Annotated in this window: 44 protein-coding genes and 2 pseudogenes; 16 read left to right on the top strand and 30 right to left on the bottom strand. The window is 70.4% G+C overall.

The features are described 5' to 3' along the window. Positions 1-459 precede the first annotated feature (459 nt). On the top strand, positions 460-858 hold the full coding sequence (locus tag ACZ4FV_RS38170; protein ID WP_465325159.1) for a PRC-barrel domain-containing protein: 399 nt from the start codon (positions 460-462) through the stop codon (positions 856-858). Between the two features lie 356 nt (positions 859-1,214). Here ACZ4FV_RS38170 and ACZ4FV_RS38165 read toward each other — a convergent pair whose 3' ends face one another. Then, entirely contained in the window at positions 1,215-2,474 is a 1,260-nt protein-coding gene (locus ACZ4FV_RS38165; RefSeq protein ID WP_395859945.1) for a PP2C family protein-serine/threonine phosphatase, read from the bottom strand. Positions 2,475-2,718: 244 nt separating this feature from the next. Between ACZ4FV_RS38165 and ACZ4FV_RS38160 the strand changes: the two genes are divergently transcribed. Next, a complete protein-coding gene (locus ACZ4FV_RS38160; protein WP_395860938.1) occupies positions 2,719-3,135 on the top strand; it encodes a MarR family transcriptional regulator in 417 nt (138 codons plus the stop codon). A gap of 641 nt (positions 3,136-3,776) precedes the next feature. On the opposite strand, the gene ACZ4FV_RS38155 is transcribed toward ACZ4FV_RS38160, so the two are convergent. The 4 genes from ACZ4FV_RS38155 to ACZ4FV_RS38140 all read right to left on the bottom strand — a co-directional run bounded on the left by ACZ4FV_RS38155 (position 3,777) and on the right by ACZ4FV_RS38140 (position 7,976). Beyond that, complete coding sequence (locus tag ACZ4FV_RS38155; protein ID WP_395859946.1) at positions 3,777-4,199, bottom strand: STAS domain-containing protein; 423 nt, start codon at positions 4,197-4,199, stop codon at positions 3,777-3,779. Further along, positions 4,196-5,278 (bottom strand): cobalamin B12-binding domain-containing protein, encoded by a 1,083-nt coding sequence (locus ACZ4FV_RS38150; RefSeq protein WP_402239666.1) that lies wholly within the window; start codon positions 5,276-5,278, stop codon positions 4,196-4,198. The genes ACZ4FV_RS38155 and ACZ4FV_RS38150 overlap by 4 nt, the downstream gene beginning before the upstream one ends. Continuing rightward, on the bottom strand, positions 5,278-6,951 hold the full coding sequence (locus ACZ4FV_RS38145; protein ID WP_465325157.1) for a PP2C family protein-serine/threonine phosphatase: 1,674 nt from the start codon (positions 6,949-6,951) through the stop codon (positions 5,278-5,280). Before ACZ4FV_RS38145 ends, ACZ4FV_RS38150 begins: the two co-directional genes overlap by 1 nt. Before the next feature lie 317 nt (positions 6,952-7,268). Continuing rightward, the gene (locus tag ACZ4FV_RS38140; protein WP_465325155.1) at positions 7,269-7,976 is read right to left on the bottom strand and encodes an L-2-amino-thiazoline-4-carboxylic acid hydrolase; all 708 of its coding nucleotides are present in this window, start codon (positions 7,974-7,976) and stop codon (positions 7,269-7,271) included. A gap of 949 nt (positions 7,977-8,925) precedes the next feature. Here ACZ4FV_RS38140 and ACZ4FV_RS38135 point away from each other — a divergent pair. Next, positions 8,926-10,629 carry a type IV secretory system conjugative DNA transfer family protein gene (locus ACZ4FV_RS38135; RefSeq protein ID WP_402239661.1) on the top strand — a complete coding sequence of 568 codons (1,704 nt, stop codon included), beginning with the start codon at positions 8,926-8,928 and terminating at the stop codon, positions 10,627-10,629. 27 nt (positions 10,630-10,656) lie between these two features. On the opposite strand, the gene ACZ4FV_RS38130 is transcribed toward ACZ4FV_RS38135, so the two are convergent. Beyond that, on the bottom strand, positions 10,657-11,520 hold the full coding sequence (locus tag ACZ4FV_RS38130; protein WP_395859958.1) for an AAC(3) family N-acetyltransferase: 864 nt from the start codon (positions 11,518-11,520) through the stop codon (positions 10,657-10,659). 208 nt (positions 11,521-11,728) lie between these two features. Between ACZ4FV_RS38130 and ACZ4FV_RS38125 the strand changes: the two genes are divergently transcribed. Beyond that, entirely contained in the window at positions 11,729-12,775 is a 1,047-nt protein-coding gene (locus ACZ4FV_RS38125) for an AraC family transcriptional regulator (protein WP_395859960.1), read from the top strand. A gap of 14 nt (positions 12,776-12,789) precedes the next feature. Here the strand turns inward: ACZ4FV_RS38125 and ACZ4FV_RS38120 are convergent, their stop codons facing one another. From ACZ4FV_RS38120 to ACZ4FV_RS38095, 6 genes are all read right to left on the bottom strand, one after another. Further along, a complete protein-coding gene (locus ACZ4FV_RS38120) occupies positions 12,790-14,019 on the bottom strand; it encodes an FxsB family cyclophane-forming radical SAM/SPASM peptide maturase (protein WP_465325154.1) in 1,230 nt (409 codons plus the stop codon). Positions 14,020-14,182: 163 nt separating this feature from the next. Continuing rightward, positions 14,183-14,350 carry a hypothetical protein gene (locus ACZ4FV_RS38115; RefSeq protein WP_395859964.1) on the bottom strand — a complete coding sequence of 56 codons (168 nt, stop codon included), beginning with the start codon at positions 14,348-14,350 and terminating at the stop codon, positions 14,183-14,185. A 238-nt stretch (positions 14,351-14,588) separates the two neighbouring features. Then, positions 14,589-15,806, bottom strand: a complete 1,218-nt coding sequence (locus ACZ4FV_RS38110; protein WP_395860940.1) for a PP2C family protein-serine/threonine phosphatase — start codon at positions 15,804-15,806, stop codon at positions 14,589-14,591. Positions 15,807-16,010: 204 nt separating this feature from the next. Next, complete coding sequence (locus tag ACZ4FV_RS38105) at positions 16,011-16,853, bottom strand: sugar phosphate nucleotidyltransferase (protein WP_395859967.1); 843 nt, start codon at positions 16,851-16,853, stop codon at positions 16,011-16,013. A 210-nt stretch (positions 16,854-17,063) separates the two neighbouring features. Further along, on the bottom strand, positions 17,064-18,314 hold the full coding sequence (locus tag ACZ4FV_RS38100; protein WP_395859969.1) for a SpoIIE family protein phosphatase: 1,251 nt from the start codon (positions 18,312-18,314) through the stop codon (positions 17,064-17,066). Continuing rightward, positions 18,314-18,523 carry a hypothetical protein gene (locus ACZ4FV_RS38095; protein WP_395859971.1) on the bottom strand — a complete coding sequence of 70 codons (210 nt, stop codon included), beginning with the start codon at positions 18,521-18,523 and terminating at the stop codon, positions 18,314-18,316. The genes ACZ4FV_RS38100 and ACZ4FV_RS38095 overlap by 1 nt, the downstream gene beginning before the upstream one ends. A 365-nt stretch (positions 18,524-18,888) precedes the next feature. Between ACZ4FV_RS38095 and ACZ4FV_RS38090 the strand changes: the two genes are divergently transcribed. Together ACZ4FV_RS38090 and ACZ4FV_RS38085 are read left to right on the top strand one after the other, a co-directional pair. Beyond that, entirely contained in the window at positions 18,889-19,491 is a 603-nt protein-coding gene (locus ACZ4FV_RS38090) for a TetR/AcrR family transcriptional regulator (protein ID WP_331769877.1), read from the top strand. After that, on the top strand, positions 19,484-20,815 hold the full coding sequence (locus ACZ4FV_RS38085; protein ID WP_465325151.1) for a glycosyltransferase: 1,332 nt from the start codon (positions 19,484-19,486) through the stop codon (positions 20,813-20,815). The genes ACZ4FV_RS38090 and ACZ4FV_RS38085 overlap by 8 nt, the downstream gene beginning before the upstream one ends. A gap of 170 nt (positions 20,816-20,985) precedes the next feature. Here the strand turns inward: ACZ4FV_RS38085 and ACZ4FV_RS38080 are convergent, their stop codons facing one another. Then, the gene (locus ACZ4FV_RS38080) at positions 20,986-22,437 is read right to left on the bottom strand and encodes a purine-cytosine permease family protein (RefSeq protein WP_402239648.1); all 1,452 of its coding nucleotides are present in this window, start codon (positions 22,435-22,437) and stop codon (positions 20,986-20,988) included. 224 nt (positions 22,438-22,661) lie between these two features. Next, positions 22,662-23,675, bottom strand: a complete 1,014-nt coding sequence (locus tag ACZ4FV_RS38075; protein WP_395859977.1) for an SMP-30/gluconolactonase/LRE family protein — start codon at positions 23,673-23,675, stop codon at positions 22,662-22,664. Positions 23,676-23,944: 269 nt separating this feature from the next. On the opposite strand from ACZ4FV_RS38075, the gene ACZ4FV_RS38070 reads away from it, so the two are divergent. The 3 genes from ACZ4FV_RS38070 to ACZ4FV_RS38060 all read left to right on the top strand — a co-directional run bounded on the left by ACZ4FV_RS38070 (position 23,945) and on the right by ACZ4FV_RS38060 (position 28,205). Further along, the gene (locus tag ACZ4FV_RS38070) at positions 23,945-26,881 is read left to right on the top strand and encodes a SpoIIE family protein phosphatase (RefSeq protein ID WP_465325149.1); all 2,937 of its coding nucleotides are present in this window, start codon (positions 23,945-23,947) and stop codon (positions 26,879-26,881) included. Positions 26,882-26,927: 46 nt separating this feature from the next. Continuing rightward, the gene (locus tag ACZ4FV_RS38065) at positions 26,928-27,746 is read left to right on the top strand and encodes a helix-turn-helix domain-containing protein (RefSeq protein ID WP_395859981.1); all 819 of its coding nucleotides are present in this window, start codon (positions 26,928-26,930) and stop codon (positions 27,744-27,746) included. Positions 27,747-27,815: 69 nt separating this feature from the next. Beyond that, positions 27,816-28,205 (top strand): VOC family protein, encoded by a 390-nt coding sequence (locus ACZ4FV_RS38060; RefSeq protein WP_395859983.1) that lies wholly within the window; start codon positions 27,816-27,818, stop codon positions 28,203-28,205. A gap of 104 nt (positions 28,206-28,309) precedes the next feature. Here the strand turns inward: ACZ4FV_RS38060 and rph are convergent, their stop codons facing one another. From rph to ACZ4FV_RS38025, 7 genes are all read right to left on the bottom strand, one after another. Beyond that, a complete protein-coding gene (rph, locus tag ACZ4FV_RS38055; RefSeq protein WP_395859985.1) occupies positions 28,310-30,916 on the bottom strand; it encodes a rifamycin-inactivating phosphotransferase in 2,607 nt (868 codons plus the stop codon). A gap of 406 nt (positions 30,917-31,322) precedes the next feature. Further along, positions 31,323-31,814: a nuclear transport factor 2 family protein gene (locus tag ACZ4FV_RS38050; protein ID WP_395859987.1), complete on the bottom strand. Its 492-nt coding sequence runs from the start codon at positions 31,812-31,814 to the stop codon at positions 31,323-31,325. A gap of 48 nt (positions 31,815-31,862) precedes the next feature. Continuing rightward, positions 31,863-32,507, bottom strand: a complete 645-nt coding sequence (locus ACZ4FV_RS38045) for a dihydrofolate reductase family protein (RefSeq protein WP_402239638.1) — start codon at positions 32,505-32,507, stop codon at positions 31,863-31,865. Positions 32,508-32,917: 410 nt separating this feature from the next. After that, on the bottom strand, positions 32,918-33,223 hold the full coding sequence (locus ACZ4FV_RS38040; RefSeq protein ID WP_395859990.1) for a PadR family transcriptional regulator: 306 nt from the start codon (positions 33,221-33,223) through the stop codon (positions 32,918-32,920). A gap of 343 nt (positions 33,224-33,566) precedes the next feature. After that, positions 33,567-34,607, bottom strand: a complete 1,041-nt coding sequence (locus ACZ4FV_RS38035) for an ABC transporter permease (RefSeq protein ID WP_402239635.1) — start codon at positions 34,605-34,607, stop codon at positions 33,567-33,569. Then, positions 34,604-36,151: a sugar ABC transporter ATP-binding protein gene (locus ACZ4FV_RS38030; RefSeq protein WP_465325146.1), complete on the bottom strand. Its 1,548-nt coding sequence runs from the start codon at positions 36,149-36,151 to the stop codon at positions 34,604-34,606. The genes ACZ4FV_RS38035 and ACZ4FV_RS38030 overlap by 4 nt, the downstream gene beginning before the upstream one ends. Before the next feature lie 129 nt (positions 36,152-36,280). Next, positions 36,281-37,339 (bottom strand): substrate-binding domain-containing protein, encoded by a 1,059-nt coding sequence (locus ACZ4FV_RS38025; RefSeq protein ID WP_465325144.1) that lies wholly within the window; start codon positions 37,337-37,339, stop codon positions 36,281-36,283. A 393-nt stretch (positions 37,340-37,732) separates the two neighbouring features. Between ACZ4FV_RS38025 and ACZ4FV_RS38020 the strand changes: the two genes are divergently transcribed. Continuing rightward, complete coding sequence (locus ACZ4FV_RS38020) at positions 37,733-38,524, top strand: DeoR/GlpR family DNA-binding transcription regulator (RefSeq protein WP_395859997.1); 792 nt, start codon at positions 37,733-37,735, stop codon at positions 38,522-38,524. Positions 38,525-38,650: 126 nt separating this feature from the next. Here the strand turns inward: ACZ4FV_RS38020 and ACZ4FV_RS38015 are convergent, their stop codons facing one another. Beyond that, positions 38,651-38,866 (bottom strand): hypothetical protein, encoded by a 216-nt coding sequence (locus tag ACZ4FV_RS38015; RefSeq protein WP_402239627.1) that lies wholly within the window; start codon positions 38,864-38,866, stop codon positions 38,651-38,653. 305 nt (positions 38,867-39,171) lie between these two features. On the opposite strand from ACZ4FV_RS38015, the gene ACZ4FV_RS38010 reads away from it, so the two are divergent. Next, positions 39,172-40,668, top strand: a complete 1,497-nt coding sequence (locus ACZ4FV_RS38010; protein WP_395860001.1) for a hypothetical protein — start codon at positions 39,172-39,174, stop codon at positions 40,666-40,668. A 435-nt stretch (positions 40,669-41,103) separates the two neighbouring features. Here the strand turns inward: ACZ4FV_RS38010 and ACZ4FV_RS38005 are convergent, their stop codons facing one another. After that, positions 41,104-42,258 carry a saccharopine dehydrogenase family protein gene (locus tag ACZ4FV_RS38005; protein WP_395860003.1) on the bottom strand — a complete coding sequence of 385 codons (1,155 nt, stop codon included), beginning with the start codon at positions 42,256-42,258 and terminating at the stop codon, positions 41,104-41,106. A gap of 22 nt (positions 42,259-42,280) precedes the next feature. Here ACZ4FV_RS38005 and ACZ4FV_RS38000 point away from each other — a divergent pair, with 22 nt between their 5' ends. Together ACZ4FV_RS38000 and ACZ4FV_RS37995 are read left to right on the top strand one after the other, a co-directional pair. After that, a complete protein-coding gene (locus ACZ4FV_RS38000) occupies positions 42,281-42,850 on the top strand; it encodes a hypothetical protein (protein ID WP_395860005.1) in 570 nt (189 codons plus the stop codon). Positions 42,851-42,873: 23 nt separating this feature from the next. Beyond that, positions 42,874-44,085: a hypothetical protein gene (locus tag ACZ4FV_RS37995; RefSeq protein WP_402239623.1), complete on the top strand. Its 1,212-nt coding sequence runs from the start codon at positions 42,874-42,876 to the stop codon at positions 44,083-44,085. A 707-nt stretch (positions 44,086-44,792) separates the two neighbouring features. Here the strand turns inward: ACZ4FV_RS37995 and ACZ4FV_RS37990 are convergent. The 4 genes from ACZ4FV_RS37990 to ACZ4FV_RS37975 all read right to left on the bottom strand — a co-directional run bounded on the left by ACZ4FV_RS37990 (position 44,793) and on the right by ACZ4FV_RS37975 (position 48,246). Continuing rightward, positions 44,793-45,674 carry a helix-turn-helix domain-containing protein gene (locus ACZ4FV_RS37990; protein WP_465325141.1) on the bottom strand — a complete coding sequence of 294 codons (882 nt, stop codon included), beginning with the start codon at positions 45,672-45,674 and terminating at the stop codon, positions 44,793-44,795. A gap of 187 nt (positions 45,675-45,861) precedes the next feature. Continuing rightward, the gene (locus tag ACZ4FV_RS37985; protein WP_402239619.1) at positions 45,862-46,677 is read right to left on the bottom strand and encodes an SDR family NAD(P)-dependent oxidoreductase; all 816 of its coding nucleotides are present in this window, start codon (positions 46,675-46,677) and stop codon (positions 45,862-45,864) included. A 96-nt stretch (positions 46,678-46,773) separates the two neighbouring features. Further along, positions 46,774-47,637, bottom strand: a complete 864-nt coding sequence (locus tag ACZ4FV_RS37980; protein ID WP_402239617.1) for a helix-turn-helix transcriptional regulator — start codon at positions 47,635-47,637, stop codon at positions 46,774-46,776. 168 nt (positions 47,638-47,805) lie between these two features. Then, positions 47,806-48,246, bottom strand: coding sequence for a hypothetical protein (locus tag ACZ4FV_RS37975; protein ID WP_402239616.1), 441 nt, complete (start codon positions 48,244-48,246; stop codon positions 47,806-47,808). Positions 48,247-48,586: 340 nt separating this feature from the next. On the opposite strand from ACZ4FV_RS37975, the gene ACZ4FV_RS37970 reads away from it, so the two are divergent. Further along, positions 48,587-49,954: a serine/threonine-protein kinase gene (locus ACZ4FV_RS37970; protein WP_465325139.1), complete on the top strand. Its 1,368-nt coding sequence runs from the start codon at positions 48,587-48,589 to the stop codon at positions 49,952-49,954. Positions 49,955-50,103: 149 nt separating this feature from the next. Then, positions 50,104-50,227, top strand: a pseudogene (locus ACZ4FV_RS37965) (GNAT family N-acetyltransferase); the annotation flags it as partial. A 141-nt stretch (positions 50,228-50,368) separates the two neighbouring features. Here the strand turns inward: ACZ4FV_RS37965 and ACZ4FV_RS37960 are convergent. Beyond that, complete coding sequence (locus ACZ4FV_RS37960) at positions 50,369-51,256, bottom strand: NAD(P)-dependent oxidoreductase (RefSeq protein WP_465325137.1); 888 nt, start codon at positions 51,254-51,256, stop codon at positions 50,369-50,371. A 109-nt stretch (positions 51,257-51,365) separates the two neighbouring features. Between ACZ4FV_RS37960 and ACZ4FV_RS37955 the strand changes: the two genes are divergently transcribed. Beyond that, entirely contained in the window at positions 51,366-51,716 is a 351-nt protein-coding gene (locus ACZ4FV_RS37955; RefSeq protein WP_402239609.1) for a winged helix-turn-helix transcriptional regulator, read from the top strand. 245 nt (positions 51,717-51,961) lie between these two features. Here the strand turns inward: ACZ4FV_RS37955 and ACZ4FV_RS37950 are convergent, their stop codons facing one another. Together ACZ4FV_RS37950 and ACZ4FV_RS37945 are read right to left on the bottom strand one after the other, a co-directional pair. After that, the gene (locus ACZ4FV_RS37950; protein ID WP_465325135.1) at positions 51,962-52,993 is read right to left on the bottom strand and encodes an AraC-like ligand-binding domain-containing protein; all 1,032 of its coding nucleotides are present in this window, start codon (positions 52,991-52,993) and stop codon (positions 51,962-51,964) included. Between the two features lie 340 nt (positions 52,994-53,333). Beyond that, positions 53,334-53,474: pseudogene (locus tag ACZ4FV_RS37945) on the bottom strand (YciI family protein); the annotation flags it as partial.

Raw genomic sequence — 53,474 nt, 5'->3', positions numbered from 1 at the left:
GCAGGACTACCAGCAGGGGAATCATTGTTTTACCTCCGACCCGCTTGTGCCCCACCCATTCGGGCGCATGCCTGAAAAGATGGCGGTTTACCGGGGTGTTTCCGGGACAGGATTCGGCGCCGTTTCCACCATTCCCACCGTTCCCTCGAAGCCCTTTCGCCGCGGTTTCCCTGTTTCCCTCGCGACTGCCAGGGCCGGAACCAGCGCCCGTCGGGCTCGTCGGGCATGGGTGCGAGTGGGTGGGCGATGGGATCGCGAGCGTGTTCACTCCGAAAGCGGCCGCGCCCATGACGTCGCGCATCGGCCCGGCACGGACCGTGGTCCACGCGTCCTGAGCGTCGGGGTGGGTGTGCGACCGGATCGACGGGGCAGGCGCGGCTCGAACCATTCGAGACGACGGCTCCCGCCGTGGCAATCCGCCTGCGGTGAAGGAGTTCGTCAGGAGTTGAGGAGTTCCCTGTGAGCACCGGCGACAACGTGTGGGGTCACCGTCCCGAGTCCGGCTACACCGCGGGGACGAGCCTGGCCGGATACAAGGTCGAAGCCACCGACGGCCACATCGGCAAGGTCGACAAGCACAACGACGACGTCGACGCGTCCTACCTGGTGGTCGACACGGGTGTGTGGATCTTCGGCAAGCACGTCCTGCTCCCCGCGGGCACGATCGCGAGCATCGACACCGAGAACAAGGTCGTCCACGTCTCGCGCACCAAGGAAGAGATCAAGAACTCCCCCGAGTTCGACAAGGACAAGCACCTCGACGACCACGACCACCGCAGCCGCACCGGCGACTACTACGGCAACACGACACCGGGTACTCCCGGCGCCCCCGGCGCCGGCCCCGCAGGCACGTTGTAGTCCACGCGCAGACCCGACGATGGGTGGCGCTCCCTCGGCAACCAGGCCGGCGGAGCGCCACCGGCGCGAGGGCACACGACGGCAAAATCCCACCATCGTGTGCACGACGGCTTCGCCGATCGGCACTCTTTGATCGTCGCGCGGGTCGAGAGGCGTTCGGCGGCCTGCGTCGTGTTGCGGCCCCGCTTCGAGACAGTGACCGAGGAGGGATCGAGATTCAGGCCCATCCCGCCTCCACACGGTGGAGACCGCCGCCTCCCGGCTGCGCGACCTGGGCGAACGTTCGGCGGTCCCCTTGCTCCCGGCCCGCGACGCCGTCACACCCGGCAGTCACGCCCGAGCGTCGCGCCGCGCCGTCACCGCGGAGCGTGCGGTGGGGCGGGGAAGGTGGCGGAGTGGGTGTCGTGCCGTTCGGGGTCGGCGGACGACGCGTGGTCGGGGGCGGTGGGTCTGCCGTACCAGTCCAGGCAGACGACCAGGGCGTCGTCGTCGGGGACGGGGCGTCCGCGGTGGCCGGTGAGTTCGCGCAGGACCGCGCGAGGCATCTCGGCGGGCGGCAGCAGCCGGGTGGCGCTGATCGACCGGGCCAGCGCACGTTCGCCGTAGGCCTCGCCGGCCGGCGAGGCGACCGCGTGGACGCCGTCGCTGACGAACACGAGACGGTCCCCGGGCCGGACGTGGAATTCCTGCGCCGTGTAGTCGGTCTCCTCGAACATGCCCAGGGGCAGTTGCGCGTCGAAGTCGATCGGGGTCACCGTTCCCTCGCGCAGGAGCAGCAGGCGCGGGGAGCCGGCGTCGACCACCTGGACCCGTCCGGTGGCCAGTTCGAAGTCCAGCAGCAGGACGGACAGGTACGCGTCGCCGCGGTGCTGGGCGTAGACCGCCTGGTCGGCGAGGGCCGCCTGGTCGGCAAGGGGGATGCCGGCGCGTCGGGCGTTGCGCAGGGCGTTGATCGTCAGGCTGCTGAGCAGGGCGGCGTCGATGCCCTCGCCCATGCCGTTGGTCACCGTCAGGACGAGGTGGTCGGCGCCGGCGGACCAGTCGAAGTTGTCGCCGTGGACGGCGTAGGCGGGCTCGAGCTGGGCGCCGATGGCGTATTCGTCGCGGCTGCAGGCTCGCCCGGGCAGGAGTTCCCACTGCATTTCGGCCGCCAGGGTCAGGCGGTCCTTGCGCCGGGCCCGGCGGTAGAGGTCGGTGTCGCGTTCGGCGACGGTCACCGCGTGAGCGAGCATCTCGGCGATGTCGGCGAGTTCGGTGGGGATCGCCGGCGAACAGGCGTCGGTCGGAAGGGTGACGGTGAGGACACCGAGGCGGTCGCCGCGTACGGTCACCGGGAGGTGGACGACCGTGGCTTCCGCGTATTCCTCGCGTGCGGGCTCCTGCGCGCCGAAGACCCGGCCCTGAGGGCTGTTGTCGATGGAGAGGGGTTCGGCGAGGGGTTCGGTGGCGGGCGGGAGCGCGGACACCGGAAGCAGGGCGGTCAGGCTGTAGTCGGCCATCAGCAGCTCGACGGATCCTGCCCGGTAGTGCCGCGTCAGCACGCCGCGGATGGCGTCGAGCAGTCCATGCGGGGGCGCGGCGCGCAACGCGCGCTCGGCTTCCTCGTATGCATTCACAGTATGTCTTCAGCCGTTCTCTGCGGGTGCGGCAAGGAGCACCCTTGTGGCGTGTCTGCGGAACGGCCCGGACCGCCTGTCGGATCAACCGCTTTTATAGCGTCTATTGTGGTGACGGCACGGCCGTCGGACCGACGGCCGTTTCGGGCGTCAGAGTAAGGCGGTGAGCGGGGTTACCTCCTCTCGACACGACCATTCGGACGAGACGGCGCGCGTTGCGACCGCGGCGGCCGAGTTGCTCGAGATGCTGCTGGGGCGCGCGTCCACGGCGCCCGTTTCTCCGTCACAGCTACGCGCGCTGTTCCTGCTGGAGCAGCACGAGGGCATCAACCTGCGCACGTTGGCCGACGGCTTGCGGTCGACGCCCTCCTCGACGAGTCGCCTGTGTGACCGCCTGCAGGCCGTGGGCTTCGTCGAGCGCCTGCCCAGCGCCAACAGCCGTCGTGAACTGCAGTTGCGGCTGAGCGGGCGGGGCTGTGCCTTCCTGGCGGATCTGCGGGCCCGCCGCGAGCGGGAACTGGCGGTCGTCACGGCGCGCATGTCGGGCGAATCGCGGGCGATGTTGCTGAAGGGGCTCGAATCCCTGCGCAACGCCGCCGTTCCTGTCATGGACGAGGCGGCGGACAACCCATCGCTCGCCCGGCGAGCGCGAACCGCCTGAGGCGACCGACCACCTCGCGCGGCCTGCGCGACGTGCCCCCTCCACCGTGTGCGGGGAGTGCCGAGCACGTCGGGCGCACACGTCCCGACCGGATGCCGGCCGATGCCGATCTCCCATGACGACCCCCCTCCGTCGGACGAGCGAGCAATGACGCCCGGCCGCAGGCAAACGGCTCGGACGACGACATCAATGTCATTCCCTGACGTCGACGGCTGTGCCCTGCCCCCCGGCGTCCCGACGCGAAGCGTATCGAATTATTGATCGATGACAAATGTTGCGGGTGGACATGCGTCACGGTTCGGTACGCGTGATCCGCCGCCGAACGCGCGAGCACGGACGGCTGCGCGCGCCGAGTCGACCACGACTCCCCCGCGCACTGGTCCGATCGGAAGGCCACGAAGCTGAATCCGGCCTACTGGCCTACCGGGCGGAGGAGTTGACGCGGCGCCTCGGCGGGCCGAAGTTGCACGACGGGTGCCTTGGCCTGGTTCGACCCGCGCCGGTACGGGTGGCGGGCGGGCGGTGGTGTCGCGGTTCGGTGGGATGGGGGGGTGGGCCTCCCAGCCTCTCCGTGTGCGCCGAGGCTCGAGCCCCCTGCGTATGCAAGGGGGCTCGAGCCCACCGCGTTCGGGCGCCGGCCTTCAGCGGGAGGAGGCGGACTCGCCGCCGCTGTTCCCTCCCGCCGCGCAGCCGTGACCATCGTTGTCGGCGTCGGTGCGCCCGGTGAGGTATCCCTTGACACCGGTGACATCGAGCAAGCGGGTCAGCTGCGCGGGTGGCCGATGCAGGTGCAGGGCGATTCCGGCGGAATGTGTGCGACGACGCAGGCCGATCAGAGCGGACAGTCCGCCGGAGTCGATGGCGGTCAGACCTTCCCAGTCCAGGTGCAGATGACACAGGGCCGGGCCGTGCCGCTCCAGATGCGTGTCCAGCACCGCGTTCACCCGCTGGGTGAACGCGTCGATGGTGTCGTATTCGAGGTCTCCCCGGATCGCCAGGCGCAGCGACTGTGTGTCGCCGGCCTGAATGTCGACGGAGAGCTCGACTGGCACGTAGGAGCTCATGCGATTCCTGGGCCGGAGTGGGCGGGCGCCGTGGGCAGGGTGTCGGTTGCGATGCCGAGGAAGGTGAGGGCGCGGGGAAAATCCCGCAGTTGCCCGGCGAGGACGTCCAAACCCATGCGCAAGCCCGCGGCGGGCACGTGGCGGGCGGCGAGAATGTCCGCGGTCCAGGTGACGAACGAGGTGAACAGCGCGACGTCGTCGACGTAGAGCGCCGTGGCGAGGAAGTCCACGATGTGGGCGAGATCCTCGGCGGTTCGTTCGCGCTGGGCCGCGCTGTACGTACGCATGCCGGGCCAACGCTCGTCCAGGGCGACCAGACACTGCCGCACCAGGGCGGTGCGGCCGGTCCTGACGAGGGTGTATTCCTGATCGGCGAGATGGGGCAGGTCGTCGATCTCGTGTCGCCGACCCGGGCGATGGCCGGCGACACCCTGGGCCAGATGGTCGGCGGCTCGTCGCGCGTCGGGGGCCCAGGCGTCGGCTCGAAGAAGACGGGCGTAGCGGCCGTCCTCGCCGAAGGCGGCGCCGCCGACCATGACCGGGATGCCGAGCGACTGCACGGCGGTCACCGCCTGGTGCGCGGTGGGCAGGTGGGTGGGCAGCGACGCCGACAGCAGCACGGCTGCCGGGTTGGTCTGGTGCACATGCGCGATCAGGTGCGGAGTCGGGGTATGGGCGCCCAGGAAGTCCACCCGCCAGCCGCGCCGGGTGAGGATCTCGGCCAGCAGCCGGGCGGGCAGGGAGTGCCATTCGCCATCCACACAGGCCACCGTGATCCGCCCCCGCGTCTGCGCGAGGGGCGGCGCCGGATGGTGGTGGGCGAGGGCGGCGATGACCCGGTCGGTGATCGCGGTGGCCGCGTGTTCCTCGGCCACACTGATCCGGTCCGCGGCCCATTCGACCCCGATGCGGTGTTGCACGCCCGCCACGACGTCCAGCAGGAGGCTCTCTCCGTCGGCCCCGGCATCGGCCGCCGCGGCGACCAGCCGCATCGCGCCGGGCTCGTCCCTGCCGATCACAGCCGTCCACAGGCGCTCCGAAAGCCCGGAGAGCGGGCATTGCTCCGAGACGTCGGCCATCACGGCTCCCGCCGTTGCGACTCGCGGCTCCCGTGCCCGACCTCGTGGAACTCGTCGTGGGCGCCGGCCGGGTTGGTGATCGCCAGCGTGGCCATGTCGTCGTGACGACCGCCTCCCAACCACTGCGCCGCCAGCATCTGTACCCGCTCCACCACGGCCTCCGCCGGCATCCGCGCACACTCCCGCAAAGCCTCCTGCAACCTCTCCTCACCGTAGAGCTGGTCGCCCAGCGGCCCGCCGCGGGCCTCGGTGATCCCGTCCGTGTACAGCAGGCAGGTTTCGCCCGGTTCCAGAACCACATCCACGCTCCGCGCCCGGACCTCGGGCAGGGCTCCCACGAGTGTGCCGCCGGTGGCGGCTTCCTCCACCCGACCGTCGGCCCGGACGATCAGCGGCGGCAGATGTCCGGCGCTCGTCAGTCGCAGCAGCACCTGCCCCGAACTCCGCCGGACGGAAGCCAGCACCAGGGTCGCGAACCGGGTGTGGTGGGAGTTCATCAGCGCGTCGTTGAGGAGGACGAGGACCTGCTGGTGGTCACCGGACAGCGGCAACAGCGCGTGCAGGACGCTGCGGATCTTTCCGGTCAGGACGGCGGCTTCCAGACCTTTGCCCGCCACGTCGCCCAAGACGACGAAGGTCTCCTTGGACGCGTCCGCACCGGGATGGACGTCATAGAAGTCACCGCCGACACGCTCGTGGTCCTGTGACGCCCGATAGACGCCGGCGTACTCCACGCCGTACACCCGCTCCAGCCGCGGCGGCAGCAGTTCCCGCAGCAGCGTGGCCGTGATCGACGCCTGCTCCGCGTACAGCCGCGCCGCCGACAGCGCGGCACCGGCCCGCGCCGCGAAGAGTCGCGCGAAGACCTCCTCGCCGTCCGTGAACGCCTGGTGCGTGCTGGACCGCAACAGGATCAGCACCCCGGCCGGCACCCCGTGCCCGGGCAGCGGGGTGACGATCACCGATCCGATCACACCGGCGAACCCGGGCGGTACGACCCAGCCGGGGACGTCGTCCGGGTCGATCCACCGCGTCGGCACCGGCGGGAATCCCTGCAACGCCTCCGCCAACCCGGGGACCGTTCGCGCGTCGATGGACACCACCGCCTGCGTGACCTCACCGCCGACCTGCGCGTACGTCAGCGCGTGCCGGCGACCCTGGGCCGGGGCGACGATGACCGCCGCATCGGCGAGGTGATCCGCGGCCATCCGTGCGGTCACCTCCGCGCAGCGCTCGACATTCAGCGACGACAGCAGCGCACCGGAGATCTCCGCGAGCAGCGCGGCTCGCTCACGCTCGCCGCGCAGCGCCTGCTCGGCCCGACGGAGATCGGTATCCTCCACCAGCCACCACACCACATCCCCGTTCTCGACCAGCGAGGGATATGCCTCGAACGTACGGCCGGCGACAGCGCCCGACACGGCCGCCGGTGGCGCCCCGGCCGACGGCAGGCGGTGGTGGGCCTGTGCGAGCCAGTGCGGCAGGCCGCCTGCGGCCAGACCTTCCCCGGCCTCTTCGGCGTGCGCGAACAGGCGGCGCGCGCCTTCGTTGGTTTCGACGATGTCCCCGCCGCCGTCGGCGACGACAACGGGATAGGGGGCGTTGTTCCACGTGGTGCCGACGTGAACGTCACCACCGCGCGGAGTCTTGGGGGTACCCGAAGTACGGATCACAAGCCGGGGAACGCATCGCGCGCACCCCACCACCTCTCTGCCGCTGGAAAATAGTTGTCTTCCTGCAACCGTGTCCTATGCACCGGCTGTATGCAACACCCGACCCAGGTGCTCACAACTCGACTATTCAGTCACATAAGCACTATTTCGCCGCGTGCACTGGGCTCCTTTCCCGCGGACGGTCGGTGCGCGCAACCGAGCCTGTGCCGGCCGTGCTTGCGCGTGACGTGCGTCCGGGAACGGCCGGCGCGCGGGATCGTGCGCCTGTCCCCCGTGGTGGGGACGCCCGGTCTCGGGCGTCCCCGCCACGGGATGGTTCAGTCGAGGTCGGCTTCCTTCTCCCCGACGACGGTGTCGCGGTGGAAGTGGAACGGGCAGTGCGTTCCGCCCAGGCCGATCGTGGTGACGCGTTCGAAGCGGAAGCCGTGGCGGTCCGGATCGATCGCCTCGACCCAGGAACTGTCGAACGCGCACATGGCGGGCGTCAGTTCCGGGGCGGAGTTGGCGACCAGTACGTCGTGGTAAAAGCAGCGGTGCACGTCGAGGAGGTAGCTCCGGCCGTCGTCCACCGGGCGGTCGAAGGTGAACGTGGCGCCGAAGGATTGCTCCTCGCGGGTCTTCGACAGCGCGACCATGGCCGTGAACGGGTCGGGTGCGGCGTCGAGCATCGCGAGAGTTCCCGCCCGGAACGTCTCGTGGAACGGCTCGACGAACGCGGCTCGAACAGCGGCGAGGGCGTCGTCGCGGCCCAGACGCGGCAGCAGCGTGCGATACGCGGCGACCAGCACCAGGGTCAGACGCAGGTTGTGCCGGGACGGCTCGTCGTCGATCAGGTGCGCGTTGGCGGCCATGAGGTCGTCGTGCAACACGCGGATCGCGCCGAGCAGTTCGTCCGGGAGCGACCGCTCGCGAACGGTTCGGGCGATGTGGTCGTGGAACGCGTCGAGGAGAACTGCGGTGTCACGATCGGGATCGGGGACGTAGCCGCCCTCGTCGATCTCGATGTCGTGGTGGTCGGTGGCCATGACGGTCCTTCCGAGACGGGCTCGGTTCCGACGCACGGCACGGCGCCACCGGGGCAGGGCCGGCCGCGCTCGCAACCGGGCGAGCACGGCAGCGCGCTCCACCGACCGACCAGGCGCTGACGAACTTGGGTGAGTATCAATCTTGCCCGTCCAGTCTGGCAGATGGGCGGTCGCCCTGTCCCGCCCGGGCCACGGTCACACCGCCGTCGACGCCTCCTGCCTACGGCCGGCGGACGACACGAAGTCGTCACCGGCTGCCCGACGTTCGGGCAAGAGGTGGGCATTCGGGACGGATTCCCCTCGCCGCTCCCGTGCACCGACCTCCCGGGCCACGGAGTCCCGTCGCCGGCGGACTGCACCACGACACTCGGTCGGTTCCACGTTCCCCGGCCCGGATCGCCAACGCGGCGTTCCTCGGCCGGGCCCCGACTCGATGGGCGCCGACCCCGTCGCCCCCGGTCACCGTGGTGCGTGGGTCGAAAACGCTGCTCTCATACGTCCTCGGCGGCGGGTTTCAGGGTGCGGCGTCCGGCGACCGCCATGGCGTAGCCCGCTGCGGCACAGAGCGCGGTGACGACGAAGGCCCGCCGGAAAGCGCCGGTCACAGCCGCTCGTTGGCGACCGCGATCAGGACTGCCGAGGCCGAACAGCGCCATACACGCTGCCCGTCGGCGTCCGGCATCCCCCGGCGACCGCCGACGCGACCGCGGCCAAGGGGATACGACAGCGCGGTGAAGTACCGGTACGCGCGAAACACCGCGTCGACACGACCTTCCGCGGGGCCGTCGTGCTGTGCTGTGCGTCCACGCACCCCCCTCGCACCGGGTTCGGCGGCTCGCAACGCGAAGCGGTTCGCGGCGGGGCGCAGGGCCGTCGTCGAGATCGCTCCGGCCCGCCCCGGCCGGATCCCCTGGACCCGGCTTTGCCACCGTCCGGACAAGGAAGACAGATGACCGGCACCATCCGCCGCCGCGGCCCCGACATCACCGGCACGTGGTTGGCCGCGCTCCTCCTCATCGGCAACCTGGTCACGGTGCTCCTGCTCCCGCCCCTGGCCGCCGGACTCCTGGCCGCCCTCACCGGCCGACAACCCACCGGAGCCGAACTGCTCCGCGCCTACGGCGACCCGGATGCCTCCCGCTTTCCACCGCCGGACGTGATCGCGCTCTCGGTCGGCCTCCTGCTGCTGCTCGCCGCGATCGACCTGCCCTTCCTCGCCTACCTCCGCGACCGCGATCGGCGCCGGCACGTGGACTCCACCGCTCGGCTGTTGACACGTCGTGCCGACGTCCGGCGGGTCGGCACCGAAAGCGTGCGCGCCTCGGCGGCGCGGATCGCGTACCCCGTGGCGACGCCCGGGGTGTACGTCGGCCGCAGCGTGCGCGACGGGCGCGACGTGTGGGGCTCGTGGGAGGAGGTCCAGGTGGACATCTGCGGCCCGCGCACCGGCAAGACCACCTGCCGGGTCATCCCCAACATCGTCTCCGCCCCGGGCGCGCTGGTGGTCACCTCGTGCAAGCGGGACGTGGTCGACGCCACCCGCGAGGTGCGTCGACGAAACGGTCGGGTGTGGGTCTTCGATCCACACGACGTAGCACACGAGCCTCCCACCTGGTTCTGGGATCCACTGGGCATGGTGGCCGGCAACCTGAAGGACGCGGTCGGCGTCGCGGGTCTGATCGCGTTCACCCAGCGCGACACCCAGATGCGCTCGGACGGGTACTTCCAGCCGGCGGCGCAGAACCTGCTGGCGATGTTCCTGCTCGCCGCCAGCCTGGACAAGCAACCGATCACCGCGGTGCGACGTTGGTTGCTGCGCCCGGACGACGACGAGCCGGAGACCGTCCTGCGCGGCGCCGGGAACCTGCTGGCCGCCGAGGCGTGTGCGGCGAGCCGCGGTCTCCCCGCGGACCAGCGGTCGGGCGTCTACGGAGCGGCCGTGCAACTCGTGTCCTGGCTGGCGGCTCCCGAGGTGCTGCCGTGGATCACTCCGGGCGAAGGGCGCGAGGAGTTCGATTTCGTGGAGTTCGCCGTCGGCACCGACACGCTCTACATTCTTTCCAACGTGGACGACGCCCGTTCGAATCCCGCCGCCACGCTGCTCACCGGGGCCATGCTGGTCGCCGCCGAATATCGTGCGGCGGCGTGCTCGGGCGGCCGTCTGCCGGTCCCCTTCCTGGTGGTGATGGACGAGGCCGCCAACACCGCGCCGCTGCCGATCCTGCCCGATCGGCTCTCCCACTACGGGTCCCGGGGCGTGGTGGTGATGATGATGCTCCAGTCCTGGGCACAGGGCGTGCACGTGTGGGGCGAGGCCGGCATGGCGAAGATCTGGAACTCCTGCTCGGTGCGGGTCTACGGGGCCGGCGGCTCGGAAAGCGCGATGCTCCGCGCGCAATCGGTGTTCTCCGGCCGATTCGAGGCGGGTACCACCGCCGTCACGCACGCGTCCTCGGGCTGGTGGGGTTCGACGGTGACCAGAGCCACCCGGCCCGAGGTCGTGCTCGACGTGGCAGACCTGGCCGCGCTGCCGCGCGATCGCATGCTGGTGCAGATCAGCGGCGGCAGACCGCTGCTGGTGCGCTCGATACCGTGGTGGGAGGGTCCGCACGCCGACGCGATCCGAGCCTCGATCGCCCAACACGGCCCGTGACGGCGCCACGACGCGCACACCGGTCCGCTACCCGCCCGCGCCCGGCGCCCGACGCACGCCCATCCAGGCGGTCGCGAAATCCACGTACGGTCGGACCGGGACCAGGAAGGCGCGCGCCGCGCCCACCCGACCGCGGGAGATCGCCTCGGGATACCGCTCCTCGAAGTCCCGCCCCAGCGCCGGAAAGTCGTGGTCGCTCAGTGCCACGTCGGAGAAGGACCACCACGAACTCCCGCCCGAGGCGGCGACCTTGCAGGTGTAGCGGCGCTGCGACCGATGAGGGTGTCGGTACTCCGCCAGGTGGGCCACGGAAACGACGCCCCACCCGACGCCGATCGCGAGCACTCGGGCCTGCGCGTCGTACAACCGGCCCATCGGTGAATCCGGGCCGAAATGCGTCCTCCCGTGGCCTCGGGTGACCTCTTCGGCCCGGCCGCCCAGGGCCACGACCGAGGCCAGCGGATGGTCGCTGCGCAGCGCCCCGTCGTCGACACGAATCGACTCGGCGAACGCGCCCACCGCGGCCGACACCGACGCGCGCGGGTCCAACGGCCGGTGCAGATAGTCGGCCAGCTCCTCGACCGTCCGGCCGGCGGTGGCGTCGGCGAACGCCTGGGAGGTGATCGAGTTCTCCGGCGTGTACGCGGGCACCACCAGGGTTCCGTCGCCGCCGAGCACGGCCCGGAACGCCGACCGGAGATCCCGCGACTCGGCCCCGAGGCGGTCTCGACCGCGCACGGCCCGCAGCGAACTGTGCACCATCACCGTGTCGCCGGGTCGTAGGCCCAACTCGGTGAGGTCTCGGGCGAGTTCGACGACCCGGGCCGACTCTGCGCGGTGCGGTGTGGAGTCGGTGTACCAGGACGCGTCGGGAGTCGATGCCGCGAACACTGCTGCCTCTCCCGGGAGTTGGCTCGGCGTGGCGAATCGTGCGTGCCGCGGGCCGGTTCGGCGCCGCCGGATCGCGCGAATTGGCTGATCAGGCGCGGTCCTCGGCCTCGCCTCGGGCACGTGTCGCGCCCGAGAATCGGACCGAGTGTCGCGCACGGGCCCCCCGTCCCGTGTGACGTGTGCACGTGAGCAGGCGGAGGAGAGCAGGGTGGCCCATCCCGATGCCGCGCACCTCGATGCGAGAACCGAGGCGGTCGTACCCGCTCCCGCGAGGGGGCGCGAACTCTACCGGGGCGGTGACCAGTCGCTGCTGCACCCGTTGCTCGACGCCCACTTCACCCGACACGCGATGGAGGTGGTGGGCCGCAGACCCCTGGACGCCCGCTTTCGGGTCCTGCACCAGGGAACGGTGAAGGCATACGACCTCAGCTACGGCACCGACGTGGTGATCAGTCCCGCCGAGCCACCCGCCGTCTACATCGTGCGCCTCGAACACCGCGGCCGAGCCTCGCTCAACGTCGAGGGCCGCACGCAACCCTTCTCCCCGAGCGTGGTCAACCCCGGACAGGTCGTGGTCGCCCGTTGGGACGCCGACACCGCCACCCGAATGCTCTGCATCCCCCGACAACTGGTGACCCGGGCCGTGCGCGACCAGATCGGCGAGACACCCGAGGAACCACTCGACTTCCACACGGCGTTCGACCCGCGCATCCCCCACGCACGCACCTGGCTCCGGATCGCCCGACGGTTCACCCGCGAGGCCGACAACGGACTGTTCGCCCGATCCCCCCTGGCCGTCGCACACTTCGAACTCGCACTCGTACACGGCCTGCTCGCCACCCAGCCGCACCGCCTGTCCGAACCCATCCGCCACCGCGCACCGGTCCGCGGCACCGGCCCACTCCAACGTGCCCTCGCATACTGCGAGACACACGCCGGAACACCCATCTCGGTCGCCGACATCGCCGCGGCCGCCCGAGTGAGCGTGCGCACCCTCCAGGAACAGTTCCGCATCCACCTGGACACCACCCCGATGGGTCATCTACGCCGCATCCGCCTGGCCGGCGCGCACGCCGACCTCCTGGCCGTGGCACAGGGCCGGACGCACGGCACCGTCACCGGCATCGCCGCCGCGTGGGGCTTCCCCGAACGCCGACATTTCGCCGCCCACTACCGGGCCGCCTACCACCGGCCCCCCTCACACACCATCGGCGGGCACGCGACCGACCCGCACCACCCCGCGCCCGCCCGATGACTCACGACGTGACCTCACCCACCCGCCGGCGCGCTCGCCAGATCCTTCGCGATCCTGGTCCGCACATGCGCGATGACCCGCATCATGTCCGGGCAGTACACCGTGGGATTGAGGAACCCGCTGCCCGCGCGATAGCGGTGGATGAAGAATCCGCCCCCGCAGACATCGCGGATCGAGCATGAGCGACACGTCGGCGACAGGCCCTCGATCCCGATCTGGCGAGCCACCACCGCCGGGTGCCGCAGCGCCGCGTCCAGCGGGTCGGTGAGCACCGACAATCCCGTGGCCGCCGCGCCGTCGAACGCCGACTTGATCGTGTCCACCTGCTCGATCCCACCGTCGGTGTCGATGGTCACGGTGGTCGCGGGGCCGATCCCCACCTGTTCGGACCGGGTGTGGCCGCCGAGGACCAGACTCAGCAGATCCTCGAACAGCTTGACCCGGGTCTCCTGGCGCGGTGCGTCGTACCAGCGATCGAAGGCCCGCACGATCCAGTCGCCGTAGGGTGTGCGGCTCGACCCCTCCTCGCGCAGGGGCGGCGGAGACGTCCAATTCCCGTGCGGCAGCACGAAGTCGAGCATCGGCGGCTCGTGCGTGAGCAGCGACTCGTACACCTCGACCGGATCGTTCGCCACGTCGATGACGCACAGCAGCCCGCCGAACAATCCCGGCCGCGACGGATCCCGCAGCCTGGCGACCGCCTCGGTCACCGCCCCGTGGCTCCCGCGCCCGTCGGCGAAGCGCCGATGGCGGTCGTTGGCGAGTTCGCCGCCGTCGACACTCACGCCGACCCGGAAGTCCAGTGCGTGCAGGGCGTTGAGCATGCGGTCGTTCAGGAGCAGACCGTTGGTCTGCACGCCGAACGAGACGTGTGTACTCGCCGGCACCTCGCGGCGTACGGCCTCGGCCATCCGCGTGATCAGGGCCGGTCCCGCGAGTAGCGGCTCGCCGCCGTGCACGATCAACTGCACGCGCTCCTGCCCGTGGGCGCGCACGTGTTCGCCGATACGGGCGGCGGTACGGTCCACGACCGCCGTCGACATCGTCTTGGCGCTAGATCGCCAGGATTCGTCGCCCATCTCGTACAGGTAGCAGTAGTCGCACGCGAGGTTGCAGCGGCTGTGCATTTTCACCACGAAGTGGGTGAAGGGCACGGGCTGCCACGTCGTGCCCAGGCTGTCGGGATCGAGCAGATCGGCCGGCCATTCCGCCGGTCTGCGTACGGGAGCTTCGAGGTTGACCACAGTGTCTGCTCCGGGTGGTTCCGAGGATTGCACCGGCGCGATCCGTGCGGGTGAGGGTGTTCCCGGCCGGGTCCGGCGGACCTCGGGAGTGTCCGAGGTCCGCCGGGGCATCAGCCGTTGCGTCGACCTCCGGCGTCACGTGCCGGTCGATCGAGGGTGACTGTTACTCGCCGCCGACGAAGCTGTTGTAGCCGATGCGCGGACCGCCGGCCTCGGACTCGGCGGCGACCCGACGCAGCGCCATGGCCAGCGGGGATTCGCCGGTGCGGTCGAACGCGGCGGGGGCGGCCGGGGAATCGGTGACGATGGACGTGGAATTCACGGGGTTCACGAGTGGCTCCTGTGTTCGATCCGGTGGGGCAACCTCAGGCTAGGAAAATCGGTCATCGCCGGCTCGGATCGCGAACGGAACTCGCGCGATCCGACCCGATCACCGCGCTTCCATACCCCCACCCGCACCCGGGGGTCGAGACCTCGATCCGGGCTGCCCGTCGAACCCCGCCGGCTTCCGTGTGTCGACCCGGCCGAACGCGGACCGCGAGCAGCGCGAGGCTCGGCGCGGTGCCGGGTCACCGGCGCTGCGGACTCCATTCGAAGAGCAGGATGGTCACGTCGTCCCGCAGTTGGTTGCGCTGGTAGTCGAGGATGGCGTGGATGAGCAGCCGCAGCACCTCGGCCGGGCGCTGTCCGGCGGAGGAGGAGCGGATGATGAAGTCGGTGAACCGGTCGAGGCCGAACTCCGCACCGTCCGCGTCGCGCGCCTCCACGACACCGTCGGTGTAGAGCAGGACACAATCGCCCGGTTCCAGGGTCGCCTCGTGGACCTGCCGGGCCGCCGGGGCGAGTGAACCGGCGAGGCCGATCGGAGGCTGTGGGGGGCTGTCCAGTGCCCCGGCGAGCACCCGCTCGGCACGGATCAGCAGCGGTGGGGGGTGACCACAGTTGACCCAGCGCAGCACCCCGGTCTCGGCGTCGAGCCGACACAACACGCCGGTGGAGAAGTGGTCGGGCAGCCACTGGGCGAGCGCCCGGTCGACGGAGCCGACCACGTCGGCCAGGTCGGCGCCGCCCCGGCGGGCGTTGCGCGCCGCGGCCATGGCGACCGACGTGGTCAGGCCGGCGGTCAGATCGTGGCCCATCGCGTCGAGGATCATGGTGTGCAGGATGTTCTTGACCACCGAGTGGTCGAAGGCGTCGCCCGCGACGTCGTACGCCGGTTCCAGGACGGCGGTCGATACGCACCTGCTGCTGCCGATGGTGCGGGGCGGCAGGAAGGCCCGCAGCATCTCGGCGGGCAACCGCATGGTCGCGGTGCGGGTGCGGGCGGCGAGCCAATCGCTGTAGGCGCGCTTGGACGTGATCAGCATGGCGAACAGATGGGCCAGCATGCGACTGCGGCGCATCCGTGTCTCGTCGAGCGAGGCGGTCCGCACCGCCAGCACGCCCAGCCGCTCCGCACCGTCGACGAGAGGCACCCACAGGATCAAGCTTTCGTCGTCCTCGGCCACCCGTGGAGAGACCGTGCGGTAGGCCCAACCGGCCGCCGAGAGGTCCACCGGCAGCGGCTCCAGGGCCTCGTCGAGTGGGATGAGCAGCTGCTGCTGCAGGTCGACGAGGTAGATCAACGCGGTGTCCAGGCCGAGGGCACGGGCGCATCGGATCGCCAAGGCGGGCAGTTCGACCGGCAGGGCCGTCTGCGCCTCGACGATCAGCTCTTCCAGCCGATCCTCGTCGATGGCGGTGTCGGGACCGGGGAACGCGTGCGGTGTGTCCGACACGAGGATCACCCCTTCCGTGCCCAGTTTCACACCGATCCCGCCCTCCCTCACCTCAGCCCGGCTCACGCCGGCCCGCCGGTCACCCGAACCCGGCCGGGTGATCGACGGGCCCGGGGATCACGCGGCAGGCACCGGCTCGGCCGGCCGACCCTGGACCCGATGCGCGTGCTACGGATCGGGCCGCTCCTCCCGCCGCGAACCGATGTCGCGGATCTACTGCTTGTCGACGACGACGTGTTGGGATGCCTCCGCCAACCCCTGCTCGCTGCCGAGATCGAAGTAGGTGCCGCGACTGACGGTTACGGCGATCGCAGTGGACCGGACGACTTCCGACAGTCCGTCGGTGAGGCGGTACTCTCCGGACTCTTCGTGTTCCCCCACCGCGCCGAGGACGGGAAGAAATTCCGCGGGGAACGCGTACCTGCTGATATTGATCAGGACCTTCCCGCCGTCGGGTCGGGTTCCACCGGCGTCCTTCTCGACGAGATCCGTCAGGTGCAGTCGCCCGTCGCTTTCGACCGTTTCGAGGCGGCCGTAGCGGTCGAGGGCACTCGCCGGCGACGGTTGTCCCACGAGGGCATATCCGCCACTGCCGCCCGCATCGCGCCCCAGTCGCGTGAGTGTCGATTGTCCATGCCGCTCGACGAGCAGGTCGTCACTGGAGACGAAGAAGAAGGCGTCGTCGGCGATGAAGTCTCGTGCGAGCATCACCGGGACGGCGGTACCGTACCGGTCCTCCAGGTCTTGCTCGATGAAGGTGATCGAGGGAACCGAGGCGAGTTCGTCGAGCGCACGCGCCTTTTCACCCCAACCTCGTCGGCCGAGCAGGGCACGCAGTTCGGTGTCGTCCTCGTAATAGCGCTGGATCTGGGTGCTTCCCCGGCGTACCACGATCGCGATTTCCCGCACGCCGGCGGCAGCGCACTCACGGACGATGTAGTCGATCGTCGGCCGGCGGCCGATGGGCAACATCGCCTTTTCGATCACCTTGGTAATCGGGAACATGCGCGTTCCCAACCCTGCCGCCGCGATGACCGCCTTGCGAATGTTGTCCACAGATGTACTCCTCGATGCGCGACGGCAGGGCCGTCCGCCGGGCCGGGCCGCACGGTTGTACGTCGTGCGGCTTCCACCGTCCTCGGAACGGCCCTCGGCGGACAGGTCACGATAACGCCGCGAGGGAGTGCCACGAGAAGTTCGGGCGGTGTCAGCCATGCCGGCCGATTCGACGACGGGACCGGACGGGGTGTTCCGCGTATCGGACTCTCAGCCGGGTCCTCGCTGCTCTGCACGATCGGGGTGAGGCACGCTGACGGCCAGGACCGCCGTGTCGTCGTCCACCCCGGCACCGAGGGTGTCGAGCAGGTCGCGGATGGCGTCGATGGCGTGCCGGGCGGTGGTGGGGGCCAGCGCACGGGCGAAGTCGAGGAGGGCATCGTCGCCGTAGCGGTCCCCGCGGCCGCCGGTGTGCGCCTCGGTGAGGCCGTCGGTGTGCAGGAGCAGGGTTTCACCCGCTTCGAGGCGGAAGGTGATGGTGGTGATGTGGGCGTCGGGCAGTGCGCCGATGAGCTGGCCGCCGGGGGTGGGCAGATAGTCGGCGGTGCCGTCCGCGCGCATCAGCAGAGCCGGCGGGTGGCCGCCGCCGGCCAGGGAGATGCGGAAGCCGCCGTGGTCGCCCTCGGGCGTGAGCAGGCCGAAGAGGACCGTGCAGAACCGGGGGTCGATGCCGTTGTACTCGTGGTTGAGAACGGTGTTGAGGTTGTGCAGGACGGCGGCCGGGTCCGGGTCGTAGACCGCGGCGGCGCGCAGCGTGTAGCGGGCCAGGGAGGTGACGGCGGCCGCGGCGGCGCCCTTGCCGCACACGTCGCCCAGGAAGATTCCCCAGGTGCCGTGCGCGAGTGGGAACAGGTCGTAGAAGTCGCCGCCGACCTCGTCGGCCGAGGCGATGTGGTAGTGCGCGGCGACGTCCAGGCCCGGCACGTTCGCCAGGGCCGGCGGCAGCAGGGTCTGCTGGAGTGTGGTGGTGAGGCGCCGCAGGCGTTCGCGCTCGCGCTCGGACTCCCGGCGGGCACGCAGCAGCTCTTCCTCGTAGGCACGGCGTTCGCGGGCGTCGAAGACGGTGGTGCGGATCAGCAGCGGCTGCCCGTCGTCGCCGGTCTTGACCGTGGAGGTCACCAGGATCGGGAGTCGGCTGCCGTCGGCCGCCTTCATCTCCAGCGCGATGCCGTTGATCTGGCCCTGCATGCGCAGCAGGGGCGCAAAGTGTGTTTCGTGGTAGAGGCGTCCGCCGACGGTGAGGAGGTCGGAAAACCTTTTGCGGCCCACCAGGTCGCCGCGCTCGTAGCCGAGCCACTCCAGGAGGGTGGTGTTGACCTTGGCGATCTGCCCGTCCAGCAGCGTGGACAGGTATCCGCACGGGGCGTGCTCGTAGAGATCCTCGGCGCTGTCCTCCAGCAGTGCGGAGAACGTGCGGTCGTGGTCCGTATGCCCGTCCCGGTCACGGCCGGCTCGGGACATCACCGCGGCGTTCCGGCGAACGCGGCGAACGCCTCGGTCGTCTCCTCGGGGGCGCCGAGCCGGGGGTAATGCCCGGTGGCGCTACGGGTGACAAGGCGCACCACCAGGCGCCACATGTTCCGGTCGCGGCCGAACCCGTGCGCCGGCATCACCATCGGTGCGCTTGCCCGGCCGGACACCCGCACCCGGCTCCCGCTTCGCACATTCATACGATCCATCCTCGCAGAGACGTAAAAGGCCAGGACCGCGAGAACGCGCGCTCGCCGCCGTGCGGGCCGTGCCCGGCGCCGTTCACCGCCTTACCGAGCAAGCGCCCGAGCCGCCCCGGAGCCGGACGCTCCGCACGTTCATCGCGGCAGCGCGCCATCGCGGCGTGCACCAGGAGTTCCCGCGACAACTCCACCTCGAAACGGGAAGAGGGTCTCTGCCGTCGGCCGCGGGGGCGGGCTCCCGTTGCTTGCCGTACGGCAAGCAAGTGATCGTCGCGGGACCACGAACGCCCACCCCGCTGCAAGCCGCAGGTGCCACGAACTTTCACTTGACTTCCCACTCAATTCAATATGGAATCAACTCCATGGAAAGTGAGGGCAGACGCTCGTACCGGATGGGCGCCCGGGCCGCGGCACTGGAGGCCACCCGGGCGCGCGTCATCGGCTCGGCGGCCGAACTGTGGTCGCAGCGTTGGCACGACGAGGTGACGTTGCAGCACATCGCCGACGCGGCCGGCGTGTCGGTGCAGACGATCGTCAACCACTTCGGCGGCAAGGACGGCCTCGCCGACGCCGTCGCCGACGCGGTGGCGGCACAGACCGAGCTCGCGCGCCAGGCGCCGACCGGGGACGTGGCGGCCATCGTCGCCGTCCTCTTCGCCGACTACGAACAACAAGGCGACGCCAACGTGCTCTGGATCGCGCAGATGGACCGGATCCCCGCTGCCGCCCGGGCCGCCGCACACGCCCGCGGTCTCCACCGGGCCTGGCTGGAACGGGTCTTCGCCGACCGGCTCCCCGCCGCCGGCCCGGCCCGCGATCACGCGCTGAACCTGCACTACGCCGCCACGGACATCTACCTGTGGAAGTTGTGGCGCCGTGACCTCGGGCTCTCCCGCGAGGAAGCCGAGCGAGCCATGCGCGACATGTTGACCGCGATCGACCCTCGGAAGGAACACCATGCCTAGCAACTTCCTCTTCGCCACGTGGGCCGGCGGCGGAGCCGTGCCCCCCGTACTGTCGGTCGCCCGCGCGCTCCGCGAACGCGGCCACGGCGTGCGGGTGCTGGCCGACGAGTCGCTGCGCGACGAGATCGTGGGCGCGGGCCTGGAGGCGGTCGCCTGGACCACCGCGCCGCAAGGCGACCCCAGCGACCCGAGCAAGGACGTCATCCGCGACTTCGAGGCCCGCACGCCGCTCGGCGCGGCCGCCCGGCTGCGCGACCGCATCGTCTGCGGGCCGGCGTCCGACTACGCCCGGGACACACTCGCCGAGTTGCGTGCCCGGCCGACGGACGTGCTGGTGTCCGAGCACATGCTGCTGGGCGTGGCCACCGCGGGTGAGGCGGCCGGCGTCCCGACGGCCTCGCTGACGACGACGATCTATCCGTTCCCCACCCCGGGGGCACCGCCGCCCGGTCCCGGCTTCGCTCCGGCGAAGGGCGCGCCGGGCCGGCTGCGCGACCGCATCGTGACGCGGTTGTCCGGCAAACCGTGGGTGAAGGGGCTACCGGCCCTGAACAGCGCACGCGTCGAGAACGGCCTGGAACCGCTCGACTCGGTCGTCGAGGCGTTCGAGCGCGTCGACCGAATACTCGTGCTTTCGCCCCGGGCCTTCGATCACGCCGGGCGGCAGTTCCCCGAGCACATACGGCACGTCGGGCCGCGCCTGGAAGACCCCGCCTGGGCCGGGGACCTGACGCTGCCGGACGGCGACGCACCACTGGTACTGGTCGGCCTGAGCTCGTCGTTCATGAAGCAGCACGACCTGCTGGAGCGCATCGCCGAAGCCCTCGGCACCCTGCCGGTCCGCGGGCTGCTGACCACCGGCCCCGCCGTGGACCCGGCAACGGTACGCGCGCCCGCCAATGTCCTGGTCACCGCCTCCGCCCCGCACAGCCTCGCGCTGCGGCACACCGCCGTGACCGTCACGCACGCCGGCCACGGGACCACGGTCAAGTCGCTGGGCGCCGGGGTCCCCATGGTCTGCGTGCCGCTCGGCCGCGACCAGATCGAGGTGGCGCGGCACGTCCGACTGGCGGGCGCCGGCGTCTCCGTGGGCAAGGGCGCCTCGGCGCGCACGATCGCGCGCGCCGTCGAGCGGGTGCTGAACGACCCGTCGTACCGCTCCGCCGCGGAGCGGATGGCGCGGGCGATCGCCGCCGAGACCGCCACCGACCGGGCGGTCGCCGAACTGGAGGCCCTCGCCGAGCAGCGCGCGCACGGGGCCGCCCGCACACCCGACCACGAGTCGATCGAGCCATCAGGGCAGGCAGGGACATTCGCGAGCTGACGTCCCGTCACCGTCCCCCGCTCCACCGTCCCCGCAATCGGTCCGCGAGATCCTCGGCTCGCACGCACACGTGCCGCCTCCGCGCGGGTCCCGGCGGGAGGGACCGTACGGAGGCGGCGGGTTCGTGTGCGGTGGCCGGAGATCCACCGTCCGCGCGGGGTGCGCGGCGGTCAGCCGACCGGCGCCTCGGCGCGGGTGTCGCCTGCCTCCGGCTCGGTGGGGCGGATGGTTTCGGCGGGCGGGTTCGCGGTGCGACGCGCCCACAGGTAGTAGAGCATCGACGTGACCGCGAGGCCGACGATCCAGGAGATGTCCGCGCCGTCCAGCTTCTTGGTGAGCGCGCCGGTGTACAACTTGGTGGCCAGGAACGGGATCTGCACCACCACGCCCACGACGTAGCAGGTCAGCGCGGTGACGTTCCAACGACCGTAACGGCCGTTCGGGTCGTAGAGCGCGGGGATGTCGACGCGCTCGCGCGAGATGAGGTAGTAGTCGACCAGGTTGATCGCGCTCCACGGCGTGAAGACCATCAGGAGCAACAGTACGAAGTTCTTGAAGTTGGTCAGGAAGTCCGCGCTGGCCGCCATCGCGATGACCACCGTGACCGCCGTGAACCCGATGATGTACGCCGCGCGGGCGGCCTGCGAGATCCGTGAACGCCCGTCGAACGCCGTCACGATCGTCAGGATCGACATGAAGCCGCCGTATGCGTTCAGGCAGTTGACGGTCAGCTTGCCGACCACGATCACCAAGTAGATGAGGAACGCCACGAACGCGGGGCCCGCCAGATCGCCGAGGAAGCCGACCTGGTCCGGCAGGAACGCCTTGCCCGCGACGGCCGCGGTGAGCGCCCCCAGCGTCATGGCGATCTGGGAACCGACGACGGAGCCCGCGAACGTCGACCAGAACGTCGCGCGGTGGCTGGTGTCGCGCGGCAGGTAGCGCGAGTAGTCGGCGACGTACGGGCCGAAGGTGAGCTGCCACCCGGCGCCGAGGCCGATGGCGAGCAGGAACGTCGCGATGTCGAAGCCCGTTACGCCCACGTGCGCGCCGACGTCGTACTGCGTGAAGAGGCGGATCATCAGGTAGCCGAGGCCGAGCACGCCGATGACGGTCGCGATGCGGCCCGCGACGTGGATCAGACGGTAGCCGGTGACCGCCACCACCGCGGTGAGCGCGCCGAAGATCAGGATGCCGACCTTGGCGTTGTCGATGTGCAGCATCTCGCACACGGCCTGACCGGCCAGGACGGTGCCGGTCGCGGCGAAGCCGAGGTACATCAGGATCACCAGCAGCAACGGCAGGACCGCACCGTAGACGCCGAACTGCGCCCGGCTGGAGATCATCTGCGGAACCCCGAGCTTCGGCCCCTGCGCCGAGTGCAGCGCCATCACGGCCCCGCCCAGCACGTTGCCGATGAGCAGGGCGAATATCGCCCACAGCGCGTCGGCGCCGAAGACCACCGCCAAGGCGCCGTCGACGATCGCGGTGATCTGCATGTTGGCGCCGAACCACAGGGTGAACTGGCTGAGTGGCGTGCCGTGCCGCTCGGCGTCGGGGATCACCTCGATGGTGCGGCGTTCCAGCGCGAGGCCCCCCTCGGAGGTCTGCTCGATCGGCATGCGTGGCTCCCAAGGCGTAGCGGCGATCACGCCGAACTGTGTCTGTGTCCCGCCGAATCTGGCATGGGGATGAACAGACTTCAAGATCATGAATGAAGAATTTCATTCGGTGGACACCACATCACACCCCGGCCACGGACGCGCCCAGGCTGATTGCCCGCGGTGAGAGGACTGAGCCGCCTTGTCCGGGCCGAGACGGACGGGCCGCGGGCCGCGTGCGTCGCCTACCGGGGCGGAGGGGATGCGAGCACGATGATGTCGTCCTCGTACAGGCTGCCGGCGACCACCGTGCCCTCGTGCTCCGCGACGCCGGTGACGAAGCCGTACGAGACGTTGTCGGCGCGCAGATCGTGGACGACGCGCGAGTCGAGGTCGAAGGCCATGACCCAGGCGACGGGTGTGGCCTTGGGTCGTAGAGCCTCGGGCAGGTTCCACAGGAGGACACGCGGGAGCCCCGGCAGGGGCAGCAGCCTGTCCAGCAGCGCGTTGCGGGGCGCGGCAATCGACACCCAGAGCAGCCCGTCGCTTCCGAGGCTCATGTTGTCGGGCAGGCCGGCGAGGTTCTCCACGAACGGCTCGTCGGTTCCGGCCTTCGGGCCGGTGAGCCGGTGACGGCTGATCCGGTACCCGGCGGTCTCGGCCACGAGCAGGTGGGAGGCGTCCGGGGCGAGGACGAGTCCGTTGCCGAATTTGAGGCCGTCGCGCAGCACGGTGACCGTGCCGTCGGGGTCTCGGCGGCAGAGCAGGCCGGTGCAGGAGTGCTCGACGATGTCGCCGACGTAGTGCTCCAGGTCCCAGCGGCGGGTGGATACGGTGAACCAGACGGTTCCGTCGGGGCCTTCGACGACGTTGCTGACGAAGGTGAGCGGCCGGCCCGCGATGGTGTCGACGAGCACCTCGACGGATCCGTCGGCGGACATGCGCAGCAGACCCCGGTTGTGATCGCAGATCAGGATGCCGCCGTCGGCGGCCGGTTCCAATCCCAGCGGACGGCCGCCGGTGTTGCCCACCACCGTGTGGGTTCCGGCGGCGGGGTCGATACGCACGATGCGGCCGTCGCCGAGACCGGTGAGCAGGTTGCCCCGCCTGTCGAAGATCACGTCCTCGGGGCCGTGACCGCCGGTGGCGATGCGGCGGCCGACGACCAAACGGCCGGTGACGGCTGTGCGCCCCTCGTCGGCGGGGGCGGGGGGCGGAGTCCAACGGCGGGGCGAGATGAGGCGTCGATTCAAGGACATGTCAGGCTCCCTACCCAGGCGGCGGGAAGCCGCCCGGGGTGCCCGCCACGGCGCGCGGCATGGACGTCCGGCCGTCTCGAAGGCACGGAGTTCGGCGAACGGTTCGGGCGACCTCTGCGAACCCGTCCCGGGTCGGCGGCCCGGGCGGACGCATGGAACGAACCTCGTCCCGCGTCCCGGCCGGACCGCAGGTCGGATGTCCCGTGAACCCCTTCATCGCATACGTTTTGGGTATTATGTGCGTTTCCGTCCCGGGAGAGGGGCCACGCATGGATGGGCTCGGGAAACCGGATCCCGGATCCGTCGACGACGCGAGACTCGGGACGCTACGAACCGCCTGCGCGGACGCCGACGTCGACGAGCTCGAGCTGGCCCGACTGGCGTTGCATCACGCGGTGACTGCGACGGGGGCCCTGGCCGGATTCGTGCACCTGCGGGCGCAGGACCGAAACGTGCTGAGATTGGCCGCGATCAGCGGACTCCGGGCGAGCCACGCGGTTCGGTGGGAGGACCTCCCCGCCGACGGCTCCAACGGACCGGCACGGGCGATGCGCGAGGGCAAACCCATCGCACTGGCCCTCTCCGACGCCGACCGAGGCGACGGCGCCGGTGGCGACGGCACCGGGGGCGACGGCGCCAGTGGGGACGGCATCGACGCGGCCGACGGTCGGCCGCTCGGGTACGGTGCCGCGGCAATGCTGGTCCTGCCCATCCCCGACAGCCGGCAGGGCGTCGGAACCCTCACCCTGATCACCACGACGCCCGTGCCCGAGGAACGACGCGCGTTCCTTTCCCGTCTGGTGGACACGGTGGGCACCCGGCCGGCGCGAGCCTCCACCTCGGAACGCGTGATGCTGCCCTGGTGGTCGGGATCGGGATCACGTCTACGCGAGGCCATGGCGGGCGTACGGGTCGCCACGTGGGAATGGGACATGCGGACCGGGGAACTGCTCATCGACGAGGTGGGCTTCGACGTGATTCTGAAAAGCGCCGGATTGCGCCGTGACGAGTGGGACAACCGAGTCGAGACCTGGATGCAACGGGTGCACCCCGACGACCTGGAGGGAGTGCTCGCGGCGATGGAACAGGCCATCGCCCGACACGAGGTGTACTCGGTCGAGTATCGGGTGCGTTCGGCGAACGGACGGGTCAACTGGGTCGAACTGCGAGGCCACACCACCTACGCCGACGACGAGACCCCGTTGCGGATGACCGGCACCGGGTGGATGACCACCGCCGAGCGGATGACGGAGCAGGCCGTCACTCGCGTCCTGCGCCATCTCCCCGACGCGTTCCTGATCGTGGACCCCGCCGACTGGCGCGTACTGTACGCCAACGACCGGGCGAGTCTTCTCGCGACCGCCCACACCTCCCTGACCGGACGCACGCCCTGGGAGGTGATCCCCGAACTCGCGGACCGGGGACTCCCGGAGCAGTTCGCGAAAGCGTTGGACAGCGACCTGCCGGTGACGGTCGACATACGGCTGGGCGAGACCTGGCAGCGACTGCGCCTGGTGGTGGCGGACCCCTACCTCGTGGTCTTCATGGCGGATGTGACCGCGAAGCTGGAGGCCGAACGAGCCGCCGTCGAACGCGGACGCCGGATCGGGGCATTGGCGGAAGCCCTCGCCCAGAGCCTGACCACCCGGGACGTGGTCGACGCCGTGGCGGCCGAAATCCTCCCGGCGTTCGGTGCCGACAGCGTGCTGATGTACGCCCGGGAGGACACGAGTCTGCGCCTGGTGGGGACGGTCGGCTACGACCCGGCGCTCGTCGCCCGACTGAGGGACTTGGACGAGCCGCGTCCCCTGTACACCGACGTTGCGCAGTTCATCCCCTCGCTGGAGGCGTTCGTCGAGCGCTACCCCGAGCTCGCCGACCTGGCCCGATCGGGCGAACGACGAGCCTGGGCGCTACTGCCGCTCACGGCCGGCGGCCATCCGGTCGGCAGTTGCGTGATCGGTTTCCTGCACCCTCGTTCCTTCGCCGGCGCCGAACGCGGAGTACTCATCGCCCTGAGCGGTTTGATCGCCCAGGCGATGGAGCGGGCCCGCCTCTACGACCGTGAGCACGAACGCGCTCGCCGATTGCAGGAACAACTGCTGCCCTGGCGGCTCCCCCAAACAGCGGCCCTGACCTCCACCGCCCGATACCGTCCCGCGGGCAAGGGCGTCGACGTGGGCGGCGACTGGTACGACGCCATTCCGCTCTCGGCCGAGCGCGTCGCCCTGGTCATCGGCGACGTGATGGGACACGGGCTGTCCGAGGCGATCACCATGAGTCGACTGCGCACCGCGGTCTCGACCCTGGCGATCCTGGACCATCCGCCGGAGGAGATGCTCGCCCACCTCAACGACGTCGTCGCCGGCCTCGACGGCGACCTGTACGTGACCTGCCTCTACGCCGTGTACGACTCCACGACCGGGGTGTGTACGCTCGCCTCCGCCGGCCAGCCGCCGCCGGCCGTGGTCGACCCGGACGGCACGACGCGGTTCCTCGAACCCCCCATCGGCCCACCCTTGGGGACGGCTCAACTCCCCTACCAGACCCTTGACTTCGTGCTGTCCGAGGGAAGTCTGCTGGTGCTCTACACGGACGGTCTGATCGGCGTCGCGGACTCGGACCCCGAGGTCGGGATGAGCCGACTGCACAAGGCACTGACCGACGCGGCCGGCGAACAGCGGCAGGAGCGCGCGTCCGACGACGAGGCCACCGAACTGGGTCGGTTGTGCGACTCCGTCGTCGGCGCGCTGCTCCCCGGCTCCGGGCATTCGACGGACGACGCCGCGATCATGGCCGTGCGCGCCCACCGGCTCGCCCCGGAACACGTGGTCTCGAGGGATCTCCCGTTCGAACCCTCCTCGGCGGGCCTGGCCCGCGAGCTCGTGCGTGATCAACTCCCCCGGTGGGGCTGGGAGGACCTGATTCCGAGCACCGAGTTGGTGGTGAGCGAGCTGATCGGCAACACGATCCGGCACGCCGCGGGACCGATCGCCCTACGCCTGATCCGCGGCACTACGCTGACCTGCGAAATCCAGGACGGTAGTCAATCCAGTCCGCGCACTCGGCACGCCGCGCTCATGGACGAGAACGGCCGCGGCCTGCAACTGGTGGCGGCGATGACCCACCGCTGGGGCACCCGGTACACCAGTTCCGGCAGCAAAACGCTGTGGACGGAACAACTGCCTCCCGCTTCCCGGGAATGAACCACCCGATCGGCCGACGTCGCTCGCAGGGTGAGAGGCTGGTTCGGTGATCAGGCGAGACTCCCCTCTGAGACCGTTCGTGGCGACGCTGGCCGCGTACGATCTCGGGCCGGGCCCGGCCGGTGTCCACCGCGGGCTTCCCTCCTCCACCCTGTCGATCACCATCCCCGAGGACGATTCTCTCGAGATCGGGTGGGTCGCGCGTTCCGCCTCGCGCAATCGCCACCGCGCCGTCGTGGCCGGCCTGCACATGGACGCGGCCGAGCTGCGGCAAAGAGGCTGCACCCGCGGCGTGTACGTGACGCTCAGCCCGCTGGGCGCCGGCGCGTTGCTGGGGCTGCCGGCGTCTGCTCTGGCCCATCACGTCGTCGATCTCGCCGACGTGGTCCCCGCCCTGGCGGACCTTCCGGAGCGGATGGCGGCCTGCCGGACCTGGCCGCAACGTCGCGCGCTCGTCGAACACGCCCTGCTCGGCGGCCTCGCCCGGCACGGCGACGGCGAGAACGCCGACGAACTGCGCGCCATGCTCGCGGCCCTGTCCCGCACCACCCGGGTGGATGAGGCCGCCCGGCGGATCGGATGTTCGAGACGGCACCTCAGCAGCAGGATCCGTACGGAGTGCGGGGTGACGCCGAAGGAGTACCAGCGTCTGGTCCGCTTCGAAACCGCCCGGCGTCGGCTCGCGGCCGTCGACACCGCCGCAGTCGGTCTGGCGGACGTGGCCGCCGCGTCGGGATTTGCCGATCAGGCGCATCTCTCCCGGGAGTGGCGGGCCATGGCCGGGTGCACACCCACCGAGTGGCTGCGCGCCGAAGGCCCGTCGGCCCCCGACCACTCACTCGGCGAAGCGCCCGCGTCCGGTTGACGCGCGATCGGGCCGGGCTCGTTCCCAAACGTTCAAGACTCCACCGCCGCCCGGCTTGATGATCGACGCATGACGCAGCTCCGGATTCTCCCTCGCCTGATCGTGTCCGACCCCGACCGTGCGTCGGCCTTCTACCAGGATGTCCTCGGCGCCGAGGAGGTGTTCCGTGCGCCGGGCGACGATGGCCGGCCCACCGTCGTGGAGCACCGCCTCGGCGGGTCGTCCTTCCGGGTCTCACCCGCTGTCTCGGCATGGGGATGGGTCTCCCCACGTGATCTGGGCGGCTCCGCGGTCCTGCTGGAGATCGAAGTCGACAACCCGGACGAGGTCGGGGAACGGATGACGGCCCACGGCGCCGAGGTGGTCGTGACGATCGAGAATCGGCCGTACGGGAAGCGCTCGGGCCGCATCCGCGACCCGTTCGGCCACCTGTGGATCATCACCGGAGAGCTTCGCTGAGCAAGACACCGGCGTCGTCGGGGCCCCGAAGCCCTCCCTTTGCCGCGGTTCATGGGCAGCGGCGGAGTGGCGTCGATGGCGGACCGCCATCCGCCGACGGTCGATCAAGGCAGGATCTCGACGTAGCCGTCGGTTCCGTGTACCCGGATCCGTTGTCCGTCGCGGATCAGGCGAGTGGCCTGCTCCACACCCACGACGGCGGGCAGGCCGTACTCCCGGGCGATCACCGCGCCGTGGGTCATCAAGCCGCCGACCTCCGTCACCAGTGCGGCGATTCCGAGGAACAGGGGCGACCAACTGGGGTCCGTGAAGGCCGTGACCAGGATGTCGCCCGCTTCGAGATCGGCCTCCGACATGTCATGGATGACGCGGGCCCTCCCCTCGATCGTCCCGGCGGACACCGGCAGGCCGACCAGGGCCCCGGCGGGCACATCCTCACGCCGGTACGCCCCGGTGACGGCCTCGCCCTCCGAGGTGAGCACCCGGGGCGGTGTGAGCGCGTGGTACGACCGGAACGCGTCCTTGCGTTCGCGGACGAGCCGGACGAGCCGGTCATCCAGCCGGTTCGAGCGCGAGACGTCGTGGAACTCCCCGAACGTGAGGTGGAAGACGTCCTCCCGCTCGGGGAGCACGCCGGCCCGCACCAGGCGCTCGGCCTCCGCCAGCAGGGCTTGCTTGTAGACGAAGAAGCGGCAAATGATGTTGTACTTCGGGTACTCGCGGTACCCGATGAAGGTGCGGACCCGGTCGATCATCCGCTTGGCCTCGTCGGCTTTGTGCTCCCCGTCCGGCAGGGCCCGCAAGCGGGACAGCACGTCCCGCTCCTTCTCCCGCGCCTTCCGCAGCCCCTGCTCGAAGCGCCGTTCGGCGGCGCCCGGCTCGAAGTTCCGGACGTTGTCGAGGATCACGGGCACCAGCGCGGTGGGGCGCTCGCGCCAACGCGGCCTGGTGATGTCGATCTCGCCGACGCAGCGCATCCCGTACCGATCGAGGTAGGCCTCGATGGCGTCGCGCGCCTCCCGCCCGCCCGCGAGCTTCGCCAGTTCGTCCAGGAAGCCCTCGTCCTCGACGCCCCGCAGGAACGCCACCACCTCCGGATGCGGGCGGATCACGTCCGCGACGTCGAGCAGCGCCAGTCCCATCTCCGACGTGACGTTGTCGGGAGCGGACAGCGTCAGCGTGTCGGCCGCGTTCTTCTCCCCCAGCCACTCCCGCAACTTGTCGTTGAGCCACCAGGTGGCTTCCATCCCCGCCATGATCACCCGCATGCTCAGCGGGTCACCGAGGACTCGCTTGTGCTCCTGGAAGGCCTCCGCCAGGTAGTCGAACAGCGCCGGTCCGGTCTTCGTCCGGATCTCGCACCTCAGGGTGGCGATGGACGCCCGGCTGCGCTCGATCAACTCGGTGACGATGGCCGGATCGGTCTCGATCGGGGTGGGCGGGTCGCCGGCCGGCGGCCCGCCGGGGCCCGCGTCCGGGAGCAACGGGACGAAGTCGTCGCGGTCCAGGACGGTCGCCAACGCGTCCCCGGTCAGCGGATCGCCCCTACCCACCATCTCCAGGAGGCCGGCGCGGCCCTCGGGCGAGGCCACGGCCCGGGTGACGTCGACGAACAACCTCCCGCCGGCCTCGTGCATCGGCGCCATGGCCATCAGCCGCCACATCGAGAGCCCCAGGGGCTTCATCGGGTCGGTCATCATCTGCTGATGACCGACCGAGACGTAGACGCGATTCTCCTGGTCGCCGATCTCGGGGATGGGGAACAGCGTCGTGATCGGCCGGCTCTGGACGATCCGGAAGTCGTCGTCGTTCAGACACCATTCGATGTCCTGCGGACGGCCGAAGTGCGCCTCGATCCGCCGCCCGAGTCGGACGAGCCGCACGACCTGCGCGTCCGTCAGCGCCGGCTCCTCCTGCCGCCGCACGTCGACCGCCACTTCCCGCGTACCGCCGGCCGACAGGGCCTGCACGGCACGCTGTTTGGCGGCGATCGTCCTGGCGACGACTTCGCCGTCCCGCACCTTGAACACGTCAGGGTTCACCAGGCCGGAGACCAGGGCCTCGCCGAGGCCGAAGCCGGCGTCCACGGTGGAGACCTTCCGGTTGCCCGTGACGGGGTCGGCCGTGAACAGGATGCCCGACGCGTGCGGAAAGACCATCCGCTGCACGACCACGGCCATGTGGACCGTGCGGTGGTCGATGTCGTTGCGCCGGCGGTAGGTCACGGCCCGTTCGGTGAACAGCGAAGCCCAGCACCGGCTGACGTGCCGGAGGATCGCCGTCGGACCCACGACGTTGAGGTACGTGTCCTGCTGGCCCGCGAAGGAGGCCGTGGGCAAGTCCTCCGCCGTCGCGCTCGATCGCACGGCGTAGGCGGCCTGTTCGCCGAATCGCGCGAGCGCGCCGGTGATCGCCGTCGCGAGATCGCTCGGGACGGTGATCCCTTCGATGGTCCGCCGGATCTCCGCGCTCAGTGTACGGATCGCCTCCCGGTCGTCCGGGTCCACGCGTGACAGCAGATCGAGCCGATCCTCGATCGACGGCGCCTGCGCCATGATCCGGCGGAAGGCGTCCGTCGTCACGCAAAAGCCGGTCGGCACGCGGATGCCCTCGATCCGCGACAGTCCGCCCAGGTGTGCGCCCTTGCCGCCGACGACCGCGACCTGCGTCTCGTCGATCTCTTGCAGGTCCAACACGTACTGCTCGATCATTGCCATCCCTCCGAGGCAGCCACCGTGCCCCATTGCCCCGCATCGGCCGGTCGGATCACCGGCTCGTCCGGCTCTGTCGAACCGCTTGTCGGGCACGTCCTCATCGGTGGTTGTTCTCTCCGACGAGTCCCGCCCGCGATCACTTGGCGAGGTCCACCGTCGGACGGACGTCACCGCATCCCCGGAGGGCGACGGCAACCCACCTGTGTCGTGCCCATTTCCGCAGGTGGTGGCCTCGGTCGAGGATTCTGCGGCACCACCGGGGCCTTGCCGCAAGTCCCCCTGTGCGCTATAACTTGGGAGAGGCAAGGAGAGCGATTTCCTTGCCTTTCGTCTTTTGTCGCAACGGACAGGCTCACGGGATAACGACGACCCGTGTCGCCGACGAGAGTTCCGGCCGCCGCGTTCACGTACCGGGTTTGATCTCCGTGCCCTGTGCGGAAAGCAGGCGCCATCCGCCGGTGTGGCGAACCGAGAAGACGTGGGTGTAGCGGCTTGCGGCAGTGAAGGACGAACCGTCGGTCCGCGTGAAGTCCATGCTCGTCCGGCCGACGATGACACCCACATCGCCGATGCGCCGAACGACGGCCTCGTCCGGGAAGGACCGCACGGCCGGGAATCGCACGGCGCCGGAAACGACGGCTTCCAGCAGCACGGCCTTGGTGACCGAAACACCGTCGCCGACGCCGACGAGGATGAAATCGTCGGTCGTTGGTTCGTCCAGGCGCGCACCGTCCGCGGCGACCAGCGCCCGGAAGAAGTCCTGATCGCACTCGATCAGCGCGGCGCGGTCGGCCGGGTTCGCCGTGGTGGTCATCGACGTGGTTTCCGTTCTCCTCGTTGGCGATGGCAATCGCTCGAGGACGCTACGCCTTGACGTCGGCGTCAACGCCAACACGACAGCCGTGTTCCCGAAGGCCGCGAGGTCACCCGGCGAGGGGCGGCTTCAGTCCTCGCGCCCGACACCTCGATCGGGTGCGCTCATGTCCCCGGTCCCGGGCGTGCCGTCGGCGAGCCCGTAGCGCAGGTACACGGTGCCCTGCGGACCGGCCGCCGGCGGTTCGAGGAGGGTGAGGTTCGTGGGCACCGCGCCGGCGTCGAACACCTTCTTCCCGACGCCCAGCACGATTGGATGCACCCAGAGGTCGAGACGGTCGAAGAGCTTCTCGCGCAGGAGGCTCTGCACCAGGTTCAGGCTCCCGACGACCTTCACGTGCTCGTGCCGGCCCCGGATCTCGCGTACCGCGTCGGCGAGATCCGGACCGAGTTGCGTGGACCCGGCCCACGAGAGGTCGGGCCTGCCGCGGGAGGCCACGTACTTCGGGACGCTGTTGAAGAGCGTGGCGATCTCGTTGTCCTCGCCGCCCTCCTGGTGCGGCCAGTAGGCGGCGAAGATGTCATACGTCCGCCGGCCGAGCAGCAGGGCATCCGTGCCCTCGTACGCGGCACCGATCTGCGCCCCGGCGACCTCGTCCAGCAGGGGCGCCTGCCAGCCGCCGAACGGGAACCCCACCGGGTCCTCGTCGGGGCCGCCGGGCGACTGCCCGACCAGGTCGAGGGTTGCGAACATCTCGATGTGGATGAGTCCCATGTCCTGCTCCCGATGAGTCGGTTGTCTCGGTGGGGAGGTAGACCTGTGGGAGTCGGCAGACTCATCGCCGCGACGGCACCGGCTCCGTATAAGTCTCCCGAAGCGCCCGGGCGCGGTGCGCTGCCTCCGTCCACCGGCGCGAACGGCGCACGGACGTTCCCCACCCACGATAGATCACGGGCCGCGTCCCAACGCGGTGGCTGCCCTGTGCCCGCGTTACTGCGGGTCACCGGCGCGATACGGCGGTGGGAGCGGCCGGCCCTCTCCCCCGGCTCGTTCTGCCGGCACCGGCCGGCGGTCCGAGTCGGGGTCAGGGTCAAGGTGAGGGTGAGGGTGAGCCCGGGCAGCCCGGCATCCGACCCCGGTGCGTCGTATCGCCGACCGACCGACCGCTTCGCGACCGGCGCGAACTACTCGACCGGCGCCTGGGATCGGCCGGGTCGACCGGCGGGCAACACCTCACGAATCGCCTCGGCGAGCGCCCGCCGCTCCTCGGCCAATTCCGTCCGCGTCGCCTCGGATGCCCGGTACATCCGCCGAGCGCGTCCCGCGATCTCGCGACGCTCGGCGATCAGCACGCCGTCCGCCTCCATCCGGCGCAGCAGCGGATTCACCGTGGCGAAGGTGACCTCGAAGTCGTGTTCGGCCAGGTCCGCGAGCATCCACGCACTGTGGAACTCCCGTTCGACCGCCCGGTCGATGATGTGTCGCCGCATTGCGCTCCGCCCAGACCTACCCACCACGGTCCCTTCTCCCCCGAGGCCATGCGGCCTGCCTGCGTCCCCGTCCGAGCACACCGGCCTCAGTCAACAGGCTCGAACCGGGCCGATCTGCCACCTCACGCTGAACGCAATGAGAACAGTGGGTAACCGACGATCCGATCCGCCGGCGGGCGCCGACGCGATGTCGAAGTACGCGGACGGGGTGCGGGAGGCGGCCCGCGTCGTTGCTACTCCGTGTCACCGGATCCGATGTCGACGCCGCCCCACGCCTGGGCCGGCCCCCGTGGCGACTCCTGCTCCCGCCCGTGGACCACCCTGCGAGCGGCAACGTCGGTGCCTATGTGGGCAATCCGACGGCGCGTTCCCCGTTGCGCCGTTGTTGGACGACGACGGCGACGACGAGGAGCGCCCCTTGGGCGACGTTTTGCCAGAAGGAGTTGACTCCGACGACGTTGAGGCCGTTTTCGAGGGCGCCGAGGAGGAAGACGGCGAGGAGTGTGCCGCCGATGCCGCCCTTGCCGCCCTTGAGGGCGCAGCCGCCGAGTGCGGCCGCGGTGATGGCCTTGAGTTCCAGTCCTTCGCTGCCGGAGGTCGGCTGGCCGGAACCGGTGCGCGCGGTCAGGATGACTCCGGCGATCGCCGCGACGACGCCGGCGAGGGCGTACACGGCCACCAGGTACTTGTTGATGTTGATGCCGGCTAGGCGGGCCGCGGTGTCGTTGCCGCCGATGGCGTAGATGTTGCGGCCGATGTCGGTGTACTTGAGCAGGACGTGCACGGCCACGGCGACCACGAACAACGTCCAGATCTGGACGGACAGTCCGAGGATCTTGCCGCGGGCGACGAAGATGAAGAAGTCGTCGCCGAGCACGTAGCCCTGTGCGCGGCCGCCCGCCAGCAGTTGGGCGACACCCTTGTACGCGGCGAGGGTGGCCAGCGTGGCGATGACGGGGTTGACCCGCCCGTACACGATGACGATGCCGTTGACCACGCCCGCCGCGATGCCGACGCCGACCGCGGCGAGAACGCCCAGGGCCGCGTTGCCGTCGGTCGAGGTGAACGCCATGGCGCTGACGACGGACGCGATGCCCGCCTGCGAGCCGACCGAGATGTCGAGCGCGCCGCAGATGATGACGACGGTCTGTACGACCGCGAGCAGGCCGGTCACCGCGACCGTGTCGCCGATCACGGTCATGTTGGCGGTGGTGAGGTAGCCGTCGTCGAGCCAGGCGAACGTGCCGACGACGACGATGAGCGCACCGATGAGGCTGGTGTTCTGCGCGCCGACGGCCGTGGCGACGCGTCGGGGCCACGCCCGGGCGTGGCCGCCGGTGGTGGTGGCGGGCATCGGCGGCGGCGCGTTGGTCGTGGTGGTCATGACGGGTTCCCCTGGGTCGGTTCGGCGAGGTCGTATGCCATGGCGAGGGCGAGGATGCTCTCCTCGTCGGCGTCCGCGCGGTCGAGTTCGCCGGTGATCCCGCCGTTTTGCATCACGACGATGCGATCCGCGAGACCGAGCACCTCGGGCAGTTCGGAGGAGATGACGAGGATGGCGACACCGGCCCCGGCCAACTCGTCGATGAGACGGTAGATTTCCGCCTTGGCACCGATGTCGATGCCGCGGGTGGGTTCGTCCAGGATCAGGATCTTGGGTCGACGAGCGAGCCAGCGGGCCAGGACGACCTTTTGCTGGTTGCCGCCGGACAGCTTGCGCACCTCGTGGTCGATGGAGGGGGTGCGCACTTCGAGGCGGTCGACGAACTCCTGCGCGAGGCTTCGTTCGCGACGCGAGCTGACGAATCGAAAGCGACGCAGGCGGTCGAGGACCGCGACGCTGATGTTGTGCCGGACCGAGCCGGTCATGAACAGCGCCTGGGCCTTGCGTTCCTCGGGTGCGTACCCGATGCCCGCCCGAACGGCGTCCCGGGGAATGCGCAGCCGGAGCGGCCGACCCTCGACGCGTACCTCGCCGGAGCGGATCGGCAGGTCTCCCACGAGGGCGGCGGCCAGTTCGGATCGCCCGGCGCCGACCAGACCGGCCAGGGCAACGACCTCGCCCTCGCGTACCTCCAGGTTCACGTTCGACACGTGTTCGCTGGTGAGGTCGCGGACGTCCAGGACGACGCGGTCGCGCGCGCTGCGTCTGCGGGCGAACAGGGCCGACAGGTCGCGGCCGACCATGAGGCGTACGACCTCGCCCTCGTCTGTGCGCGAGGCGTCGCGTACGCCGGCGAGTTCGCCGTCGCGCAGGACGGCGATGCGGTCCGCGAGTCGGAAGATCTCCTGCATGCGGTGCGAGACGTAGATGATGGCGAGACCCTGGTCGCGGAGTCGCCGGATGAGGTCGAAGAGCGCGTCCACCTCGTGTTCGGACAGCGACGAGGTCGGTTCGTCGAAGGCCAGGACGGTGGCCTCGGTGGTCAGCGCGCGCAGGATTTCAACGAGTTGGCGCTGCGCGGGCGAGAGTTGGGAACCGAGCGCCTCGGGGGCGATGGCGTGTGCGAATCCCAGGCGTTCGAGGTCGGCGCGCATGCGCCGGTACAGCGTGCCTCGGTCGAGCATGCGGCCCGTCTTGCGCGGCAGCGCGCCGATGTAGACGTTCTCGGCCACGCTGACGTGCGGGACGATCTCGGGCTCCTGCGCGATCACGCGGATCCCGTGCCTGCGGGCGTCGGCGGGGCTGTGGAGTTCGCGTGGTGTGCCGGCGACGAGGACGCGGCCGTCGCCGGGTCGATGGTCGCCGTTGATGATCCGGATCAGGGTGGACTTCCCGGCGCCGTTCTCCCCCATCAGCGCGGTGACGGTGCCGCGGGGGAAGTCCAGCGTGATGCCGCGCAGTGCGTGGACTCCGGCGAAGTCCTTGTGGATGTTCTCGACGGCGAGCGCGGGGCCCGGGAGGTCGAGGGGTGGGCTTTTCGTCATGACTGGACCTCGAGGGCGTTCGGGAGGTCGCGGCGACCCGTGTGGGCGCCCGGGTCGCCGCGACTCGTGCCGGGCGGTGCCGTCAGGGGTGGCGGCGGGCTGGTCGACGCGGCCGCGAGCCGAACCGGGTCACGTGCACTTGAGGCCGGATTGTTGCCAGTTCGACGGGTCGACCATCTTGGTGGTCGCGAACGCCTCGGCGGGGAAGGGCTTGCCGTTCCTGAGCCGATCGACCATGGTCTGCACGGCGAGGCCGCCGACCTCGTGGCCATTGATGAACAACGCGGCCTTCATTCCGCTCGGCTTGCCGGAACCCCAGTCCTTGCACGCCAGATAGGCGCCCAGTCCGACGCCGATCACGTCCTCGGATCCATAGCCGCCGTTCTGCAGCGCGGTGACCGCGCCACTGACGTTCTCGTCGTTGCAACCCCACACGATCCAGTGCTTCACCGATCGGTTGCCGCTCACCGTGGCCGCCGTCTTGTTCTGCGCGTCGGGCGGCGTGTTGTCGGTGCCGACCTTGAGCACCTTGACGTCCGCGCCGGTCGCTTGTTTGAACGCCTCGTGGGCGGCCTCGACCCGATCGGTGCAGACCGTCACGTCCTGCTTCCAGGCGGCGATGATCGCGGTGTCGGCCGGAGTCCAGCCCGCCTTCTTGAATTCCTCGGCCGCTCGCCGGCCCACCTGCGTGCCCATCTGGGGACCGCTGAAGCCCACGCGCGGAACCAGCTTGTCCTTGGCGCATTTGGTCGGATCGGCCCCGCCGACGCAGATCTGGTCGTCGGACGCGAGCAGCGGTGCGCCGCCCCGCGTGGCGATGTCGACGACCTGCGGTCCCACCGCGGGGTCGGGCACGACGATCACGATCCCGTTGTACTTCTGCGCCATTGCCGCCTGAACCTCGCTGACGGCCTTGTTGGTGTCGTTTCCGAGGTTGACGACCTTGAGGTCGACCCCGAGGTCCTTGGCCTTCGCGCGCGCGCCGTCCGCCTCGTCCACGAAGTACTGCTGGTCACCTTGCTTCTGCAAATAGGCGATCTTGATGGTGCCGGATAAGGAAACCGGTGGGCCCGAGGGCGATCCGGACTTGTTCTCGTCCTTGCCGGACGAACAGGCCGTGAGCGCCACGGCGAATGCGAACGCCGCCACCATCGCGGCCCTCCGCCGGGTGCGTCTGTGGTGCGTCATGGTCAGCCCCTGTGAATGTCGGCGGTCCGGGAGAACCGCGCATGTTCGATGGTCGATGCGTCCACATGCCCGGCCGTCATGCTTCGCTCCCCTCGACGGAAGCGCTCCGACCTGCCGAAACGGGAGATTCTCGAGGTGAACTCCTCTTGCGCTCGGAAAAGTCGATCTTGCAATCGAACATGAAGGCGCGGTATTCACTCGTAATGCGACTCACATATCTAGCAGTTCCAACATTAACCAACAAGACTCGGTTTGGTAAATACTCTTGCCGCGGCCTCCACCCGACAGGAAAGGGTGCGCACAAAGGATCTTTCCGATAGGCAGAGCGCGGCGCGGGAAACGAACACTGCTATGTTGGAATATGTTGGTTACCTACGGGCGGGAGGATCGGCAATGCTGGCACGTCAGCGACAAAACACGATCTTGGAAATGGTCGCCGATCAGGGTTCCGTCCGCGTCGCGACGCTGGTGCGGAAATTCGGGGTCTCGGACATGACCATTCGACGCGACCTCGAAGTACTGGCCGCGCAGGGTCTGATCGTCAAAGTGCACGGCGGCGCCACGTCGAGGGACGGCAGCTCGACCGAGGAACCGGGCTTCGTGACCAAGTCCGGGCTGCAGGCCGCGGAGAAGGAGGCGATAGCCCGGCGTGCGGCGGCAATGGTCGCGCCGAACAGCGCCATCGCGTTGTCGGCTGGGACGACGACCTGGACACTGGCGCGGCAACTCGTCGACGTTCCGGGGCTCACGGTGGTCACCAACTCGATTCCGGTCGCGGACGTGTTCCACCAATCCGGCCGATCCGATCAGACCGTGGTGATCGTGGGTGGCGTGCGCACGCCGTCGGACGCGCTGGTGGGTCCCGTCGCGGTCGCGGCGTTACGCAGCCTCAACGTCGACATGCTCATGCTGGGCGTCCACGGCATCAGCCCGCGCGTCGGATTCACCACGCCCAACCTGCTGGAGGCGGAGACCAATCACGCCCTCGTGCGAGCCGCCCGCCGTCTGGTCGTGGTCGCCGACCACACCAAGTGGGGCCTGATCGGGATCAGCACGATCGCCCGACTCGGCGACGCGGACACGCTGATCATGGACACGGGCCTGCCCCAGGAAGCACGCGAGCAACTGAACGAACACATCGAAGAACTCGTCGTGGTCGATCCCGTGGATCCGGCCGCCTCCTGACGGACCATCACCGCACGAATCCGGGCCCGAACCTCGGCGCGAACGACGGAGTCGGGGTGTCCAACCCCGGTCGTCAAGAACGGAGTTGGACACCCTCGCGATGCCGTCCGCGGGCGACGGGCGGTGTCAGCGACGTAGCGCGATCCGGTACTGCTGCGTGGCGGCGGGCAGACCGTCCGTACCGTTTGGCCTTGGCCCACTCCCGGACGAGGAACGAGCCGAACTGTGGTCGGCGTTCTTCCTGCCGGTGATCAGGTCGGCGACGCCGGCGGCGGCCTTGTCGGGCAGGCCGGCGGTCAACGTCGTCGCGGGTCGCCACATCACCACGGGGATCGTCCTCAACGGCCGACTCCTGCAAGGCGCCCATGGAGCCGCCGGCGAGATCGGCGTCCTCCCGGAGTCACGCCGGCGGAGCGCCCTCGACGCCATGGCCGCGGGGCCGCGGGGCCACCATTCGCGCGGCAGCGGCCGGCGACACCGATGCCGGACCAGGGGCGAAGAGCTCGCCGAACACCTGGCCGTATCGGATCAACGCATCTTGTCCCGTAGGGAGTTGATGTGCTGTCAGAATTGTCGACGCCGCCGCCCGCCGCGACCTCGTCTCGTCGTGGCGTCGAGCGCGCGGCGGGGGATTGGGGGGTGCGGCAATGACCGAGCACACGATCGGTGGGGCAGACGGTACTCCACCCGAACGGCCCGCGAACGAGGCGGAACTGAAGCCCGCGTTGCACGCGGTGCTGCGGGGCCAGGCGAACAGCGCCATGCAGAAGTGGAAGGACAACGCCAACCAGCAGGTGGACGCGCAACTCGCGCACCTCGCCGACCCGGTGCGCCGGGCGCTGTGGAAGGCCCAGATGGTCGCGCTCATCGACCACTTGGCGCTGGGGGTGTTCGAGGACCTGAAGGTCCACTTCGAAGCTTCCGTCGAGGACGCCCTCGAGGAACTGCTGTCGGTCCGGCACGACGACATCATGAGCGCCGACGTGACCGGCGCACGACTCAAGACCGCCACCAGGGACCGGCTCGGAGCGTTCACCTCGCCCACCAAGCTGATGATCGGCCTCCTGGCCGCGCTGCCGGGCGCGAACGCCAAGCTGGCGGCGTTCGCCCAGCGCTCGACCACCGTCGAACTGCACCGCACGACCACGCTGGCCTCGTACACCGCGGCGTTCGACGACCTCGCCACGATCGTCGCCGATGCGGACGCCGCCCTACTGGACATCGGCTCGTTCCAGCTCACCGTGATCCTCGAACCGCTCACCGCCCCGTTGGTCAAGCACCGCAACGTCGCCCTGCCCCTGCTCCAGGTCACCACGGTCCACCTCGGCGCGCAGATCGACGTGCAACTCGGCACGTCCTACACGCTCTCCGAGGACCAGCAGAAGCAGCGGATCACCAACGTGTGCGCCGCGCCGATCAGCGCGGTCGTCACGGCAAGCCTGAATCTGTCCGGCAGCGTGAGCCTGGTACGGCCCGAGGTCGTCGGCCGGTTCACGTGCCTGTCCACGATGGGGACACTCGCACTGGAGGCGTGCACCTCGATGGTCACGTTCTACGGCAAGCCGTGGCTGGTGTGCATCGCGGGCCTGGAGCCGGAGGAGATCGCGCAGGTCCTCGCGCACTGCCGGAACAACACGATCCTCGCCGCGCTCAAGAAGCGAATGCCGGCGAAGTCGACCGCGCTCGAACTGTCCAAGGCGGTCAACGTACTCGCGTGGCGCGGCGTCGACTGGGATGTCGTGTGCGCCACGATCAACAAGCTCGGCTACACGGAGATCCAGCTTCCCGGCGGGGTCACCGCGCTGACCTGGATCCCCATCCACGAGTCGTGGGTTCCGCGGGCGTTCTGCACCGCGAGCATGGAAACCGACCTGGTCTGTCTGAAACACATGAAAGAGGAGACCGGGAAGACGCCCTCGATCGTCAAGCTCACGAAGTACTTCACCGAACTGGTGGCCGCCTGCGTCGAGGCGTGCGCGCAGTGGCGCCAGGCAGGGCGCCCGGCGGACTTCGACCTGGTGGTACAGCCGCCGCAGGGCGTGGCCGTGTGGAAGATCCGCGTCCGCAAGCTGTACGGCAACCCCCAGGTGTTCCACGTCGACAGCGGGTATGCCAAATCCCCATGGGTGAAGCACCCGAACTGACCCTCCCCCGAAGGCCGGTGCGAACGCCCCACGGCGATCCGCACCGGCCCTCCCCACGCCACGACACAACCGCCGCCGCGCATGTCGACGCGCCGAGTTCGCCCTTTCCCGACCTGCGCCCAACGGTCGTCCGACCCGGTGCCGTCCCAGAACCAACCGGTGAACATCTCACCGGGGTTGGCCAACATCCCGTTCCCCGGTACGGGGGCGTCCAACCACGTCTCGAAATCCCGCCGTGCCCTCGGTATACGCGTGGCCGGCAGGAAACTCTCCGACACCGTGCCTCCGAAGTCCTCAGCCAACCCCGAGGCGGAAACTACACGCGGCCGACGACACGAACGACCGCGCCCCGAACCACCGCCACCCTCTTCGTCGATGGGCGCGCGAGGCTCCCGCCCCCACAGGGGCTCCGCACGGACCCACCGCGTCCGTGCGCTACGGCACCGCGCCAACCAGGCCGCGAGAAAGGGAATGTGGGTGCCAGTCGTCGTCCGACGAGGTCCACAGACGTATGTCACGTTCCAGGAGCGCCGCGTACAACTCGCCTGGCGGCAGCCAACTGTCCAAGGGGACGGCTCCGGCGGCCTTCAATCGGCCGGTGAGGAGCCTCTCCACCGCGATTCCCGCGAGCAGGGCGGGCATGCGACCGCCGTGCCGACGCGCGGTCATGCCCACGCGGCGGGTCACCGTACGGCCGTCCCGATCGCCGGCGACCTCGACCATGAACGCCCCCGCCTCATCGCCCGCGCGCCCGGCGAGCCAGGACAATCCGCGGACCACCGACGTCCACTCCTGCGGACGACGGGGCCTGCCCGTCCGTGCCCTGACCACCGCGAATGCCCCCAAGGCCCGGTTCAGCATGGGGAATTCGCTACCTGCCTTGAAGCTGACCGTGCGCGCCCCGAACAGGTCCGGCAGCACGTCCAGATCGGCCATCTCGTACACCTGATGAACCAGTCGTCTGCCGATCGGCGGCGGGAATCGCACCCACTCCGGCTCCGACCAACCGTGCACCACCGTCGGTACACCACCTCGCGGGGCCTCGAAACGCAGCCCCGCACCGTGCAGCATGGCCGCGAACATCGCCGGTCCCCGGTGACGCCGAGTGTCCGGCGCCGCGGCGCAGCGGATGGCGTCGACCCGTTGAAGGCCCCGCACCATGTCTGCCACCAGCAACGCCTGAAGCCCCGGGACCACCGACGCCCCGATCAGTACCGGAACCGAAGCCGACCGCGCCGCCGCGAGCGCGCCGCGCCGGAACGCCCGGTCCTCGCTGATGTCGACGTACGGAACACCCGCGGCAAGCGCGGCCCGCAATGGCCCCCAGGGAGGCGTGCCATCCGGCTCCATCGACTGGAAGGGCCCGGCGCAGTGCACCACGGCCGCGGCACCCTCCACGATCCGGGCCAGACTCCGTACGTCCGCGTGGTCCGCGATCGCCCAGTCGACGCGCGGCGAATCGAAAGCCTCGGCCGGCCGGCGCCGGGCGACCACGGTCACCGCGACGTGCGGCTGACGCAGCAGGTCATCCACAACATACCGGCCGTAAAAGCCGGTTCCCCCCACGACGACCACCCGCTGTTCCCCCATGCACGGGACACTAACACCGCGGTTGACCTGGTTGGATGCCGCTGCGCCCCCCGCCGCCGAATCCGACCCTCCCACCGATGCCGCGTCGGCGTCTGCACGGACGTTCGCCGCCGCAGGCGTCCACAACATCGCCTGGGGCTGCCACGCCGCGATCGACCCTCAGTGGCTCTTCCGCTTCGCGGACATGCCGCCGCAGGAACACCCGCAGATCTTCGCGACCCTCGGCATGGTGCTCGGCCTCTACGGCATGCTCTACCTCGACGTCGCGCTGCGCCCCGAGCACGGCTTCCTCGTCGCGGCCGTCGGATTCGTCGGCAAGATCCTCGGACCGCTCGGCTGGTTGTGGCTGTACGCCTCGGGCCAATGGCCGTCGGCGTCCGGCATCATCCTCGTCACCAACGACCTGATCCGGTGGCTTCCCTTCGCCTGCTACCTGCGCGACTCCTGGCCGCACTGGGCGGCCCAATGGCGCGAACCACGGCCCCCGGCCGAGCAGCGGTCACCCGGAGTCCCGGCCGAGGACGCTCCGCCGGGACCGAGTGAGGGTGGCGGAAACGCACGTGCGGCTCGCTCGGTCGGGTGGCTAGCCTGACGCCGTCCGTCGAGGGGGAACGCATGAGCGAGTGGGCCACGCTGCTGAGTCGCGCGCCGCGCCGGGTGATGGTGCCGGTGCTGGAACGGTGCGGCGCGGAGATCCGGCGCGGCGTCCTCGGTGGAGCCGCCACCCCGGATCCCCGCGTTGTCGACGCGGTGATCGCGCACGGATCGCCCGCGTCGCGCCACCTGCTCGCCGAGAATCCGGCCGTCGCGCCGCGGACCCTGCGCCGACTGGCCGACCACGCCGACGGCCCACTGGCCTGGCGCCTGGCCGTCCATCCCCGCATCGATCGAGATCTGATGGTGCGCGTGATGGCGATCGCCGACCCGGGCCGAGCCGTGCTCGACAGCTCTCCGTACGACCGCACGGTGGCGGAACGGTACGCGCTCGTCGAATCGGTGAATCCCGAACACATCGTGCACGGCCTGCGCGGGCTGATCGTGCGCGGTTGCCCTCCCACCGCCCGATCCGTCGCATTTCGCGCCGCCCACAATCTGCTGGGCGCACTGGGCCCGAAAGCCGGCCGTGCGCTGTTCACGAGGCATGGACCGCTCATGGACGATGCCGATCGGGACGTGGTGACACGTGCGTTCGCCCATCGCGACGGTCCGGCCATCCTCGACCGGCTCAGCGTCTTCAAAGCCCGGCGGCAGATTCTCGTCCGGCGGTTGCACAACCTCGACGTCGGCCTGCCCGACGGGCACTACTACTACGCCGCGTACATCCACCCCTCGGAAATGCATCTGCTGCTGCTGTCCCCGCGAGCGACGCTGGAATGGGACGAGGTACTGCGCGCCGACGAGGCGCGGCCGTGGGGACCGGTCGGCGCCCTCACCCTCGCCGATCAGCCCGGTTGCCCCGACGAACTCCGGTCCCGCGCGGAGGCGGTCCGGTTCGACCTGCGGACGACAGGAACCCCCGATGCCGATCGCGCCATCGGTCCGTGGTGGCATCGGGTCCCGCCGGGTGCGCGGGTGACACCGCGGGGGTCGGTGCCCGCGGCGCCGCCCCGGTCGCAGGCCCTCCACTCCCTCGGGCCCGCGACCTCGGACGCCTACGATCGCACGTTGCGCGCACTCACCGACGAGTTCCTCGCCGATCACGTCGACGCGTGGGTCGTGGCGTTGCGGATGCTTCCCGAATTCCAGGGCAGCATGATCGAGTTGCTGGAGACGGCCGGTCGCTCGGCGGGTGGCCCGGTGTCGCGGACCCGCCGATCACAGGCGTGACCTCGCGGTGCAGGGCCGGGTGTTCGGGTCCGCCCGTGACCGCCGGGAGTCGGGCTCGGCCGGAATCGGCGGGTCGCTCGAGTCTTCGGAAGCCTCCGCAGCGGTCGATGACGGAGCATCGGCACGCCGAATCGGGTGAATCCGTGGCCCGGCCCCGGCGCGGCTCCGGACAGCCGGCCGGCCGGGCGACACCGTGGGTCGTGTCGCGGAGTGTTCGCGTGTGGGCCCGAACGACCCCGTCGACACGTCGCGGCCGGCCGCCCCACCCCTCGGGCGCCGGCCGCGCCCTACGCGCGACACCGCGCACGTCGTCGTAACCGAACGCGGCCAGGCGCCAGACGACGGCCGGAGATGCGGTCGAAGTCGCTGTCGCGTCGTAGCTGCGCAAGATCCGATTCCTTTCGTTCGCTGCCGCACGCTCCCGCGAACGGACCATCCTGCGGTACCGCGACCGCCGTGTCGCGGTTGGCCCGACGCCGCGACCCGAGCGAACACCCGACGCGTCCGGGTCCGTCGGCGAATGTGATGGTGCGGCGACGAGGTGCCGTATGACTCCGTCCGAAACCAGCGACGCGTCCGGCCCGGGAACATGCGCCGAATTGCCGATCACCGGTGGGATCTTGCGGTGCACCCTTGCCGATCACCCGTCGGACCCGCGATACACCCTTGCCGACGACCCATCACATCCCCCATCCACCAGTGCCCGATCACCGATCGGTATTGCGGTACACCGAGGGCCGGACGCCGACCCGACTCAGGAAAGCCGCGGACAGCGCTCCGGGACTCGCGAAACCGCAACGCTCGGCGATCTGTCCGATGGTGAGGGTGCCGTCGGCCGGCAACTGCCGCGCTCGCTCGATCCGCAGCCGGGTGAGGAACCGATGCGGTGTCTCGCCGGTCGCCTCCCGGAAGACGCGGATGAAGTGGTAGACGCTCAGGTGTGCTTCGGCGGCGATGTCGGCCGGCGTCAGCGGCTCGGCCATCCGGTCGCGCATGACGGCGACGCCCACCCGGACCGCCGCGTGTTCGGGGCCCGGCAGGCGTTCCTGCCGGCCCCGGGTCAGCAGGTGCGCAGCCAGGAACGCGGCGGCCGATTCCGCATACAGATCGTTCGCACCGCCGGCGGCGGGCAGCGCGCGCAAGAGATGTTCGACAACCGGATCGCCCGCACCCGCCGCAGCCGCCGGCGCTTCGAAGTCCGGGTCCGCACCGCCCAGGTGGGCGGCGGCTCGATCGACGGTCGCAGACGGGATGTGCACCTGGATGGTGCGCATGGCGGACGTCGTCCGGTAGGTGCGTACGCTCGACCGACCGGGAACCACGAGTTCCAGATTGCCGGGAAGCAGGCGACTGCGGATCGCTCTCCCGTCGGACTGTGTCCGCATGACCGCGTCGCCGGCCACACAGAGCACCAGATGCAGGTCGCAGACACCGGGCAGCCGAAGCTGATCGACCTCGGGCGCATGGTCGAAGCACTGCACGAGCAGCGAACGCCAGCCCGCCTCACTCCAACTGCAATAAGTGCGCCGCACGGCGGATACGTCGGAGTCTGCGTACGGTGCCAGATCGAAGTCAGGCGAATCGAACACGAGACAACCCTGGCCTCGCACCTTCGCCGACCACGGCCCGAGCGCAGGGATGGAGGCGGGGAACGAGGCGCCCGGCCAATCGATCCCGCGGGATGCCGCGCGAAGGGCCGGCACGGCAACCCTGCGGGGACGCTGCGGGCAAGGTCGGATTCGCGGCCCCGCCCTGGTTGCGAAATTCCCTCGGCGGTCAGAGGAGTTGGGCGGGGGTGGCGGCGGTGAGGCCGCCGTCGACGACGATGTCCTGGCCGTTGATGTAGGACGCTTCGTCGGAGAGCAGGAAGGCCACCGCCGCGGCGATGTCGTCCGAGGTGCCCACGCGGCCTGCGGCGACCACCGCGCCGACGCCGGCCCGCGCCTCGTCGGAGGCCTCGGCGCGGTACGCCGGGGTGTCGGTGTAGCCGGGGCTCACCGAATTGACCCGGATGCGGCGCGGCGCCAGTTCGGCGGCCAGGGTCGGGGCCAGGCTGTGCGCCGCGGCTTTGGTGGCCGTGTAGAGCGCGGTGTTGGGGACCCCGTGGTGCACGGCGAAGGACGCGTTGATCAGGATCGCGCCCCCGTCGGCAAGCAGCGGAAGCGCCTTCTGCACGGTGAAGAACGCCGCCTTGAAGTTGCCGTCGACGACGCGCGTGAACTCGGCTTCGGTAACCTCGCCGACGGGCTGGAAGGCCCCGATCCCCGCGTTGGCGAACACCGCGTCGAGGCGGCCGTGGCGTTCCCGGATCGCGGCGAACAAGGCGTCCAGGTCGCACGGGTCGGTCGCGTCGCCGGAGATGCCGAGGACGCGGTCGCCGCGGTCCGCAGGGGCGTCGGCAATTGCGGAAGCGGGGGTGGCGGCGACGGAGAGGTCGGCGACGGTGCTGTCGAGGCGGACCTTGTCGCGTCCGGTGACGATCACCCGGGCACCCTCGTCGAGGAGCCTGCGGGCGGCCTCCAGGCCCATGCCGCTGGTGCCGCCGGTGACGAGGACGATCTTGCCGCCGAAGCGGGTGCTGTTGTGCGTCATGGATCCAGCGTGCGGGGCCGGCTCGCGGCTATACAGTGCGCGTTTATCGTGGGTGTGGCACCACCAGGATGATCCGCGCGCTCCGCCCGAGGAAGGTCAGGCCGGGGTGGCGAGCCGCAGGTGGCGCAGGGTTGCGAGGCGGGCTTCGGTGTCCGTGCCGGGCCGCGGGTTGTACAGGACGACGTTCCAGTACGGATGGTCGGCGACGGTCAGCGTCGTCGCGTCGAAGTGCAGGTCCCCGGCCTCCGGGTGCCGCAGCGCGTTCACGGCCTGGGCGGGGGCGCCGACTTCGTGCCCGGCCCACAGCTCGGCGAACTCGGGGCTGGCGTCGCGAAGTCCGTCGACCACCCGTGCGAACGCGGAGTCGCCCGGCGCGTGGGCCGCGTCGGCGCGGTACGCGGCCACCACGGCGGGCGCTCCTGCCGCCCACAGGTCGGGGATCGCGCGGTAGCGGGGACTGGTGAAGTACGTGACGAGACAGTTACGGGCGGTGCCGTCGAAGTCGAAGACCGCGCGTGCCGGGTCGTTGAAGGCCAGGACGTTCCAGGAGCGGTCGCGCAGCACCGCGGGCCGCGGGGCCCACGCGTCCAGCAACTGCCGGATTTCGGCTGTCACCTCGGCCGCGGGCTCGCCGCCGGCGGGCGGCGGGTTGAGGCCGGCGAGCAGATAGAGGTGAACGCGCTCCGGATCGCTCAGCCGCAGCGCACCGGCGATCGCGTCGAGCACCTCGGTCGAGACGGAGATGTCACGGCCCTGTTCGAGCCACGTGTACCAGGACACCCCTACCCCGGCCAGCACCGCCACCTCCTCGCGGCGCAGCCCCGGGGTACGACGTCGGCCCGCGGGGGGCAATCCGACGTCGCCCGGTGTGAGCCGCGCCCGGCGATCCCGCAGAAAGTCCCGGAGCGCTTCGCGGCGTTGTTCCGAGGAGCCGCCGGAAGTCGACGAAGTGCTGGTCATCCCCCCACTCTGCCACTTCCCGGGTGCTCGGACCCCGGCCGGGCCCGCCCGGCGCAGGCGGCTGAGGACGGTCCGGTGGAGGGCCGCGTCGGCTCGGCGGTCGCCGGCCCCGTTGAGCCTGCGGCGCCGGGTCTTTGCGGAGGACGCCTCGATCGGGCCGGCCCGAACCTACCCGGCGGTAGCCTCTCGGTCGGTGTGGTCCGCGGGGCCGGCCGGATCGGATCGGAGGCGAGCGAGCATCGCGTCGACCGCCTTGCGTCCGGCCATCCGGAACGAGCCCTTGTGCGAGTCGACCATGTGCAGCCTGACCTCGGTGATCGTGAGCGCCCCCACCAGGCGCTCGTCCGGGTACCGCAGCGCCCACTCCTCCTCGATCCCGGCGACGAACGCGGTCAGATACGCAACCGGCAGCGCGTCGCCGACGATGCGTACCTCGGGATCCAACTCGACCCACAGCGAGTCGTCTCCCCAGCCGGTGGTCGGCGCGAAGTCGAAGGTCACGAAGGCGAAGTCGGACGGACAGGAGGTCTGCCGCACATACCCGACCCGGACGCCGCGCAGGGTGCGCGCAGAAGGACACTGCGGAGGGACGGGCACGACATCGGTCATGCCGACATGTTAGGAACACACGTACGAGTGACGTCACAACGGTGCACCGGCCCCACCTGTGCGCCCACGCCCCGCGCCCCAGCCCGGGCTGATGGCACGTCACCATCGGGCCGAGTCGCACGACCGTCCTCACCGACACCGGCGAGCCACGGTCGCGGCAAAAGCACCCAAAGCCACACATGGCGGCGGACGATGTCGGATGCCGCATGCACGTGCCGTAGCAGCATGGATGCCCCGTGCGTGCGCATGGAGTTGTGGGCATGCGGGTCGCGCATCGGTATGGGGGGACGAAGAGTGGGTAGGGACCCGGGCGTTGTCGGGACCTATCCGGGGAGATTGCATGACGGCATTGCCGCGCCGAATACGGCGTCCCCCTCCGCGTAGCGGCGGCATCCTCGACGGTCGCTATCGCCTGGGGCAATTGCTGGGCGCGGGCGGTACCGCCGACGTCTTCCGGGCCGTCGATCTGCGACTGCGGCGGGAGGTCGCGGTCAAGGTCTTCCGACCCGGCGTGTGTGCGATGACAGCGGAACGGTTCTGCCAGGAGGCGGTGTTGCTGGGCAGGTTGTCGCATCCTGCCCTCGTCACGGTGCACGATGTCGGCTGGCACGAGAGTTGCACGTATGTGGTGATGCGCCTGATCAAGGGTGTCACCCTGCGGGAACACATCCTGGACGGCCCCCTGACCGGCGCCCGGGTTGCCAGGCTCGGCGCACGACTGGCCTCGGCATTGGAATACGTGCACGCGGCCGGCATCGTGCATCGGGACGTGAAGCCGTCCAACGTCCTGATCGGCCCCGGCGACGCCCCGTATCTGGCTGACTTCGGAATCTCGCGCCTCGTCGACGAACCCACCCGCTCCACGCCCGGCACGATCGTCGGCACCATCCCTTACCTCGCGCCCGAGCAGATCCTCGGACAGGGCTCCGGGCCCGCGTGCGACATCCACGCCCTCGGCCTGGTCCTGCTGGAGGCGCTGAAGGGCGAACGCGAATACCCGGGCACCTCCCTCGAGGCCGCCGTGGCTCGCTCGCTGCGCTCGCCGCACATCCCTTCCTACGTGCCTGGCGAACTCGCGTCCGCGATCGGGGCGATGACGCGAGCCGATCCCGCCGCCAGGCCCGGCGCCGCCGAGTGCGTCCGCCTGCTCGACGCCGCCGCGTCATCGTCCGGACCCACGTCCGGCGCGCCGCGCACACCGGTCGTCGCGAACGGCCACGCTGCCCTCACCGAGGTCCTTCCGTCGACGTCGGCCTCGGCCTCGGTCTCGGTCTCACCGTCGGCCGCATCAGGTACGGGGACGGCGCAGCGGAGACGACGTCACCTGACGACCGCGGGTCTGGTGGCCGGCATCATCCTGAGCGCGACCGTGGCGACCGTGGCGGTCCTGAACGACCACAGCGCCTCGGACGCGGACAACAGCCGTCCCGCGCCGACCACCGCGCCCCTCCCGCCTTCGACGCAGGCCCCCGCCCCACCCACCGTCCCCCCGACGACAACCTCCGTCCCGACGTCCTCGGCAGCACCCACGCTCGCGACCGCTCTCCCTCCGCCCCGTGGCACAACCCGCCCCGTCGACAATCAGGTCTCCTCACCCGCCGGCGACGAGTCCCCGACCCGAGGCTCGACCAAGAAGCCGAAAGGCGAAACCAAGCCAAAGGACAAAAGAAACAAATCCGGTACATCCCCCGATATTCCGGAGAAGTAGACCGGCAGCCACCCGCACCCGTTCCGGAGAACGACCGGAGACCCAGGTCCTTCACCGCCCTCACCGCCCTCACCGCCCTCACCGCCCTCACCGCCCTCACCGCCCTCACCGATCACGGCGAACACGGCGAACGGCTGGGAGAGTTCTAAACGTTCAACGACCGCGCGATGCGCCTCGCGGCGAAGCTGGGGTTCACCCGGGGTGGAGCGGTTCGAGGAGTACGGCGCCGAACAATGGTTCGGCGTGTACTCCTCGCTCACGCCATCCGATTGAGCCCCTCCTCCACACGCAAGTACACAAGCCGGCCCACGTGGTCGTCGAACTCGCCGAGGTGGCCGAGGGCCGGGAGGTCCTACGCCTTGGGATCGCACGCGCCGGACACCGTCAAGCCCACGGCGCTCCGTCGGACATGGCTCAGCGACGCCCCAGGATCTCCGTGACCCGGGTGAACCCGTCGCTGCCGTGGCCCAGTCCGATGGCGCGGCGGGCCATGCCCTCGGCCGCGCGCATCACGCCGGCGTCGATGCCGTGTGCCTCCGAGGCGTGCACGATGTGCGCCATGGACGCTGCCGCCGACGTGATCGGGTTGCCCTCGCCGGAGTAGGTACCGTCGTCCACCTCCTCCGCGGACTGCTCGATGATCGCGGGCAGGATCGCCCCGATGCCCTTGGCGAACGGCGCCAGTTCCCGCGCGCCGATGCCCTCCGCCTTCGCCAGTGCGAGGGCGTGCGCGTAGCCGGCCATCGCGGTCCAGAAGATGTCGAGTAGCGCGACGTCGTACGCCGCCGCCCGGCCGATGTCCTCGCCGAGGTGGGTGTGGGTGCCGCCCAGTGCGTCCAGTACCGGCCGGTGCTCGCGGTAGAGGTCCACCGGTCCGCTGTAGATGAACACCCCCGCCGGCGTTCCGATGGTCGTGGTCGGCGTCATGATCGCCCCGTCCAGGTACCGGACGCCCCGCTCGGCCGCCCATGCGGCGGTATCGCGGGCCCTGTCCGGCGTGTCGGCGGTCAGGTTCGCCACCGTGTGCCCCTTCAGCGCGTCGGCCACTTCGGCGCGGCGCAGTACGGCATCCGCCGCGTCGTAGTCGACCACGCAGACCACGGTCAGCGCACTTGCCGCGACCGCCTCCTCGGGCGACCCGGCACCGATCGCGCCGCGCGCGACCAGGTCGTGTTCCCGGCCCGGCGTCCGGTTCCAGACCGTGGTCCGCAGCCCGGCGTCGACGAACGCGCCGGCCAGGCTTCGCCCCATCGGACCCAGACCGAGCACGGTGACGGCAGACTGTTCGGTGTGTGAGGACATGATTCGACTCCCGTGAAACAAGCGGAACAGATGGAATAGCGGGACAAACGGAGCGTGTGGAAATGTCGACGGACGACGATCGACCGACGACAGGGAATGGAGGGGCGAGATGACGCGCAGTCGGGCCCGGGACACGAACGTCTGCGGAGTGACGGCCGCGATCGCGGTGATCGACGGCAAGTGGAAGACCGCGCTGCTGTGGGCCATGGAGTTCGGCCCGCAGCGCCCCGGAGAACTGCGTCGGCGACTGCCGGGCCTGAGCGAGAAGGTGCTGACTCAGGCGCTGCGCGAGATGGAGGACGACGGGATCGTGCGCCGTGAGGTGTACGACGTGCTGCCGTTGAAGACCCTGTACTCGCTGACCGACTTCGGCCGCGACCTCGCCGACGCGCTCGCTCCCCTGTCCGACTGGGGGCACCGCCGCCTGGAGCGGCTCGCCGGCACCCAGCCGGTCTCGTGATCCATCCGTCACCCCACGTCTCGCCCGCTTCGGCGGCCTCTCGACCGCCCGCAACCAGCCTCTCCTCGCCGCCGCCCGCCGCCAAGTACCCACAAAAAAGTGGGTACCGGGCGGCTCGCGGACGCAGCGCCGACGTCCGTTCGCTCGTGGGATCGGCGACGCCGGCGAGGCGTCCCGGGCACCCTCCGGGAGGTGGCTGCGGGAAAGGCGATCCACTCCGTGGACGCGGCCGCGTGCGCCGGTGGTCAGCAGGGAGCGCGCGGGTCGTCTGCGTCCCGCGCCTGGGTGCGGACCTCTTGGGGTGTGGTGTCGTACAGGGCGCGGAAGGCCCGGCTGAGGTCGCCGGGACGGAGCCCCCAGCGCACGGCGGTCTCACCGATGGTGCGATGCCGTAGTGCCGGGTCGGCCAGGTCGGCGTGGCAGCGTTCCAGGCGGCGGCGCCGGATCGTCGAGGCCACGGACTCCGGTTCGTCGCGGAAGAGTTCGTGGAGGGCACGCACGGAGATGTGGTGATGGGCGGCGATCGCGGCGGGCCGCAGTGCGGGGTCGGCCAGATGGTGGTCGATGAACACGCGCACGCGAGCGAGCAGCGCCGCCTTTCGGGTGGCGGCGGGCAGGGTGCCATGGGCGTCGAGAACGGCCGCGAGCACGGTCGAGGCGAGGTCGACGCCGATGGCACCCAGGCGGGCCAGGTGTCCGGGAGAACTGCCGCGCGCGGCTCGGGGCAGTTGCGCGAGGTAGGAGGCGAGCAACGAAGCCGGTCCGGTGCGGGTGCAGACGGGTTCGCCGAGCAGCCGGTCGGCACGGCCGCCCGCGAGCGGGAGGGTGCCGCGCGGCAGGCGCATCAGCGTCAGCCGGGTCCGGCGGCCGGCGTCGGTGAAGTCGCAGTCGAGCGGGTGGGAGGTGGAGAACAGCGTCATACCGCCTGCCTCCAGACAGGCGGTACGACGGCTCTGCTCCAATCGGATCGGGGTACCGCGCACCAGCACCAGGTAGTAGCACTCGGGATCGTGGCGGCGGATCTGCACCGCGGAGCGGCGCGCCGTCATCGGCGAGAAGCCGAAGGCCGTCACCTGCGTGTGCGGCGCCTCCACCGCTTGCGCGGCGCCGGAAAACCGGGCCGAGTGCGCGCTGCGAATGGACACGGGCATGACCTGCCGGCCGACCATCTCCGCCCACCAACCGAACCGGTCCGGCGCCGGGACGCCGTCGGTGCTCACCACCGAAGACCCCGCCGTGCCGGGAACCTGCCACGAAGCTTCCTCATGGACGGTCATCCGGCGATCCTGCCGCACGGGACGAAGACCCGGAAGAACCTTTCAGGCCCATGAAACACCGCGCGTGGAGCAGGACCACCGCACACGCAACCCGCGCAATCCCGACACCATCCATTCCATGCGCCATTCCATGCGAGCGGAGCGCCCGGTCGGCACCCGCCGGCGTAAACGTGCCGGTAGCACCGTCGCCCAATGGCCCCCGGACAACGCCCACTTCGCAGTCACCCCGGTGCCTCGTCGATGTGGTTCGGCGTCCCGGGCCGCCGCGAAGTCGGCTCCGGCGGACGGGGATCGCGAGCAACCGGGGGCCCGCGCAGCGGTGCCCGGTCCAGGGGCGGGGTCACTCCGTGACGGTCGGGTGCGTGCCCAGGAACGGGCGCACTTCGAGCCATTCGTGGATCGGGCGCCCGCCCGCCCCGGGGGCGGCCGACAACTCCCCGGCCAGTTCGACGGCGCGCTCGTAGCTCTCGACGTCGATCAC

Source organism: Embleya sp. NPDC025285 (assembly GCF_055558835.1).
This window is presented reverse-complemented; position numbering and strand designations above follow the sequence as displayed.

Excerpts from the sequence above, each read along its gene's own strand:
- ACZ4FV_RS38160 (WP_395860938.1), top strand. The coding sequence starts at position 2,719 with ATGCTGCTGGGGCGCGCGTCCACGGCGCCCGTTTCTCCGTCACAGCTA.
- ACZ4FV_RS38155 (WP_395859946.1), bottom strand. The coding sequence starts at position 4,199 with ATGAGCTCCTACGTGCCAGTCGAGCTCTCCGTCGACATTCAGGCCGGC.
- ACZ4FV_RS38150 (WP_402239666.1), bottom strand. The coding sequence starts at position 5,278 with ATGGCCGACGTCTCGGAGCAATGCCCGCTCTCCGGGCTTTCGGAGCGC.
- ACZ4FV_RS38140 (WP_465325155.1), bottom strand. The coding sequence starts at position 7,976 with ATGGCCACCGACCACCACGACATCGAGATCGACGAGGGCGGCTACGTC.
- ACZ4FV_RS38135 (WP_402239661.1), top strand. The coding sequence starts at position 8,926 with ATGACCGGCACCATCCGCCGCCGCGGCCCCGACATCACCGGCACGTGG.
- ACZ4FV_RS38100 (WP_395859969.1), bottom strand. The coding sequence starts at position 18,314 with ATGTCCCGAGCCGGCCGTGACCGGGACGGGCATACGGACCACGACCGC.
- ACZ4FV_RS38095 (WP_395859971.1), bottom strand. The coding sequence starts at position 18,523 with ATGAATGTGCGAAGCGGGAGCCGGGTGCGGGTGTCCGGCCGGGCAAGC.
- ACZ4FV_RS38090 (WP_331769877.1), top strand. The coding sequence starts at position 18,889 with ATGGAAAGTGAGGGCAGACGCTCGTACCGGATGGGCGCCCGGGCCGCG.
- ACZ4FV_RS38085 (WP_465325151.1), top strand. The coding sequence starts at position 19,484 with ATGCCTAGCAACTTCCTCTTCGCCACGTGGGCCGGCGGCGGAGCCGTG.
- ACZ4FV_RS38080 (WP_402239648.1), bottom strand. The coding sequence starts at position 22,437 with ATGCCGATCGAGCAGACCTCCGAGGGGGGCCTCGCGCTGGAACGCCGC.
- ACZ4FV_RS38075 (WP_395859977.1), bottom strand. The coding sequence starts at position 23,675 with ATGTCCTTGAATCGACGCCTCATCTCGCCCCGCCGTTGGACTCCGCCC.
- ACZ4FV_RS38070 (WP_465325149.1), top strand. The coding sequence starts at position 23,945 with ATGGATGGGCTCGGGAAACCGGATCCCGGATCCGTCGACGACGCGAGA.
- ACZ4FV_RS38060 (WP_395859983.1), top strand. The coding sequence starts at position 27,816 with ATGACGCAGCTCCGGATTCTCCCTCGCCTGATCGTGTCCGACCCCGAC.
- rph (WP_395859985.1), bottom strand. The coding sequence starts at position 30,916 with ATGATCGAGCAGTACGTGTTGGACCTGCAAGAGATCGACGAGACGCAG.
- ACZ4FV_RS38045 (WP_402239638.1), bottom strand. The coding sequence starts at position 32,507 with ATGGGACTCATCCACATCGAGATGTTCGCAACCCTCGACCTGGTCGGG.
- ACZ4FV_RS38040 (WP_395859990.1), bottom strand. The coding sequence starts at position 33,223 with ATGCGGCGACACATCATCGACCGGGCGGTCGAACGGGAGTTCCACAGT.
- ACZ4FV_RS38035 (WP_402239635.1), bottom strand. The coding sequence starts at position 34,607 with ATGACCACCACGACCAACGCGCCGCCGCCGATGCCCGCCACCACCACC.
- ACZ4FV_RS38030 (WP_465325146.1), bottom strand. The coding sequence starts at position 36,151 with ATGACGAAAAGCCCACCCCTCGACCTCCCGGGCCCCGCGCTCGCCGTC.
- ACZ4FV_RS38025 (WP_465325144.1), bottom strand. The coding sequence starts at position 37,339 with ATGACGCACCACAGACGCACCCGGCGGAGGGCCGCGATGGTGGCGGCG.
- ACZ4FV_RS38020 (WP_395859997.1), top strand. The coding sequence starts at position 37,733 with ATGCTGGCACGTCAGCGACAAAACACGATCTTGGAAATGGTCGCCGAT.
- ACZ4FV_RS38010 (WP_395860001.1), top strand. The coding sequence starts at position 39,172 with ATGACCGAGCACACGATCGGTGGGGCAGACGGTACTCCACCCGAACGG.
- ACZ4FV_RS38005 (WP_395860003.1), bottom strand. The coding sequence starts at position 42,258 with ATGGGGGAACAGCGGGTGGTCGTCGTGGGGGGAACCGGCTTTTACGGC.
- ACZ4FV_RS37995 (WP_402239623.1), top strand. The coding sequence starts at position 42,874 with ATGAGCGAGTGGGCCACGCTGCTGAGTCGCGCGCCGCGCCGGGTGATG.
- ACZ4FV_RS37985 (WP_402239619.1), bottom strand. The coding sequence starts at position 46,677 with ATGACGCACAACAGCACCCGCTTCGGCGGCAAGATCGTCCTCGTCACC.
- ACZ4FV_RS37980 (WP_402239617.1), bottom strand. The coding sequence starts at position 47,637 with ATGACCAGCACTTCGTCGACTTCCGGCGGCTCCTCGGAACAACGCCGC.
- ACZ4FV_RS37975 (WP_402239616.1), bottom strand. The coding sequence starts at position 48,246 with ATGACCGATGTCGTGCCCGTCCCTCCGCAGTGTCCTTCTGCGCGCACC.
- ACZ4FV_RS37970 (WP_465325139.1), top strand. The coding sequence starts at position 48,587 with ATGACGGCATTGCCGCGCCGAATACGGCGTCCCCCTCCGCGTAGCGGC.
- ACZ4FV_RS37960 (WP_465325137.1), bottom strand. The coding sequence starts at position 51,256 with ATGTCCTCACACACCGAACAGTCTGCCGTCACCGTGCTCGGTCTGGGT.
- ACZ4FV_RS37955 (WP_402239609.1), top strand. The coding sequence starts at position 51,366 with ATGACGCGCAGTCGGGCCCGGGACACGAACGTCTGCGGAGTGACGGCC.
- ACZ4FV_RS37950 (WP_465325135.1), bottom strand. The coding sequence starts at position 52,993 with ATGACCGTCCATGAGGAAGCTTCGTGGCAGGTTCCCGGCACGGCGGGG.